Raw genomic sequence first — 56,240 nt, forward strand, 5'->3', positions numbered from 1 at the left:
AAACGGTTGCGGGCACGCTGTGGAGACCTCGACGGCTCACACGCGGAACGATCAACGTACCGGGCGGGTACCGGCCCCGGGAACACCCGCGGCGGCTGCCGTGCCGTTCACCCACCGGTGGAATCGGCCACCCGCCGAGCCCCTCCGCCCGAGCCGCCGTCGCTGCCGTCCGGCTCCCGTCGGCCGACCCGGCGGGACCCCGCTCGCGACCGCACCGGATTAGCCGTCCGATTCCCGCCGGTTTCCGCCGCCCGGAAGATCTTTCCTTGTCCGTGCCGGAGGACACGGGCGTCGCAGGACCCGGCGCCGCGTCCCCGGACACGCCCGACCGGAACCACGGACCAGGAGACCCTTCATGACCACGAACAGCACGACCACGGCCCCCGGCACGGCCAGGACCGCCCTCGTCACCGGCGGCAGCCGGGGCATCGGTGCCGCGACCGCCCTGCGGCTGGCCCGGGACGGCGCCGATGTGGCGCTGACGTACGTGCGGGACGAGGACGGCGCCCGGACGGTCGTCCAGAAGATCCGGTCGTACGGCCGTCGCGGCATCGCCCTGCGCGCCGACTCGGCGGACCGGGACGCCGCCCCGGCGGCCGTGCACCGTGCGGCGGACGTGCTCGGCCGGCTCGACGTCCTGGTCAACAACGCCGGCATCGGCGTCCTTGGCCCCATCGGGACCCTCACCCCGGACGATGCCGACCGGGTGCTCGCGATCAACGTGCGGGCGGTCTTCCTGGCCTGCCGCGCGGCGGCGGAGCTGATGGGACACGGTGGCCGCATCATCTCGCTCGGCACGGCGCTGAGCCGTCACGCGGGCGGCCCCGGCTCCACTCTCTACACGATGAGCAAATCGGCGCTGTCCGGCCTCACCAAGGCGCTCGCACGCGAGCTCGGCCCGCGCGGCATCACGGTCAACCTGGTCCAGCCCGGCCCCGTCGACACGGACCTCAACCCGGCCGACGGCCCGTTCGCCGCCGGACAGCGCTCCGCGACCGCGCTGGACCGGTTCGGCACGCCGGAGGAAGTGGCTTCCCTGATCGCCTACCTGGCGAGTGGCGAGGCGGCGTTCATCACGGGTGCGGAGTTGGCGGTGGACGGCGGCCACACGGCCTGATCCTGCTCCGCGAACGGCCCGCCGAACGGCTTCGAACCAGCTCGGCCCGGCCCGGGTCGAACCGGGTCGGCCCGGCGAGGGGCTTCCCGGACGGCGTCGCACCGGCAACCGCCGGACGGCGCCCCGTGCCGGTCCGCCCTAGCCTGGTCGGGAAGGCTCCGGACGGAAAGGAAGATCATGACCGCGACCCCGGTCCTCCCTCTCGACGACGGCCGCGCCATCCCCGCCGTCGGACTCGGCACCTGGCCGCTGGACGACAACGCGGCGGAGAAGGCCGTCGCCGGAGCCCTGGGCATGGGCTACCGGCTCGTCGACACCGCCCTGAACTACGGCAACGAGGCAGGTACCGGGCGCGGGATCGCCCGCAGCGGCGTGCCGAGGGAGGAGGTCTTCGTCACGACCAAGGTCCCGGGCCGGCATCACGGCTATGAGCCGGCGCTGGCGTCGTTCCAGGAGTCGCGGCGCAATCTCGGGCTGGAGTACGTGGACCTGTATCTCATCCACTGGCCGTTGCCCCGGCTCGATCTGTACGTCGACACCTGGAAGGCGCTGATCCGGCTCCGCGAGGACGGTCTCGTGCGTTCGGTCGGCGTCTCCAACTTCACCGCGGCCCAGATCGACCGGCTGGAGCGGGAGACGGGGGTGCTGCCCGCCGTCAACCAGATCGAGATGCATCCGCGCCTCCCGCAGGAAGAACTGCGCTCCGTGCACGCCGCCAAGGGCATCGTCACGGAGAGCTGGAGCCCGCTCGCCCGGGGCCGGAAGGTGCTGGCCGACCCGGAGCTGGTCGCCATTGCGGAGGCGCACGGTGTGACGCCGGGGCAGGCCGTGCTGCGCTGGCACACCCAGCTCGGTGCCGTACCGATCCCGAAGTCGGCCGATCCGGGACGGCAGCGCGAGAACCTCGACCTGTTCGGGTTCGAACTGACGCCGGACGAGCTGGCCCGCATCTCGGCCGGGCCGCAGCGGCGGTTCGGCGGCGATCCCGAGGTCCACGAGGAGTTCTGAGAGGGCCGCCGCGCCGATGCGCCCGGCGCGGGCATGCGCGGGCACATCGGCGGGCGCGTCACCGCGAGCGCGGGGTGACCTCCGCCATCCGGGACCAGCCCTCGCCCGGCACCTCGACGTTGATGATCTGCGGGGTCTCGGCGACGAGATCCGCCATCAGGTCCATCGCCGCCGCGAAGTGCTCCGACTTCACATGGGCCTCGCCGGCCTCGGGGGAGGCGAAGGCCTCCAGCAGGACGAACTCGTCGGGGTTCTCGACGCTGTACGACCACTCGAAGAACACATTGCCCGGCTCCTTCCGGGTCGCGAGCGTGAAGGGCTCGACGGCCGGCAGCCAGTTGTCACGCTCGGCACTGCGAACGGTGAATTTGACGGCGATGAAGATCATGCGTCCAGGGTCGCACAAGCCCCGGACACGGACTCATCGGGCACACCCGGACGGTGCCGGACGGGTCGGGCACCGGCCCGTCCGGCACGCGGGCGGACGGGGAAGCTATCCGGCCCGCTCGCGGTGGCGCGCGGCCAGTCGCACGGCCCCCTCCTCGGTCGGTGACCCGAACAGCCGCAGCCGGGAGATGCCACCGTCCGGGAAGATGTCGATCCGGACGTGCGTGGCCCGCACCGCGTCCGGCAGGACGAAGCGGTGGTTCGTGTCGGGCTGCAGCCGGGTCCGGGGCAGCACCTCGGTCCAGTCGCCGCCGTCCCCGTCGCGGGCGGAAAGGCTCGCCCAGCCCGCCGAGTTGCCCTTCAGATACGCGGTGTCGATCTCGACGGCCCGGATCTCCGCCTGTTCGACCAGCCGGTAGCGGATCCAGTCGTTTCCCCTGTCGCGCCGGCGCCGGGTCTCCCAGCCGTCGTCCATCTTGCGGGACCTGCCTGGCTGGATGGTGTGGGTGGCCGGGGAGTAGAAGCGGTCGGAGGCGTCCTCGACCGTGCCGCCGTTCTCCAGGGCGACCAGATCGAAGGTGCCGAGCGCGGCCAGCCAGACCGGGTCGGGGGCGACCTCGCCGTACACCCGGAGCCGGGCTATCCCGCCGTCGGGATGCTGGTTGACCCGCAGATGGGTGACGCGCTGTTCGGCCGCGACGACGAATCCGTTGGCCGCGTGTCCGCCGACTGCCGTACGCGGTACCAGCGTCGTCCACTTCACCCCGGGCGCGAGGAGCTCCTCGGGCGACGGGGAGCCGGGGACGCAGGCCGCCTCGACGGAGACCGCCTGCGGGTAGTTGCCGCGAAAGTGCGCGGTGTCGACGACGATGCCGCGTACGACTCCGGGCGCGCCGAGGCGTACCAGCGCCCAGTCGTGGTCCTCGTCCGCCGGGTGCGGCCGGTCGGCGCCCGCACCGCGGCGGCGCCGGGTCTCCCAGCCGTCCATGATCTTGCCCTTGTGGCCGAAGCGCTCGGGGTCGAACTCGGCGGGTTCCGGCTTCAGCAGGTTCTCGCGCTCGGCGAAGAACTCGTCGTTGGCGGCGATCACCCCCGCGCCGAGGCGCCGGTCGGCCAGGTCGACGAGGTCGGTGAAGGGGAGATCGGCGGTGCGGTAGTCGGCGTACGGGTCGCCGCCGCCGTACGGGTTCGCGTCGCCGGTGAAGCGGGCTGTCGCCGTCATGGTCAGTGGTTCCTTTCGAGGAGGCGGCCGGTGGGTTCGCCGACGGTGCCGTCCGACGCGATCCGCTGCCCGCGGAGCCAGGTCGACTTCACGACGCCGTGCAGGGTCCGGCCGGCGTAGGCGGTGACCTGGTTGCGGTGGAAGAGTCCGGCGGGGTCGACGGTGAAGGTCTCGTCGGGGGCGAGGACGGCGAAGTCGGCGTCGCGGCCGGCCTCGATGGCCCCCTTGCGGGCCAGCCCGGCCAGTTCGGCGGGGGCGGCCGACATCCAGCGGACGACGTCGTCGAGTGAGTGGCCGCGCTTGCGGGCCTCGGTCCAGATGACGGGCAGGCCCAGCTGGAGGGAGGAGATGCCGCCCCAGGCGGTGGCGAAGTCCGGCGTCTTGAGGTCGGCGGTGCACGGCGAGTGGTCGGAGACGATGCAGTCGATCGTCCCGTCGGCCAGGCCGTCCCACAGCGCGTCCTGGTTGGCGGCCTCCCGGATCGGCGGGCAGCACTTGAACTCCGTGGCGCCGTCCGGGACTTCCTCGGCGGTGAGGGTGAGGAAGTGCGGACAGGACTCGACGGTGACCCGTACACCCTCGCGCCTGGCCGCGGCGATCATCGGCAGCGCATCGCCGGAGGACAGGTGCAGCACATGGATCCGGGCGTTCAGCCGCCTGGCGTGCGCGATGAGTCCCTCGATCGCGGTGTTCTCGGCGTCCCGGGGCCGGGAGGCGAGAAAGTCGGCGTACGCGGGTCCGCGGCGCTGGGGGGCGGAGGCCAGGTGGCGCGGGTCCTCGGCATGCACGATCAGCAGCCCGCCGAAGCCGGCGATCTCGGCCATGGACCGGGCCAGCTGCTCCTGGTCGAGTTCCGGGAACTCGTCGACACCGGAGGGCGACAGGAAGCACTTGAAACCGAAGACCCCGGCCTCGTGCAGCGGACGCAGGTCCTTGACGTTGGACGGGACCGCCCCGCCCCAGAATCCGGTATCGATGTGCGCCTTGGGGGCTGCCACCTGCTGCTTGGTGCGCAGATGACCGACGGTGGTGGTCGGCGGGAGGGAGTTGAGCGGCATGTCGAGCAGGGTCGTGATGCCGCCCGCCGCCGCGGCGCGGGTGGCGGTGTGGAAGCCTTCCCACGCGGTGCGGCCGGGGTCGTTCACATGGACATGGGTGTCGACGAGTCCGGGCAGCAGGACGTCGTCACCGAAGTCCTCCAGCCTGGCGCCGGGCGGCACCTCGGTGCCGTACGGCAGGACGGCACCGATTCTCCCGTCGGCGACCGCGACCGCTGCGGGGCGCGTCCCGTCCGGGGTGGCGACACGCGTCGAGCGCAGTACCAGCTTCACGTCCGCACCGGACACCCGTGCTCCTCACTTCGGACTTTCGGCCGCTGACAGATTCAACGAACTGTTGAAGGAGTCTTCACTCGGGATTCAGGCCCGTCAAGACCCCACTCTCCTCGCCGGGCGCCCGCCGGACCACCCGCACCCACGACTGGAGGTTTCCACAAAGTAAAAGACGAATTTCGAAGAGCGGAACGTAACATGGGACCAGTGCGGCACCGCGGAACCGGCCCGCCGACTGCGGACACCGGGACAAAGGGGCTCTGACCGGCCAGGACGCCGCACCCTGAGCAGTGGGCCGATCGGAAAGCGCCCGGTACTCTGCTGACTTGCCCTTACGCCTCGAAAGGACCGTTGACGTGCCGCCGTCCCACGCCAGCACATCCGACTCCAAGCCCGCCGCGTCCAGTGGTGGTGTCCAGTCCCTTGAGCGCGCCTTCGATCTGCTGGAGCGGATGGCGGATGCCGGGGGCGAGGTCGGGCTGAGTGAACTCTCCGCGAGCAGCGGGCTTCCGCTGCCCACCATCCACCGCCTGATGCGCACGCTGGTGGTCTGCGGGTACGTGCGCCAGCAGCCGAACCGCCGCTACGCGCTCGGCCCGCGGCTGATCCGGCTCGGCGAGTCCGCCTCCCGGCTGCTCGGCACCTGGGCCCGCCCGTACCTCGCGCGCCTGGTCGAGGAGACCGGCGAGACCGCGAACATGGCGCTGCTCGACGGCGACGAGATCGTGTACGTGGCGCAGGTGCCGTCCAAGCACTCGATGCGCATGTTCACCGAGGTGGGCCGCCGGGTGCTCCCCCACTCCACGGGCGTCGGCAAGGCGCTGCTGGCGCACACGCCCCCGGAGGAGGTCCGGGCGCTGCTCGCCCGTACCGGAATGCCGGCCGCCACCGAGAAGACGATCACCACCCCGGACGACTTCCTCGACGCGCTGGAGCAGGTCCGCAGGGTCGGCTACGCGATCGACGACAACGAGCAGGAGGTCGGGGTGCGCTGCCTGGCGGTCTCCGTTCCCGACTCGCCCACCTCGGCCGCGATTTCGATCTCGGGCCCGGCGGGCCGGGTGACGGAGGCGGCGACGGAGCGGATCGTACCGATCCTGCAGCAGGCCGCGAGAGAGCTGTCCGACGCGCTGGCCAGCAGCGGTTCCACCGGCTGAGGCGTCGGGGCCCCGTGCCGCCGGGGCCCCGACCGCCTCAGGCCGGTGCGGGGACCGTCAGACGGCCGTCGTCCATCATGACCGTGCGGTCCGCGCGCTCCAGATGGGCCCGGTCGTGCGTGACCATCACCGTCGCCGTCGACCGCTGCCGGGTCAGTGCGACCAGCAGGTCGAGGACGGCCGCCCCGCGCTCGTGGTCAAGCGCGCTGGTCGGTTCGTCGACGAGCAGCACCGCCGGATCATTCATCAGCGCCCGCGCGATGTTGACCCGCTGGCGCTGTCCGCCCGACAGCTGATGGGGCCTGCGGCCGGCCTTGTCCGCGAGGCCGACCGCCTCCAGCAGCTCCAGCGCCCGGCCGCGGGCGCCGCGCACGGCGCCGCCCGACAGATGGGTCATCACCTGAAGCTGTTCGGCCGCGGTGAGGGACGGCAGCAGGTTGGGCTGCTGGAAGACGATCCCGACGCGTTCGCGCCGCAGCTCGGCCTTCTCCGCACGGCCGAGCCCCGCGGTGTCCCTGCCGGCGACGACGACCCGGCCCTCGTCGGGGGTGACCAGGGTCGCGGCCACCGCCAGCAGGCTGGACTTGCCGGAGCCGGACGGCCCGACGACCGCGGTGAGCGAACCGGCGGGCACCTCCAGCGAGACCCGGTCCAGCGCGGTGAGCCGGCCGTCGCCGTCGGGATAGGTGAGGGTGACGTCGGCGAGGGTGAGGGTCATCGGGCACTCCCGAGTGCGGTGAGCGGGTCGACGGCGGTGATCCGCCGGATGGACAGGGCCGCCCCGACGGCGCCGAGGACGATCATCACGGCAGCCGGGACCAGGACGGTCGCCGCGTCGAGGACGAACGGCACGGCGCCGCCGCTGATCACCGCACCGGCGCCCGAGGCCAGCGCGGTGCCCACCCCCGTGCCGACGGCGAGCATCACGACGGCCTGCCCGAGTGCGTCGCGCAGCAGATACGGGGTGGAGGCGCCGAGTGCCTTGAGGACGGCGACATCACCGCTGCGCTGGATCGTCCAGACGGTGAAGAACGCGCCGATGACCAGGGCCGAAATGGCGAAGAGGAAGCCGCGCATCAGCTGGAGCGAGCTGTTCTCGGCCTGGTAGGAGCCGATCGCGGTGAGGGAGTCCGGGAGGGAGAGCGTGCGGGTGCCCGCCGCCCTGTCGCCCGCGGCGACATCGGCGCCGTCGGTGGTGGTCAGGGCGATCACCGTGGCGTGCCGCGCCGGGCCGCCGTCGGCCCCGAATCGTTGCCAGTCGTCGAGCGAGGTCCACACGACCGGCGTATGGCTGTACGAGGCGTCTGCCGCGACCGAAGCGACGGTGACCTCGGTGCCGCCGAGCCGCAGCCGGTCCCCGGCCCCGGCATCCAGGTCGTCGGCGGCCTGTTCGGACAGCACCACCTTCCCCGCGCCGACCGGCGCTCCCCCGACGGGGGCCAGGCGCCCGCCCGGCTGAACACCGAACGCCGAGACCGCGGCCGTGCGCTCCCCCTCGACAGCGGCGGCGTTGAGCGTACGGATGCCGAGCGGCTCCGCGTCCCGCACGCCGGGCTGCTTCGCCCAGCTCCGCCAGGCTTTCTCCTCGACGGTCGAATCGGTGAAGGACACCGACCGGCCGTCGGGCGGGGCGGCGAACGCGAGGTGGTCGGCGTTCAGCCCCGTGACGGCCGAGGTGTTCTCCCGGGCCAGACCGGCCGTGAGACCGGACAGCAGACCCACGAGCAGCGTGATCAGCACCACGACCGAGCCCATGAGCGCGAACCGGCCCTTGGCGAACCGGAGATCTCTCCATGCAACGAACATGCCTCCAGCCTGGCCACGCGGACCTCCGGAAACATCGCTCGGCGGTGGGGCCCGGCATCAACCTTTCGATTGACCGGAAGCGGGCACCACCCGTCTACGCTGGACGAATCATGGATTCCCGTACCCATCCCCCCGTCGCCGCCGCGCTGCGGATCTGTCTGCACGCGCTGCTGGTGGGACTGCTCGCGCTCGCGGCGGTACGGGCCGTCGGCGACAGCGCACCGCACGCCACCGCCGTCACCGTGGTCGCCTGTGTGATGGCGGGGGCGTACGCGGCGGGCGCGCTCGCCCCCGCCGTCCAGCCGCACAACCGCGCCGCCGCCCTGTGGCTGGCACTGCTGGGCGCCGTCTGGCTGGTGCTGCTCGTCCTGTCGCCCGAGGCCCTGTGGGTGGCCTTCCCGCTCTACTTCCTCCAGTTGCATCTGCTGCCGACGCGCTGGGCCCTGCCGGCCGTCGCGGTCACCGCCGCCGCCGCCATCGCCGCCTTCGTCCTGCACGGCCGGGCCATCACGCCCGGTGCCTTCATCGGCCCGCTGCTCGGCGCGGCGGTCGCGGTCGCGACGGTCCTCGGGTACCAGGCGCTGTTCCGGGAGAGCGAACGGCGCCGCGAGCTCATCGAGGAGCTGATGTCGACCCGGGCGGAGCTGGCCGAGGCGGAACGTACGGCCGGCACGCTCGCCGAACGCGAGCGGCTGGCCCGCGAGATCCACGACACCCTGGCACAGGGCCTGTCCAGCATCCAGTTGCTGCTGCGCGCCGCCGAACGCGCCCTGCCCACCGGTGCTCCCGCCACCGCGCACGTGCGCCGGGCCCGCGAGGCCGCGCAGGACAACCTCGCCGAGGCCCGCCGCTTCGTCCGCGCCCTGTCCCCGCCCGACCTGGAGAACGGCTCCCTGGCGGCCGCCCTGGAACGCCTCTCGGCCCGCACCACGGGCCCCGGCCTCACCGTGCGGTTCGCGGTCAGCGGCTCACCGGTGGAGCTGCCCACCCCGTACGAGGTGGCGTTGTTGCGCATCGCCCAGTCGGCGCTGGCCAACACGGTGCGGCACGCGGAGGCGCGGCGTGCGGAGATCACACTCAGCTTCATGGACACGTCGGTTTCCCTGGATGTCGTCGACGACGGTCTCGGTTTCGCCCCGGGGGGCGGTGGGCCGGTCGCCGCGGACACCCGTACCGGCGGCTTCGGGCTCCCCGCGATGCGTTCCCGGGCCCGTTCGCTGGGCGGCACGCTCAGTGTCGAGTCGGCGCCCGGTCAGGGCACGGCCGTCGCCCTCACCCTCCCGCTCCCCCTCCCCGACGGCCGGACAGGACTGGACGCCGCATGACACCCCCCGCCCCCGCCCCGATCAGGCTGCTGCTCGCCGACGACCACCCGGTGGTGCGGGCGGGGCTGCGGGCCGTTCTGGACGCCGAACCCGACTTCCGCGTGATCGCCGAGGCGGCCACCGCCGAACGGGCCGTCGCGCTCGCCGCGACCGGGGAGTTCGACGTCGTCCTCATGGATCTGCAGTTCGGCGCGGGAATGCACGGCTCCCGGGCCACCGCGGCCATCACGGCGGAGGCGGGCGCACCCCGCGTCCTGATCCTCACCACGTACGACTCGGACGCGGACATCCTGGCCGCGGTCGAAGCGGGCGCCGCCGGCTATCTGCTGAAGGACGCCCCGCCGGAGGAGCTGGCGGCGGCGGTGCGCACCGCCGCGACCGGCCGCTCGGCGCTCGCGCCGGCCGTCGCGCACCGGCTGATGGACCGCATGCGGACCCCGGGGCAGGCCCTGACCAAGCGTGAGCTGGAAGTCCTGCAGCTGGTCGGCGAGGGCCTGTCGAACCTGCAGATCAGCAAGAGGCTCTTTCTCAGCCAGGCGACGGTGAAGTCCCACCTGGTGCACATCTACGCGAAGCTGGGCGTGGACTCCCGTACCTCGGCGGTCGCGGCGGCGACGGCCCGCCGGCTGATCCGCCGCTGATCCGGGGGCGTCGTACGTCAGGGGCGCGGCGGCTCGCCGAAGAGGTCCACGGCGACGCGTACGTCCCTGAGCGCGGAGGCCAGTGCGCTGACCGAGCCGATCGCCCCCGCGATCAGCAGCAGCGAACGGCGCAGCCGGGGAATCTCGGGTGCGCCGCTGATCGCCATCGCGTCCAGCGCGGCCAGTTCGTCCTCGGCGATCCCTCGGTCCGGGAACTCCCCGGGATGCCCCGCCAGCTCACGGCGGAGCCGGGAGACGGCCGTGCGCAGCTCCGCGACCCTCGGATCCTCGCCACTGCTGGTCACCCGCGTCTGCCCCACGCTTCGCAACAAAGCACTCCCCCTCGCACGTCCTTGTGCCAGTGTTCCGACCGGGTCCCCGACTGTGGTCAAGTGTCCGGGGATGCCCGCAAGTTAACGCCATGAAAGGTGTCGAGCGCCACTCCGCGGACGGAATTCGGGGGGTCTCGTACGGGTGATGCGCATGGTCGCTCAATGGACGGGGTCACCCGCCCATCCGTGACCGCGCCGCCGCCGTCCACTTGCGCGAAGCGGGCGCGCCCGGGGTATCCAGTCCGCATGACTCGAACGACACGGACCCCGGTGGTCGCCGGGCTGCTGCTCGCCGCGGGCGGCGGACGGCGACTCGGCGGGCGGCCCAAGGCACTGCTCGAACACCGCGGCCGGCCGCTGGTGGAGCACGCGGTACGGATCCTGCGGGAGGGCGGCTGCGACCGGGTGCACGTGGTCCTGGGCGCCGCGGCCGAGGAGGTACGCGCCCGCGCCGACCTCTTCGGCTGCGCGGTGACCGTCAACCCCGGGTGGACCGAGGGCATGGGCTCGTCGCTGCGGGCGGGGCTCGGGGCGCTGACCGGTACGGGGGCGGACGCGGCGCTCGTCCTCCTCGTCGACCAGCCGGGCATCGGTGCGGACGCGGTGGCGAGGGTGCGATCGGCGTACCGCTCCGGGACGAGCCTCGTGGCCGCCTCGTACCGCGGTGAGCGCGGCCATCCGGTGCTGTTCGGGGCCGGACGGTGGGCGGACGTCGCGGCCGGAGCGGTCGGCGACCAGGGCGCTCGGGCGTATCTGCGGACCCACCGCGATGCGATCACGCTCGTCGAGTGTTCCGATGTGGCTCAGGCGTACGACATCGACACGGTGGAGGACCTGAAGCGCCTTGAGTGAGCGGACTGGCACGCCGCGCCGACGCCGTCCCCGTTGTGTCGACCCGGAGAATCTCGACATCAACAAACCATTGAACTTCCACCATGAGGAAACTACTATCCACTGGTCAGAAGCCCTCTGCATCTCGGACGGCGACCACGGCCGTATCCCGGAGCCCTGGCACGCCGTGCCGTTTCAGGCGACCCGGCGGCCGTGAGACGCCGCCCGCACCGCTCGCTGAAGGAGTGACAGCTCATGTCCGCACCAGCGCCGTCCCCGCTGGCCATCGTCGATGCCGAGCCCCTGCCCCGGCAGGACGAGGTCCTGACCGACGCGGCTCTCGCGTTCGTGGCCGAGCTGCACCGGCGGTTCACGCCCCGCCGTGACGAGCTGCTCGCCCGCCGCGGCGAGCGCCGTGCCGAGATCGCCCGTACCTCCACACTGGACTTCCTTCCCGAGACGGCGGCGATCCGCGCGGACGGCTCCTGGAAGGTCGCGCCGGCCCCGGCCGCGCTCAACGACCGCCGGGTGGAGATCACCGGTCCGACCGACCGCAAGATGACCATCAACGCCCTCAACTCGGGCGCCAGGGTCTGGCTCGCCGACTTCGAGGACGCTTCCGCCCCCACGTGGGAGAACGTCGTCCTCGGCCAGCTCAATCTGATCGACGCCTACACCCGCACCATCGATTTCACGGACCCCCGGTCCGGCAAGTCGTACGCCCTGAAGCCGGCCGACGAGCTCGCCACGGTCGTCACCCGCCCCCGCGGCTGGCATCTGAACGAGCGCCACCTCCAGCTCGACGGCACCCCGGTGCCGGGCGCGCTGGTCGACTTCGGCCTCTACTTCTTCCACAACGCCCAGCGCCTCATCGACCTCGGCAAGGGCCCGTACTTCTACCTCCCGAAGACGGAGTCGCACCTGGAGGCCCGCCTCTGGAACGACATCTTCGTCTTCGCGCAGGACTACGCCGGAATCCCGCAGGGCACGGTCCGCGCGACCGTCCTCATCGAGACGATCACCGCCGCGTACGAGATGGAGGAGATCCTCTACGAACTCCGCGACCACGCCTCCGGCCTGAACGCGGGCCGTTGGGACTACCTCTTCTCCATCGTCAAGAACTTCCGTGACGGCGGCGCCAAGTTCGTCCTCCCGGACCGCAACGCGGTGACGATGACCGCCCCGTTCATGCGCGCGTACACCGAACTCCTCGTCCGCACCTGCCACAAGCGCGACGCGCACGCCATCGGCGGCATGGCGGCCTTCATCCCGTCCCGCCGCGACGCCGAGGTCAACAAGGTCGCCTTCGAGAAGGTCAAGGCCGACAAGGACCGCGAGGCCCACGACGGCTTCGACGGCTCCTGGGTCGCCCACCCGGACCTGGTCCCGATCGCCATGGCCTCCTTCGACGCGGTCCTCGGCGAGAGGCCGAACCAGAAGGAACGCCTGCGCGAGGACGTCTCGGTGGCCGCGGGTGACCTGATCGCCATCGACACCCTCGACGCCAAGCCCACGTACGACGGCCTGCGCAACGCCGTCGCGGTCGGCATCCGCTACATCGAGGCGTGGCTGCGCGGCATGGGCGCGGTCGCCATCTTCAACCTGATGGAGGACGCGGCCACCGCGGAGATCTCGCGCTCGCAGATCTGGCAGTGGATCAACGCGGACGTGGTCTTCGAGAACGGCGAACACGCCACCGCGGACCTGGCCCGCAAGGTCGCCGCCGAGGAACTCGCCGCGATCCGCGCCGAGATCGGCGACGAGGCGTTCGCGTCCGGCAGGTGGCAGCAGGCCCACGACCTCCTGCTCCAGGTCTCCCTGGACCAGGATTACGCGGACTTCCTGACCCTGCCGGCATACGAGCAGCTGGCCTGAGCCCGGCTCGGGCCCGCCGACGGGTTGATCGCGGTGACGTCCCGCACCCGCACCCCGGCCGGCCCCGGATCCGCCCCCCGCACCGGCCGCCGGGCGGGCGCCCCCGGTGCCTCGGCAGCCGGGGTCCGGCCCTGACCGGGTGAACCGTCACGGTCCCGTGGAATCTGTCCGCCCCACGGGACCGTGCGCTTCCGGTCGGCTACTTCAGTCCGGTGTCAAGGGCGTTGAGCAGCGTGCCCTGGGGCGTGTCCCCGGACATCTCCCAGACCATCACCCCCAACAGGCCCTTGTCCTTCACGTATGCGGTCTTCTTGCCGATGGACCAGGTGTCGTCGAAGGACCACCACTGGTTGCCGGTGTAGCCGTACGTGGACACCGACTGCTCGTCGTGGTGGACCGTCATCGTCGGGTACGCGCCGATGAGGTTGGCGTAGCCGCGGGTGCCGGCCTCCTCCGCGAACTGGCCGGGGGCGGCGCCTCCGGCGGACTGCCATTCGCCCGCCGCTCCGCCGTCGGTGACGTTCTGCCAGCCGCGGCCGTAGAAGGGGATGCCGAGGGTCAGCTTGCGGGGTTCGACACCCGCGTCCGTATAGGCCTTGATGGCGGCGTCGGCGCTGAAGTGGAAGTCGTACGGGTCCTGGGCGTCGGTGTAGAGGTTGGCCTGATGGCCGGTGCGGTCGGGTTCCCAGGAGTTGTCGCTGCCGGAGCCGTGGAAGTCGTAGCCCTGGACGTTGGCCACGTCGAGGGAGTCGAAGACCTTGCCCAGGTCCCATCCGTCGCCGATCTTCTGCGGGTCGGCGGGGGTGAAGGCGGTGAGGAGGCGGTGGCCGCCGCCGAGGGCGTCCATCTGCTTGCGGAACTCGGCGAGCAGCAGGGTCAGGTTGTCCTTGTCGTTCGGTGAGTAGTGGTTGCCGGGGTGCCCGGTGCCCGTGCCCGGCCATTCCCAGTCGATGTCGAAGCCGTCGAAGATGCCGGCCGCGGTGCCGGGGCCGCCCGCACCGCTGTACTCGGGCAGGTTGCCCTTGATGTACATGTCGATGCAGGAGGAGACGAACTTCTTGCGGGAGGCGTCGGTGGCCGCCACGTCGGAGAAGTACTTCGAGTACGTCCAGCCGCCGAGCGAGACCACGATCTTCAGGTCGGGGTGGAGCTTCTTGAGCTTCTTCAACTGGTTGAAGTTGCCGCGCAGTTTGCCCCAGCCGTCGTCCGCGACGCCGTCGACGGACTGGGCGGCGCTGAACGGGCGGGCGTAGTCGGCGTCGGCGTCTCCGGCGCCGGTCCCCTGTTCGGGGTCCTCGGGGTCGGCGGTGGTTCCCTTGGTGACACCGTTCAGGCAGGTGAGGTTGTCGGGGTCGATGTTGGCGAAGGCGTAGTTGACGATGTCGAGCTTGCCCGCGGCGCCGGAGTCCTGGAGGTTCTTGACGAAGTACTGGCGGCCGTAGATGCCCCACTGGACGAAGTAGCCGACCTTGGCGTAGTTGCCGGTGCCGACGATGTCGTCGGTCTTCACCGTGAGCGCGTTGCTGGCCGGTGAGGCGTTGTCCGCCGCGTCACGGGCCTTGACGGTGAAGGTGTACGAGGTCGAGGGCGAGAGTCCGCCGATGGTGGCGGTGGTCGTCGTGCCGGACACCGTGGTGGCCAGGACGCCGCCCCGGTAGATGTCGTACGCGGCGACCCGCTGGTTGTCCGTCGAGGCCGTCCAGGCCAGGGTGACGGACGAGGAGTCGGCCGCCGTGGAACGGAGCGAGCCCGGGGCGGTGGGCGGGGAGGTGTCGGTGGCCGGGTCGACGGTGGTGACCGCCAGCGGGGCGCTCTCGGCGGAGGTGTTGCCCCGGGTGTCCTTGGCCCGGACGGTGAAGGAGTAGGCGGTGGCCGGGGTCAGTCCGGTGACCGTGGCGGAGGTGGCCGCGGTGGCGGTGCCGACCACGTTGCCGCCGGCGAGGATGTCGTAGGACGCCACGGGGAAGTCGCCCGCCGCGGCCGCCGTCCAGGACAGCGAGGCGGTGCGGGCGGTGACGTCGGTCTGCTTCAGCCCGCTCGGCGCGCCCGGCGGCACGTCCGCGGAGCCGTCGCACTTGTCGCCGTTGACCCGGCAGCCGGTCGGTGCGGTGATCGGTCCGGTGGCCACGAACCAGAAGCTGTACGGCTCGGTGGTGCTGTGCGCCGCGACGGTGCCGTTGTAGTGGGCGTTGACCGCGGTGATGTGGCTGCCCCGGGTGGTGACGGTGCCGTTGTAGGAGGTGTCGATCGCGACCCCGGCGGGCAGGTCGAATTCGAGGCTCCACCCCGTGACGGCGGTGTCGGTGTCGTTGTGCAGGACGTAGGTCCCCTTCCACCACGACCCGTTGTCGGCGGAAGTGAAGGTGGCTGTCAGCTTGCCGGCCGCGTGCGCGGGTGCCGCCTGCAGGGACAGCAGCGCGAGGAGGAGCCCGAGAACGGCGGCGAAGGCGGTCGCCGTTCTCCTTCTGAAGGTCATGTGCTCGAACATGGTTCTCCCTTGAGGCAGGGACCGGTGAGGCGGTCCTGAGGGGGAGCGGGATTCCGTGGTGCCATGGAGCACAGGGGAAACTAAATGGTCTGGACCAACCCGTCAAGAGGTACAGACCATTCTTCAACAGCGGTACTGGTGTGCGAATTTGAAGCCGATGCGATTAGGATCACGCATGGCAAGGCTGTAGCGCAGAGGTCGTCGCGCCCTAGCATCAAGCTGGAGGACGTCGGTTCGAATCCGACCGGTCTTGCCGCCTTTTCGTGGAGAAGAGTCGATGGCGTCGGTTCGTCCCGAGCGGGCGGAGGACGCGGTCGCCCTCTCCTGGCCGGGTACCGGCGGGGGACCTGGGGAGTAGTGATGTTGCAGCCGATGCCCGTGCGCTGTCCCGCGATCGAGCACCCGGACATTCCGCTCGCCGACGCGGCCCTACTGGATCCGCTGCTGGAGCGGCTGGCGGCGGCGCACCCCGTCGAGACCGACGAGACCTTCGCGCTCGGCGCGCTGCGGGCGGACGGGCGGGTCGACCTCTGCAAGCAGGGACTCGGTGCGGCGGGCGCGGTCCGGGTGATGCCCGCGGTCGCCGGCTCCCCGCACGCCTCGCATGTGCTGCTCGGCACCAACTCGCTGGGCGACGAGGGCGCGCGGGCCGTCGCCGACGCACTGGGCCGGGGCGGCCACGGGCTGCGGACGGTCTATCTCGGCTGCAATCGCATCGGACCCGACGGAGTCACGGCGCTCGCCGGAGCGCTGAGCGAGGACGACACCGTCAGGGCGCTGTGGCTGAAACGCAATCCCGTGGGTGACGCCGGTGTCCGCGCGCTCGTCCCGATGCTCCGCCGCAACACCGTTCTGCGCACCCTCGACCTGGTGAACAGCGGACTCACCACGGACGGCCTCACGGCCCTGCTGGCCGTGCTGAGCCGTCGGTCCCGGCCCGTCGAGCGGCTGTTCCTCGGGGGCAACGGCCTCGGCGCCGAGGCCGCCCCGCTGCTGGCCGCGCTGATCCGGGACGCGGGGGTGCGGGAGCTGTACCTTCCGTCCAACCACCTCGGTGACGCGGGGGCCGCCGTGCTCGCGGCCGCCGCCGACCCCGCCCGCCCGGTCCGGCTCGGCCTCGGCGGCAACGGGATCGGGCCCGCCGGGGCGCGCGCCCTGGCCGGCGCGCTCGACGGGATCGAAGGACTCGATCTCGGCCGGCCGCCCTCGGAGCGCAGCCTCGGGGCCCCGTCCAATGTCACCGGTGACATGGGGGCCGACGCGCTGGCCGGTGCGCTGCACGGCAGTCCGCTGCGGCGGCTGGAACTGCGCCACACCGGACTCACCGGGCGGGGCGCGAAGACCCTGCTCGCCGCTGTCGACGCCGACTCGTGCCTGGAGTACGTGGGGCTGGGCCCCGGACTCCCCCGCAAGGTGAAGCGGTCCTTCGCGGCGCGACTGCGCCCGGACCGCGGTGCCCATGCGGACCTGCGCGCGGTCAGGAGCGTCTACCGGTGAGTCCGGACGAGGCGATCCGGTTCTTCGACCCGGAGGAGTTGGCGAGCCTACGGCAGGTACGCCGGTACGCGGTGCCCCGGTGGATGATCGAGGCGTCCGCCGAACGGCGCGCGGCCGGGGACTGGCGGGGTGCCTGCGCGGCGGCCCGGTTCGATGTGGCGTTCGACCTGTCGGAGGTCTCCGCGGGGTACGGGCCGGACGTGGCCGGAGCGCTTGAGTCCGATCTCCGTCATCTGGTGCCCGACCTGGTGCGCTGGCACCTGCCGCGCGTGCTGGGCGGGCGCTCGACGCTCGCCACCGACCTGACCGTGGTCCTGGCGGGTTACGGCGGCACGGCGGAGGTGCCCGGGGCCGCGGCCCCGTATCTGTACCTGCGCACTCCGCCGATGGTCGACGGACCGCAGAGGATCTTGCTCCGGTTCGGGGCGGTGCGAGTCGGCTCCGTACCCGGTTCCTTCCGTGCGGGTGTCACGGACTGGCGGGCCTGCCGGTACCTGTGGGACGCGCGCCGTACCGACGAATTGCGTACACGGGCCGGCGGTGCGGACCGGTTGCCGTTCCTCCACGCCGACGGCACACCGCTCGGGGCGGACGAACTGCCCGACGCGGAGCCGGGCGCCGGTGACCCGGTGGCCCGCGCCGAGTGGGCGACGCTGCTGTACCAGCGGGGCCGTGTGACCGAATCGCTGGCGGCGGTGGGCATCGACCTGGATCCGACCCAGCCGGAGACACCGTCGTGGTACCGGGCGACGCCGGAATCGATCCTGGCCCGGCTGACGCTCGACGTTCCCCGGCTGGCGTCGGAGGCCGGGCGGTTCGCGGAGTTGTACGCCGCGTCGCGCCTTCAGATCGGCGAGGACTGGCGTGCCCGCGTCCTGCTGGAGTTCACGGGCCTCGGCAGCGACAGACGTCTGCGGATCAGGCTCGTCCAGCGGGAGGCGGACGGGGACGTTCCCTCCCTCCCCCGGGCGCTCCGGCAGCGACTGCCGGATCTCGACCTGCTGCGGGCCGGCGCTCTGACGCCCGCACAACTGCACCCGCTGGTCGCCGGGTCCCTCTTCCCCGGCCTCGACACGGCGGCGGGTCCGCCGGGGCCGACTCCTCCCGCGCCGGTACGGGTCAGGTGCCGCGGTGAATGGCACGAGGTCGTCTTCCGCGACGGGAAGCTCGGCTCCCCGCACAGCCCGCAGGAGCGACAGCGCGAGAACGCGCTGCGGGCCTTCGGCGGCGCCGTCACCGGCTGCTTCGCCGTGGAGCACGCCTGCACCTCCGGTACGGGCCGGCTGCCCAAGGCCCTGCGGGCACAACGACGGGATCTCTTTCTGCACGCCCAGCACGGCGACACCCCGGGGGTCCTGGAACTCCTGGACGCGGGCGTCGACCCCCGGGTGCGGGACGGCGGCCGGCGCAGCCTGCTCCATGTACTGCACCTCCTCGACCACGAGCCCCTGCTGCCCCGGCTCCTGGCGGCCGGTCTCGACCTGGAGGCCCTGGACCACCGGCAACGCACCCCGCTCTGTGTGGCGGTCGGCGACGGCGGTTCGGCGGCACTCGTGACGGCGCTGATCGACGCCGGGGCACGGATCGACGTCGTCGACCCGATGGAACTCTCGCTGGACCAGCTGATCCGCAAGTACCGGCGGACGGACCTGGACTTCCTCAGGGAACGGGTGGACAAGGAGCATCCGGACATCGGGGCCGAATGGTGGGACGAGTGGAAAGAAGAGAAGGACGACCAGTACGAGGAGGATGAGGACGGGTGAGCACCATCGCCCCCGGCACACCGGGACCGGCGCCCGCACCGCGGCCTCCCGCCGCACCGGGACAGCCACCCGTGCCGCAGCCTCCGGCCGCCGTTCCGGGACCGCTGGACGCCGCCGACGAGCTGAACCGCAGGCTGCGGACATCGCGGACCGAAGCCGCTGCCAATCCGCAACTGGAGGCGCTGGCACTGGCAGTGACGGCCAATCAGCCGGTGCTGCTCTGGGGTGAGCCGGGCATCGGCAAGTCGGCCGGCATGGAGCAGCTCGCGGCCGGGCTCGGCCTCGGTCTCGAGACGGTCATCGCCAGTGTGCACGAACCCTCCGACTTCGCGGGGCTGCCGGTCGTCGGTGACGACCCGGCCGTGACCGGGGTGCCGATGGCCCCGCCGGACTGGGCGGTCCGGCTCGCGCGCACCGGCCAGGGGCTGTTGTTCTTCGACGAGTTGTCCTCCGCTCCCCCGGCCGTACAGGCGGCGCTGTTGCGCGTCGTGCTCGAACGCCGCGTGGGCAGCCTGACGTTGCCGGAGTCGGTACGCATCGTGGCGGCGGCGAATCCGCCGTCGAGCGCGGCGGACGGCTGGCACCTCAGCCCACCGCTCGCCAACCGTTTCGTACACCTCCAGTGGACGCACGACCCGCGCACCGTCGCGCGCGGCATGGCCGGCACGTGGCCCGAGGTGGCCGTGCCGGTCGTCGACGCCGCCCGGGTTCCGGGGGCGGCGGCGCGGGCCCGCGGCGCGATCTCCGGCTTTCTGACCGCGCGGCCGGGGCTCGTCCACCACATCCCGGCCGACGCGGAGAGCCGGGGCCGGGCCTGGCCGTCCCCGCGGACCTGGGACATGGCGCTGCGGCTGCTCGCCACCGGGTACGCCACGGGCGCCGGGCGGGAGGCCGTGGCCGCCGCGCTGACCGGGGCCGTGGGGGACGGCGCGGGCATCGAGCTGCTGTCCTACCTGGAGAACCTCGACCTGCCCGACCCCGATCGCGTACTGGCGAACCCCGCCGCGTTCGCCCTGCCCGAACGCGGCGACCGGCAACTGGCCTTCCTCATCGCCGTCGTGGCGGCCGTCCAGGGCGATCTCACCAGGCGCCGTTGGGAGGCGGGCTGGACGGTGCTGGCGAAGGCCGTCGACGCGGGTGTGCCCGATGTGGCGGCCAGGGCGGCGGTGGATCTGGCGGCGATGCGGGACACCGACTGGTCGGTGCCGGAGGGCATCGACGCCTTCCTGGAACTGCTGCAGCTGTCCGGCGCCCTGCCGCAGATCGGCTGAGGCGGACACGTCGGTGCCGGAACCGGAAACCGCCCCGGAGCGGCCCCAGTTGGACATGACCAAGCTGCTCGCCGCCCGCTACCGGGCGGCGACCGGCCGGCCCTATCTGGCCTCGGCGCTGTACGCGCTGTCGGTGGTGGCGAGCACCGGCGTGCCGACGATGGGCGTGGACCGGCACTGGCGCTGCTATGTGTCCCCCGCCTTCGTCGACGCGACGCCGGTGGCGGAACTCGCCGCGGTGTGGGTGCACGAGGTGGCACATCTGCTGCGCGACCACCACGGGCGCGCCGGACGGCTGCCCGCCGCCGACCAGCGCGACCCGCACCGCGTCAATGTCGCCCAGGACTGCGAGATCAACGACGACCTCGTCGCCGACGGGCTGCCCCTGCCGGCCGGACGGATGGAGCCGCGGCTCTTCGGCCTGCCGACCGGGCAGCTCTTCGAGGCGTACCTCCCCCATCTGCCGTCGGGTCCGCCCCCGCACGACTGCGGGTCCGGCGCCCATGGACAACCGGTGCCCTGGGAGCTGACCGGGGAGGACGGGCCGAACCGTCTGGGTCCGGTGGAGGCCGAGGCACTGCGGCGCCACACCGCGGAGGCGATGCGCGCACACCGGCGCAGCCGGGGCGACCTTCCGGCGGGCTGGGAGCGCTGGGCGGACCAGATCATGGAGCCCACGGTCGACTGGCGGCAGGCGCTCGCGGGCGCGGTCCGGGAGGCCGCCGCCTGGGCCGCCGGAGCGATCGACTACACCTACCGCCGGCCGTCCCGCCGCAGCGCGGCGCTCCGGGGCGTCGTGCTGCCCAGCCTGCGCCGTCCGCTGCCCCGGGTGGCCGTCGTCATCGACACCTCGGGGTCGATGGGTGACGAGGAGCTCGCCTCGGCGCTGGCGGAGGTCACCGGGGTGCTGCGGGAGGTGGGCATCCGGGGCAACCGCGTCACCGTGCTGGCCTGCGACGCCGATGTGCGCAGCGTGTCCCGGGTGACGGCCGCCGAGCAGATCACCCTGGGCGGGGGCGGCGGCACCGACATGCGCGTGGGTATCGCCGCCGCCCTCGCGGCACGGGACCGGCCGAACATCATTGTCGTGCTGACCGACGGTTACACGCCCTGGCCGGAGGAGGCCCCCTCCTGCCGGCTGGTGGCGGCGCTCATCGGCCCGGCCGCCCCGCAGCCCCCGACATGGGTGGAGACCGTCCGCGTCACCGGCTGAGCCCGTCCGGGACATCGCCCCCTTCCCGCCCTGTCCTCGCCCCCGGGGCGACGGACCTGCGCAGACTCAGTCGCCGAGGACGACCGTGCGCTGGGCGGAGAAGTCTCCCCACTTCCCGTCCGGCAGCTTGGCGCGGATCTTCATCGAGTAGCGGGTGCCGCGCGGGTCGGCGACGGTGAGCCGGTAACTCGCCCGGCCCGTGGGCGGGGTGGAGCCCCACACGATCGTGGTGGTCAGCCGGCCGTCCATGAAGAGCTGGTACGCGGGGATCTCGCTGCCCGTCTCGGGCTGCTTCCAGTCCAGGTCGACGGCGTACTCCTTGCCCTGGACGCGGTTGGTGATCCGCAGATCGGTGGGGGCGGTACTGGCGGGTGCGCCCGGTGCGGACGCGGTGGTGAGATCGAGGGCGTTGCTGTCCGGCGAGGAGGTGTCGGCGGCGTCGCGGGCGCGGACGGTGAAGGTGTAGACGGTACCGGGGCGCAGACCGGTCAGATGTGCCGTGGTCCGGGTGCCGGGCACGCTGTGGATCCGGGAGCCTTCCTGGTAGATGTCGTACGAGGTGACGCCGACGTCGTCCGTGGAGCCGCCCCAGGAGAGGTTCGCGGCCCGGCTGCCGTCCGCCGTGCCGCGCAGTTTCACCGGACGCGTCGGCGGCTCGTGGTCGGTGGGGGTGGGGGCGGGTGTGGTGACGGTCGCGGCGGCGCTCGGCCCGGAGAGGTTCCCGGCGGCGTCACGGGCCCGGACGGTGAAGGTGTACGCGGTCGAGGCGGTCAGCCCGTCGACGTCGATCATCACCTTGGCCGCCGGGACGGCCCTGACCTTCTCGCCCTCGCGGTAGACCTCGTAGCCGGTGACCGCCTTGTTGTCGGAGGCCTGTTCCCACATGACGTGCACCGAGGTCGCGCTGCTGGCCTGCGCCGTCACATGGCCCGGCGCCGTGGGTTTGCGGGTATCGGCCTCGGGGGCGGAGCCGCAGGCGGTGAGCGCGGCGAGGAGCAGGGCGGCGGAACAGGCCGACGCGGCGGTTGCGTGGGGGCGTTGCACGGTCGTGCCTTCCATCCGGCGGGCAATGGTCCAGACCTGTATCGCATGGCGTGGGGGTCGACGACAAGAGGGTGGAGCGGAACGTTCCGCAATGTGCCGTTGTGCGCAGGTGATCGGACGCCGGTGATCCGTGGGCGCGGTACGCGGGGTGGCGTGCGGTCGGCCGATGCCGTGGGGGGCGGGTTCGCGCTGCCGGAGCGCGCGGAACGGGATGCTCCGGATCGACGGAGAACCCGCCATTCCGTTCGCGCTGCTGGACCGGACGGCGGCGCGGGGCGCGGCGTTCGCGAGCCGGATCGTCCTTGGGGGACGCGTCGCGCGAAGAGCGATGAGTTCCGGGCGCCGGACCGGTCTGAACTGTATGGATACGCACACGGAGACAACACCCACGATCGATCTGGAGCCTGCGGCCCGGCAGATCACCGGCCTGCTCGACGGCATCGACGAGCAGCGGCTGGCGGGCCCGACGCCCTGCCCCGACTACACGGTCCGGGAGCTCCTCGCCCATGTGGCCAAACTGAGCGCGGCCTTCCGCGACGCCGCGCGGAAGGGCTTCGGTCCGACGACCGACACCGCCCCGGACTCCACCCTTCCGGTCCTCGCCGACGACTGGCGTGAAACGCTGCCGCCGCTGCTCGACGAGCTGGTGACGGCCTGGCGCGATCCTGCCGCCCGACAGGGAATGACCAGGGCGGGCGGTGTCGACATGCCGGGCGAGGTGGCCGCGGTGGTCGTGCTGGACGAGCTGGTGGTCCACGGCTGGGACCTGGCCCGATCGACCGGCCAGGCGTACGAGGCGGACGAGGCGAGCCTTCGCGTCTCGCTGGCCATGCTGACGCCGAACGACACCGTCCCCCGGTCCGAGCGCATCTTCGGTCAGCCGGTCCCGGTCCCGGCCGACGCGTCCCTCGTCGACCGGACCGTCGCCATGAGCGGTCGCCGCCCGGACTGGCGACCGGGCGACTGAACCGGCCGGTCCGTGGCGGTGTGCGGGCCGAGGCGGTGTGCGGGGCGGCATGCGGTCTGAGGCGGGAACCAGCAGGTCCTCCGTGCGGTGCCGGGCCCCGGCGAGCCGGGCGAGGTACGGCACGGCACGGGCCCGACGGACCGGGCGCGGGCCGGCCGCCGCCGGTCCCTCAGCTGGTGAAGAACTCCGTGATCTGCTGGGCGACCTGGTCGGGATGTACCTCGTGCACCCGGTGACCGCCCCCGATCGTGATCAGCCGGCAGTCCGGGATCAGCGAGGCCATGTCCTGCAGGCGCCCCTGGGGCATGGTGGACTCCGGGCCGCCGGCGATCATCAGCGTCGGCGCGACGATCTCGCCGAGCCCGGCCGCCCAGTCGGGGTCGGGGTCGGACACCTCGGCCCGGATGGGAGCGACAGCGGCCCAGTCGTAGTCCACCGGTCCCTCCGGCTCGGCGGCCGGCTCCGGCTCGCTCGGGAACGGCGGCGGGGTCTCCACCAGCACCAGTCGCTCCACCCGGTCCGCGTGCTCCTGGGCGAGCAGATGGGCGACGACTCCGCCCATCGAATGGCCGACCAGGCCCACCCGGTCGAGCTCGCACTCGTCGAGGAAGCCGAGGACGTCGTCCCGCATCAGCTCGACGGAGTACTCGTCGGGCCAGTCGCTCTCGCCGTGCCCCCGCAGATCGAGGGCGTACACCCGCCACTCCTCGCCGAGCAGGCTCCCGGCCGCCTCCCAGCTCGCGGCGGAGCCGCCGAGGCCGTGCAGCAGGACCACGGGGGAGCCGAAGGGGTCGCCCCAGGTCCGATACGCCAGCCGTACATCGCCGACGTCGACAACAGATTGATCGTCCATGCCCCTGACGCTACAGGCGAACGAGCGGGCACTCGTCCTCGCGGCACCCGTCAAACCCGTGGTCGACGGGCGCGAGGAGCGTCCGGCCCATCGGCCGCGTGCGCCGGTGCACGTGCCATATGACCTGCGCTTTCACTCCCGCCCGACGGGCGCCCCGGGCCCGTGACCAGAGGGACGGCGGCTCCGTTGGGGCTGGTGACCGGCCCACGCCCACGTGGGCCGGACTACGGAGGAGAATCCGCATGATGAAGAAGATGATGCTGGCCGCCGCGGTCCTGACCGCCGGTCTGGGACTGGCCTTCAGCCCCGCCGCGCAGGCCGTGCAGAACCCCGCCGCCGTGCAGGCCGCGAAGGCGCCGGCCGCGGTCTGCACCGTCAACGACAACGGGGTGAACTTCCGCGGCGGACCGGGCAACGAATACCCGGTCCTGGGCCAGGTGAACAAGGGCCAGAACCTCAACTACCGCGGCCGGCAGGGCAACTGGGTCATGGGCGACCTGTGGGGCGGCCCCACCGGCGTCTGGATCCACGTGGCGTACCTCAACTGCTGACGCCGGTCGGCGTTCCGGCCCCGCACCGCGCCTCGCGATGCGGGGCCCTCCCGTGTTCCGGAGCACGGCACGTTCCCGACTCCCTTGTGTCGTAGGGGTGTACGCCGCTCCCTCCACTCTGATAGGAAAGCTTCCTAACAGACCGATGGAACGACGAACTCCCTTTGGAGGACTGGTGCACGCTCCCCATAAGCGCACCGCACGTCGCACTACCCGATCCGTGCGCCTCGCGGCCATCGCGGCCGGACTGGCCCTCACGGCGGTTCCCGTGGCGGCCCACGCCGGAGCCCCCACCCACCCGGCGGCACAGCAGACGGCGGAGCAGCGGACCGCGGCGGCTCCGCGGGCCGCCGCCGCGACCGGCCTCGACGATCCGGCGAAGAAGGAGATCGCCATGAAGCTGGTCTCCAGCGCGGAGAACTCCTCGCTCAACTGGAAGTCGCAGTACAAGTACATCGAGGACATCGACGACGGCCGCGGTTACACCGCCGGCATCATCGGCTTCTGTTCCGGCACCGGCGACATGCTCGACCTCGTCGAGCTGTACACCCAGCGCAAGCCGGGCAACGTCCTCGCGAAGTACCTGCCCGCGCTGCGGAAGGTCAACGGCACCGACTCGCACAGCGGTCTCGACCCGAACTTCACGAAGGACTGGGCGACCGCCGCGTCCGACTCGGCGTTCAAGCAGGCGCAGGACGACGAGCGGGACCGGGTGTACTTCAATCCCGCGGTCGGCCAGGGCAAGGCCGACGGCATCGGCACGCTCGGCCAGTTCGCGTACTACGACGCCATCGTCATGCACGGTGACGGCGGCGACAGCACCAGCTTCAGTTCCATCCGCAAGCGGGCCCTCGCCAAGGCGAAGCCGCCGTCGCAGGGCGGCAACGAGGTCACGTATCTCAACGCCTTCCTCGACGCACGGGTCTGGGCGATGCAGCAGGAGGAGGCCCACTCCGACACCAGCCGGGTGGACACCGCCCAGCGGGTCTTCCTGAAGAAGGGCAATCTGAACCTGGATCCGCCGCTCGACTGGAAGGTGTACGGCGACAGCTACCACATCGGCTGACGCACCTCTGGTCCATGGCTACGGCGCGTACGGCGGCTCCCGCGAGGGGCGCCGTACGCGCCGCAGCGCCGTTTCCGGGCGAAGCCGGGACGCGTCTGCGTCAGTGTGCTGCCGCCGAGGACGCGGCCGCCGGGCTCTCCTGCTTCGCCCCCGGCCGCGACTCCTGCTCCGACGGATCCGCATCCCGCTTCCCGCCGAGGTGGTTGAAGGCCAGGTTGAGCACGATCGCCACGACGCACCCGGTCGAGATCCCGGAGTCGAGCACGACGAGCGCGTCCTTCGGGAACGCGTGGTAGAAGTCCGGTGCGGCGATCGGGATCAGGCCGATACCCACGGCCGCTGCCACGATCAGCGCGTTCTCCCCCTTCTCCAGCGCGGCGGTCGCCAGTGTCTGGATGCCGCTCGCGGCGACCGATCCGAAGAGCACGATGCCTGCGCCGCCGAGGACGGGCAGCGGGACGAGCGCGATGACGGACGCGGCGACGGGGACCAGCCCGAGCACGATCAGGATGCCGCCGCCGGCGGCGACCACGAAGCGGCTGCGGACCTTGGTCATCGCGACCAGTCCGATGTTCTGGGCGAAGGCGCTGCACATGAAGCCGTTGAAGAGCGGGCTGATGGCACTGCCCAGGGTGTCGGCGCGCAGGCCGCCCTCGATGGTCCGCTCGTCCGCCGGACGGTCGACGATCCGGCCGAGAGCCAGCATGTCGGCGGTGGACTCGGTCATGCAGACCAGCATCACGATGCACATGGAGACGATCGCGGCGGCCTCGAACTGCGGTGGGCCGAAGTGGAAGGGCGTCGGGAAGCCGATCAGGTCGGCGTCCTTGATGGCACCGAAGTCGGTGATGCCGACCGGGATCGCGATCAGTGTGCCGAGGACCAGTCCGAGCAGGATGGCGATCTGCTGGAGGAAGCCGCGCAGCAGTTTGCGCAGTGCCAGGACGATCACCAGCGTGGCCGCGGCCATGGTGATGTTGGTCGTCGAGCCGTAGTCGCCGGCCGTGGCGTTGCCGCCCTGGGACCAGTTGAAGGCGACCGGCAGCAGCGACAGCCCGATCAATGTGATCACGGTGCCGGTGACGACCGGCGGGAAGAAGCGGACCAGCTTGCAGAAGTACGGAGCGAGCAGGAAGCCGAGCAGGCCGGCCACGATGATCGCGCCGAAGATGACGGCGATGCCGTCGTGTCCGCGGTCCTTCCCGATCGCCACCATCGGGGTGACCCCGGCGAACGAGACACCGTTGACGAACGGCAGCCGGGCACCGATGCGCCAGAAGCCGAGGGTCTGGAGCAGGGTCGCGAGGCCCGCGGTGAAGAGGCTCGCCCCCATCAGGAAGGCGGTCTCCTTGGGGGTGAGGCCCACGGCGGGGCCCACGATCATCGGCGGGGCCACCACGCCCGCATACATCGCGGCCACGTGCTGGAGGCCGCTGGTGAACATCTTCAGCGGGGGGAGCGTTTCGTCGACCGGGTGTTTCCGGTCTGCCGATGCCGGCTCGGGGACGAGGTGGGGGTCGGCGTCGGATGCTGCGTCTGCGTCGTTGCGAAACCTGGGCGTAGCTGCCACGGCGGTTCCTCCGGTCGGGTGCACGTCTGCGGCGACGTGGGTGTCAGGGAGGTGGTGCAAGTGGGACATGGGTGCAGGTGGGGCAGATCGTGCAGCTGGTGCGGGCAGCTTGGATCACCGGGGCGGGGACGCGTACGTACGTGTACGCGCCCCGCCCCGGTTGCCGTGGATCCCGTTCGGTTCCACGGCGGCCGGCCGAGGGCCGTCCCCCTCGGCCGGCCGGTATCGGGGGTGTCCCGGGGCGTCAGGCTCCGGCGGCGATCCGCGCGAGGCGGCGGGCCTCGTCGCGGGTGGCGCGGGCGATGGCGTCCTCGTCCGCGGTGATGAGGTGGTTGTCCTCGACGACCGGCTTGCCGTTGACGAGGGAGAGGGTGACGGGGGCCGCGGCGCCGAAGACGAGTGCGGTCACCGGGTCGGCGATGGAGGCATGGGCGAGGGTGTCCAGCTTCCAGAGCACCAGGTCGGCGAGCTTGCCCGGTTCCAGGGAGCCGATCTGGTCGGCCCGGCCGAGTACCTGCGCGCCGCCGTAGGTGCCCAGGCGCAGGGCCTGACGGGCGTTCAGAGCCTTTTCGCGGTGGGCGCCGAGGCGGTTGATGAGGAGGGCGTTGCGGAGTTCGGTGTGGAGTTCGCCGGACTCGTTGGAGGCGGTGCCGTCGACGCCGAGGCCGACCGGGACGCCCGCGGCGAGCATGTCGGGCACCCGGGCGATGCCCGCGGCGAGCCGGGCGTTGGAGGAGGGGCAGTGCGCGACGCCCGTTCCGGTGCGGGCGAAGGCCGCGATGTCGGAGTCGTTCATGTGGACGCAGTGCGCCATCCACACGTCGCCGCCGAGCCAGCCGGTCGACTCGAAGTAGTCGGTCGGGCCCATCCCGAACAGTTCGTGGCAGAACTTCTCCTCCTCCACGGTCTCCGAGCCGTGGGTGTGCATGCGCACTCTCTTGCGCCGGGCCAACTCGGCGCTCTGTCGCAGGAGTTCGGTGGAGATGGAGAATGGGGAGCAGGGCCCGGCGGCGACCTGGGTCATCGCGTCGAAGGAGGCGTCGTGGTGTGCGTCGATGGTCGCCTCGGTGCCGGCGAGTGCGCCGTCGAGGGTCTCCACGGCGAAGTCCGGCGGCAGCCCGCCGTCCTTCGCGCTGCGGTCCATGGAACCGCGGGCGAGGGTGAACCGTACGCCCATGTCGCGGGCGGCCCCGATGATGGCGCCGGACAGGTCGCCGGATCCTTGCGGGTAGACGTAGTGGTGGTCCATGGCGGTGGTGACGCCGCCGCGGGCCATCATGGCGAGGGAGCCCTGCGCGGCGGCACGGACCATCGGCTCGTCGATGCGTGCCCAGGTCGGGTACAGCGCGACCAGCCAGTCGAACAGGTTGTGGTCCGTGGCGAGGCCCCGGGTGATCCACTGGTAGAAGTGGTGGTGCGTGTTGATCAGACCGGGGGTGACCAGATGCCCGGTGCCGTCGATGCGGCGTACGACGTTCTCCAGGCCCCCGGGCGCCCGGCCGGCGCCGACGGATTCGATGCGATGGCCCGCGACGACGACATGACCCGAGGCGTACTCGGTGTCGTCGGCGTCGACGGTCGCGATCGAGCAGTTCTCGATGACGATGCGTTCCACGTGCTCAGGGGCTGCCGATGCTGCCATGGTGCGTCCTTTGCTTTCCGGCGATGCGGGCACGGCAGGACCCTAGGAGGATTTGAGTGCCACAGCCGGGCGGCTGCGGGTGCCGAGATGGTGGAAGAACAGGTTGAGCAGGACGGCGACGAGCGCTCCGGCGCTGATGCCGGAGCCCAGCACGGTCTGTGCCCAGGACGGGAATCCCGCGTAGAAGCCGGGCGCGGCGAGTGGGACGATGCCCGCGCCGAGCGCGACGGCGACCAGGACGATGTTGGAGCTGTCGTCGAGTCCGGCCTCGGAGAGCGTACGGATGCCGCTCACCGCGATCGAGCCGAACAGCACGATGCCGGCACCGCCGAGCACGGGCATCGGCACGAGGGAGACGACCGCGCCGAGTACCGGAAAGGCGCCCAGGACCAGCAGCGCACCGCCCGCTGCCGCGACGACGTAGCGGCTGCGTACCTTCGTCAGTGACACCACGCCGACGTTCTGGGCGAAGGCGCTCGTCGGGAAGCCGCCGAAGACCGGGCCGAGCAGGGTCGCGATGCCGTCGGTGCGCAGTCCGCGGGTGAGGGTCCGGCCGTCGGTGCGCCGGTCGCAGATCTCGCCGAGTGCCAGCATTCCGGCGGCGGACTCCGTCATCAGGACGAGCATGACGATGCAGAGCGAGAGGATCGCGGCGGGCCTGAACTCGGGTGCGCCGAAGGCGAAGGGGGTGGGCAGGGCGGCGACCGGTGCGGACTTCAGCGCGGAGAAGTCCGCGAGTCCGAACGGGATCGCGGCCAAAGTGCCGGTCAACAGACCCATCAGCAGGGCGACTTGCTTGAGGAAGCCGCGACCGAACCGCTGGATCAGCAGAATGACGACGAGCGTGAAGGCGGCCAGCGCGAGGTACTTCGCCGCTCCGAAGTCGGCGGCTTCCTTGTCGCCGCCCTGTGCCCAGGAGACCGGGACGGGCATCAGGGTGACGCCGATGAGGGTGATGACGACACCGGTGACGAGCGGCGGGAAGAAGCGGAGCAGCCGGCCGAAGAACGGCCCTGCGGCCAGGCAGAAGACTCCGGCGACGAGCACCGCCCCGTAGATCGCGGGGAGTTGGTGACCCGGTGCGGTGGTCTCGGCGATGGCGAGCATCGGGGCGATTCCGGCGGAGGATGCGGCGTTGACGAACGGCAGCCGGTTCCCGGCGAAGCCGCCGATGCCGAGGGTCTGCAGGAGGGTGGCGCATCCGGCGATCAGGAGGCTTGCCGCGATCAGCCGGGTCATGCCCGCCTGGTCGAGGCCGACGGCCTGGCCGATGATGAGCGGAGGGGTGACGACGCCCGCGTACATGGCGGCGATGTGCTGGAGCGTGGCGGGGACGAGCCGCGAGGGGCGGAGCTTTTCGTCCACCGGGTGGACCGAGGTCTCCGGTGGGGTGGGACACGGGCCTTCTGCTTCTGCTTCTGCTTCTGCTTCTGCTTCTGCTTCTGCTTCTGCTTCTGCCGGCCCGAGTGCAGGCTGTGCCATGGAAGTTCCCTCCGGTCCGGCCGGTCCCCGCCCGGCTGTGCGCGGGCGGGGACCGGCTCAGCGCCGCGTCAGAGGTTGGTCATGTCGACCGGGATCTGCGGCTCGGCACCGTCCCGTATCACGGTGGCCTCGATCAGGCCGTACGGGCGGTCCGCCGCGAAGTAGACCTCATGGTCGTTCTTGAGCCCGAACGGCTCCAGGTCCACCAGGAAGTGATGCTTGTTCGGCAGCGAGAAGCGGATCTCGTCGATCTCGCTGCGGCTGTTGATGATGCGCGAACCCATCTGGTACAGGGTCTGCTGAAGAGAGAGGGAGTACGTCTCGGCGAAGGCCTGGAGCATGTGCTTGCGCGCCTGCCCGTAGGACTTCTCCCAGTTCGGCATCCGCGCGTCGTCGCTGGTCCAGTTGTACCGCCACTTGGCGGAGACCTCGGTCGCGAGGATGCGGTCGTACGCCTCCTTGAGGGTCGTGTACTCGTCCTTGACGTAGCCCCAGAACTCGGAGTTGGTGGAGTTCATCACCACGAGGTCCTTGAGCCCCGAGATGATCTGCCACTTCTCGCCGTCGAAGGTGATCTGGGTGGTGCGCGTCTCCTGGCCCCTGCGCACGAAGGAGTGCTTGACCTCGTCGGCGCCGATGAACTGCGAGTTGGCGTCCGAGGTGGCGATGCGCTCCCAGGCGTACTCCTCGATCCGGATCCGAGCCGTCCTGATCGGCTCCTGCGACGTCACGAAGTGGCGGGCGAGGTGGATGCCGAACTGTTCGGCCGACTCGATGCCGTGTTGCTTGGCGAACGCGTACACCGTGTTCTTGGTCGTGTCGGTCGGCAGGACATGGGCGTTGGAGCCGGAGTAGTGGACGTCTTCCATGTCGCCGGAGAGGGCGACCGAGACGTTCAGATCCTTGATGTGGTGGGTGTCGCCGTCCCGCGTGATCCTGACGACGCGGTTCTCTGCTTTGCCGTACTGGTTCTGGCCGAGGATCACAGGGCGGGCCTGGTGGGAATGGACGGTCATTGTCTGCTAGCTCCCTCGGTAAACGGAGTAGCCGAACGGGTTGAGCAGCAGCGGTACGTGGTAGTGCTCGCCCGGGGTGACGGCGAATGCGACCGCCACCTCCGGGAAGAACGCACCGCTGTCCCTTGCGCGGGGGGCGTCCTGCTGCGCCTCGGCTTGCTTCTGGCTGGTGAAGTAGGACTCGGTGTCGAATACGAGCCGTACGTGGGTGGTGCCTTCCGGCAGGGCCGGCAGATCTTTGCAGCGCCCGTCCGCATCGGTCGCGGATCCGCCGAGCGTCACGTACTGCGCGTCGCCGTCGCCGCGGGCGGCCAGGGAAACGGTGACGGACGCGGCGGGGCGGCCGGTACTGGTGTCCAGGATGTGGGTGGACACCGATGCGGTGGTGTCGGTGCTCAAGGCCGTCACGCTCCTTGTTCTCAGAGGTCCTGTACGAGGCGGGTGAGCCGGATGCGATTGATCTTGCCCAGTTCGGTGCGCACGATCCCGCGCTCCTGCTCGGGCGGGTTCCCGATCCGGGACTTCACCGCGTCGCGCATCTGTTCACCGGTGGCCCCGGTGGCGCAGATCAGGAAGACGTGCCCGAACCGCTCCTGGTAGGCCAGGTTCAGTTCGAGCATCTCGGCCTTGAGTTCCTCGGAGGCGTCGGCCATCCCCCGCTGTTCGCGGGAGGAGGCCGGGTCTCCGGGCTTCGGACGGCCGATCGGCGGGTGACCGGCCATCGCGTCGGCCAGGTCCTCCGGGGTCAGCGCGGCCGTGGCGGCGTCACCGGCGGAGAGAAGGGCTTCCGCGGTGGCGTACGGGCGTCGGGAGAGGATCGCTCTTCCCCATGCCGCACTGGCACACACCTCGTGCAACGCGGTGGTGGCCTCGTCGTCCGCCAGGGTGTTGAACCGGGCCAGGCCCGGCGTGGAGCTCGAAGTCACGGGAGCCTCCGTGGCTGTTTTCGCTGGGCGTCGCTGCGCTTCGCGTCGGTCGGGCTGCGGATAGCTAACGCCCTCGACAACACCACGTCAACACTTTGTTGAAATTACGCGCAGGCAAAAGGCCGTCGCCCCATGCCCGGGACGACGGCCTTGCGCGGCCCTCGACGGCCTTCGCTCACCTGTGGCCTCAACTACTCGCCCTTGGCGGCGATTTCCCTGTTGAGGTAGTTGTAGACGGTGAAGCGGCTGACCCCCAGCGCGCCCGCCACCGTCTCCACACCGTGCCGTACGGAGAAGGCACCGCGCGCTTCCAGAGCCCGTACGACCGACTGCTTGGTCCTGCGGTCCAGCTCGGCGAGCGGCATGCCGTGCCGGCGCTCCATGGCGGCCAGGATGTGGTCGAGCGACTCCGAGAGCTGGGGCAGCCGGACAGCTATGACGTCCTCACCCTCCCAGGCCAGCACGACGTCATCGGGCTGAGCGCGCTCGGGCCCGAGCAGCTCGGCGCCCATGGCGTCGACGAGCGGCTTGACCGCGGCAACGAGGGGGTGGTCCGCCGGTTCGGTCACTTCGGGCCCTCCCCGATCACGTTGACCTGGAGCGACACCCGGGTGGCACCCGATGTCAGGGTGCGGCGCAGCAGGGAGTCCACCGCGGTGAGCACCTCGTCCGCGCCGCCCTCCGCGGTGTTGCCGAAGGGGCCGACGTCCACGGCGTCCAGCTCGGCGTTCTGGATGACCTCGCGGGCGACGACCGCGTGGGCGGGCGCCTCGTCGAGATCGAAGGGCTCGGTGGTGAACTCCACTCTCAAGCGCACTGTGCCTCCCTGGTGCGTTCGCCGCGTCCTTGTGGACCCGCGGCCCGGGGCCCGACCCTAACGGACGGGCACCGGGAGCGTCCGGTGACGGCCGCCCCCGTCCGCGGGGAGGGTCCCGTTCACTCGCGGGACGGTCCCGGCGCCCGGTACGGGAGCACGCAGACGGCCACCGGGGCGGGGAAGGCGTCGCCGGTGCGGGTCAGGCCGCCGCTGCCCGCGTCGACCCGGAAGACCGTCACCGTGCTCGACTTCTGGTTGGCGGCGAAGAGCAGCCGCCCGTCCGGCGAGAAGGCGATCTGGCGGGGGAAGTCGCCGCCGACCGGCACGGTGCCGAGCAGCCGCAGCGTTGCCCCGTCGTCCTCGACCGCGTACCGCGTCAGGCTGTTGTGTCCCCGGTTGGCGAGGTAGGCGAAGCGGCCGTCGCCGGTGACCAGGAACTGCGCGGGGTAGCTGGCGCCGGCGCCGGTCCCGGTGGGCTGCGGAGCGCCCGGGGAGAGGATGCCGGTGGCCGGGTCGTAGCCGCAGACGACGGCGGTGTTGTCCACCTCGCAGGCCAGGTAGGCGAAGCGGCCGCCCGGGTGGAAGGTGAGGTGGCGCGGTCCGGCACCGGGGCGCAGGGCCGCGCAGGAGACCTGGGCGAGCGTGCCGCGCTCCTCGTCGAGCCGGTATGTGTACACGGAGTCGTTGCCGAGGTCCACGGCGAGGATGTGGTCGCCGTCCGGGGTGGTGATGATCTGGTGGGCGTGCGGCCCGTCCTGGCCGGGGCCGGGCGGTGGGGCGGTGTGGGCGACCAGGTCCGTGCGCTCCCCCAGCGAGCCGTCGTCCCGGACGGGGTGCACCGCGACACTGCCGGCGGTGTAGTTCGCGGTGAGCAGCCACCTTCCCGTGGGGTGGACGGAGAGATGGGTGGGTCCCGCCCCGCCCGTGCTGCGGGTTCCGAGCACCCGGTGGCTGCCGTCCGGCGAGAGCGCGACGGCCGTCACCCCGCCGCGCTCCTGCTCGTCGACCGCGTACACGGTGGTGCCCGAGGGATGCATGGCCAGGTACGAGGGGTTCTCGACGCCGGTGATCACGGGGCCGCCGGAGACCGCCCCGGTGGCGGTGCCGTACGCCGCCGTGCCGATGCCCGTGCCGCCGCCTTCGGCCGAGGTGTACGTGCCGAGCAGCAACGGCCCGGTGCCGCGCGGGCGCGAACCGACCGCGGGCCCGGAGTCCGGCGCGGCCCCCGGCCGCCGGGCCGGGCGCGGCGGTGCGGGGGCCACGGACAGGGCGGCGCCGGCGAGGAGGGCTCCGAGGACGGCGCGCCGGCTGGTGGCGTGGTTCATGCGAGGCACCTCGTGTGGGGGTCGAGTGCGGGCGTCGGGCGTGGGCGCCGAGTGCGGCGGCCGAGCCGGCCGCGCCGGCTGCACCAGCCACCCTGTCCCGCCCCGTACCCCCTCGGCAACCGTGCAATTCCGGCTTCACCTCGCGCAACCCGCGCGAAGGCACCCGGCCCGGATTCCGGGCACCCCCTTGACAGCTCTCCCACCTCCGGGCACTCTTCCGTTAGACAGAAACCAACTTCCGCAATACGGAAGGAGCACCGACACCCTCATGGGCTACCCGGACCAGCGCTTCGATGTGAACCTGTCGATCCTCTTCACGGAACTCCCGCTCCTGGAGCGCCCCGCGGCCGCCGCCGCGGCCGGCTTCACGGCGGTCGAGCTGTGGTGGCCCTGGATCGAGACCCCCACTCCGCCGCAGGCCGAGCTCGACGCCCTCAAGAAGGCGCTCGACGAAGCGGGCACGCGGTTGGTGGGACTGAACTTCTACGCCGGGCAGCTGCCCGGTCCCGACCGCGGCGCGCTCTCCGTGCCCGGCGAGGAATCGGACCGCTTCCGCGCCAATGTCGAGGTGGCGGCCGGCTTCGCCGCCTCGGTCGGCTGCCAGGCCCTCAACGCGCTCTACGGCAACCGCGTCGACGGCGTGGACCCGGCCGTGCAGGACGAACTCGCCCTGGAGAACCTGACCGCCGCCGCCCGCGCGGCCGACCGGACCGGAGCGGTCCTCCTGATCGAGACGCTCAACGAGCCGGAGTCGCCGCTCTACCCCCTGGTGAGCGCTCCGGCCGGGATCGAGGTCGTCGACAGGGTCAATGCGGCGACGGGGCTCGGGAACACGAAGTTCCTGCTGGACCTGTACCACCTGTCGATGAACGGCGAGGACCTCGGCCGGGCCATCGCGGCGTACGCCGGGAAGACCGGTCACGTCCAGATCGCCGACAACCCGGGACGCGGCGCGCCCGGCACCGGCTCACTCCCGCTGGAGCGGCTCCTCGACGAGCTGACCGAGGCCGGCTACGACGGCTGGGTCGGCCTGGAGTACAAGCCGGGCGACCGGCCGAGCGCCGAGGCCTTCGAGTGGCTCCCGGCCACCGCGCGGGCCGCCCGCTGAGGGCGGGCGGCTCCCCCTCGTACACACGCCTATCGGAAGGCACCCTCATGAGCAACAACCTCCCCAAGGTTGCGTGGATCGGCCTCGGCATCATGGGCTCCCCCATGTCCGAGAACCTGATCAAGGCCGGGTACGACGTCACCGGTCACACCCTGGAGCAGGACAAGACCGACCGGCTGGTCGCGGCCGGCGGCACGGGCGCGGGTTCGATCGCCGAGGCGGTCCGGGACGCCGACGTCGTCATCACGATGGTGCCCGCCTCCCCGCAGGTCGAGGCCGTCGCGTACGGCCCCGACGGCATCCTGGCGAACGCGAGGAGCGGCGCGCTGCTGATCGACATGTCGTCGATCACTCCGCAGACCTCGGTGGACCTCGCGAAGAACGCGAAGGAGAAGGGCATCCGGGTGCTGGACGCCCCGGTGTCCGGCGGCGAGGCCGGTGCGATCGAGGCCGTGCTGTCGATCATGGTCGGCGGTGAGCAGACCGACTTCGACGCCGCGCAGCCGATCCTCCGGGCGCTCGGCAGGACCATCGTGCGGTGCGGTCCGCACGGCTCCGGCCAGACGGTGAAGGCCGCCAACCAGCTGATCGTCGCGGTCAACATCCAGGCGTGCGCCGAGGCGGTCGTCTTCCTGGAGAAGTCCGGTGTCGACCTCGCCGCCGCGCTGGATGTCCTCAACGGCGGGCTGGCCGGTTCGACGGTCCTGACCCGCAAGAAGGAGAACTTCCTGAAGCGGGACTTCGCGCCGGGCTTCCGGATCGACCTGCACCACAAGGACATGGGCATCGTCACGGACGCCGCCCGCCATGTCGGTGCCGCGCTGCCCGTCGGCGCCGTGGTCGCCCAGCTCGTCGCCTCGCTCCGCGCCCAGGGCGACGGCGGACTCGACCACTCGGCACTGCTGCGCTCGGTCGAGCGCCTGTCGGGCCGGCCGGTCCAGGTCTGACCGTCCGGGCCCCGCCGGGCCCGGCACCCGGAGACTTCCGGATGGCGTCGGCGCCGACACCTGTCCTGTCGCGCCCAGGCGTCGACGCCGTCCGGAACACCGGATTCCCGATTTCAACAAACTGTTGACGCCGGGTTCGGGGCGTATCTACGCTCCTGGAGCCCCAAGCCGTCGTAGTTCAGCAGCTCAGCAGCTCTCGTACGGAAGGTCGCCCCGACACCATGACGCAGCGTGTGCTTACGACCGAGTCAGGCGCCCCGGTCGCCGACAACCAGAACTCCGCCACCGCCGGCGTCGGTGGCCCGATCCTCCTCCAGGACCAGCACCTGCTGGAGAAGCTGGCCCGCTTCAACCGGGAGCGCATACCGGAGCGCGTGGTCCATGCCCGGGGCTCCGGCGCGTACGGCTACTTCGAAGTGACCGATGACATCACGGCGTTCACCCGCGCGGACTTCCTCTCCGAGGTCGGCAGGCGCACCGAGACGTTCATCCGCTTCTCGACCGTCGCCGATTCGCTGGGCGGCGCGGACGCCGTACGCGATCCACGCGGCTTCGCCCTCAAGTTCTATACGGACGAGGGCAATTACGACCTGGTCGGCAACAACACCCCGGTGTTCTTCATCAAGGACCCGGTCAAGTTCCCCGACTTCATCCACTCGCAGAAGCGCGATCCGTTCACGGGCCGTCAGGAACCGGACAACGTATGGGACTTCTGGGCCCACGCGCCCGAGGCGACGCACCAGGTCACCTGGCTGATGGGGGACCGCGGCATCCCCGCCTCGTACCGCCACATGAACGGCTACGGCTCGCACACGTACCAGTGGACGAACGCCGAGGGCGAAGCCTTCTTCGTCAAGTACCACTTCAAGACGAACCAGGGGGTGCGCTGCCTCTCCAGTGAGCAGGCCGCCGAACTGGCGGGCAAGGACGGCAGCTCGCACCAGACGGACCTGCTCCAGGCCATCGACCGCGGGGTGAACCCGTCCTGGACGCTGTACGTGCAGGTCATGCCGGCCGCGGAGGCCGCGGGCTACCGCTTCAACCCGTTCGACCTGACCAAGGTGTGGCCGCACGCGGACCACCCGCTGCGGCGGGTGGGCCGGCTGGTCCTCGACCGCAACCCGGACAACGTCTTCGCCGAGGTCGAGCAGGCCGCGTTCTCCCCGAACAACTTCGTACCCGGCATCGGCCCGTCCCCGGACAAGATGCTCCAGGGCCGCCTGTTCGCCTACGCCGACGCGCACCGCTACCGGCTGGGCGTCAACCACACCCAGCTCCCGGTGAACGCGCCGCGCACCGCGGCCGTCGACAACTACGGCCGCGACGGGCTGCACGCCACCCGCAACGGCGCGCGCCACGACAAGAACTACGAGCCCAACTCGTACGCGGGCCCCGCCCAGACCGGCGCGGCGCTCTCCGCCCCGCTCGCGGTCCACGGCTGGACCGGCACCCACGCGGCGCCCGCCCACACCAAGGACGACGACTTCTTCCAGGCGGGCGAGCTGTACCGGCTGATGTCCGAGGACGAGAAGGGACGCCTGGTCGCCAACATCGCCGGGGGCCTCTCCCAGGTGAGCCGCGACGATGTCATCGAGAAGAACCTCGCCCACTTCCACGCGGCCGACGCCGACTACGGCAAGCGCGTGGAGGAGGCCGTCCGCGCCCTGCGCGAGGACTGAGCCTCCCACCGAGCCCTGCTCGCGCCGCATACCCGGATGAGGGGTGTCGTGCGGCGGGGGCAGGACGAGGTCGCGGCGGCCGTGCGATGCCAGTGCGGTGGTGGGGGCAGGCGTCCGCTCCCCTCCTGACCTGAAGGATGAGGAGGGCCGCCCGCCCGATCGCCGCCGCCGCGACCCCTGTTGTGTTCTCCCGTGCCAGGGCGCGGAGTACGGATACGGTCCCGTACTCCGCGCCCTTCTCCGCGTTCCCGGCTCCGCCCCGGGTCCTGGCCGCGGCCGAGGACGGCGCGCCGGCCCCGCAAGGACGCGGCCCCCGCCCCGGCTGTCGGGGGCGGGGGCCGCGGACGGGCCGACGGATCGTCAGGACACCGCGAGCGGGCGGATCGCGGTCGGTGCGTGGGACGGGTCCGTCGCGACGTCCTCGAACTCGTTGACGGACGCGATGTCCGTGCCGCTCATCGCGATGTTCGTCACGCGCTCCAGAATCGCTTCGACGACCACCGGCACCCGGAACTCCGCGGCCAGCTTCTTGGCCTCCTCGAAGGCCGGCAGCAGCCGGTCCGGCTCGGTGACCCGGATCGCCCGGCAGCCCAGGCCCTCGACGACCTTGACGTGGTCGACCCCGTAGCCGCCGACCTCCGGCGAGTTGAGGTTCTCGAACTCCAGGTTGACCTGGAAGTCGATGTCGAAGGCACGCTGCGCCTGACGGATCAGGCCCAGGTAGGAGTTGTTCACCAGGACATGGACGTACGGGATGCGGTGCTGCGCGCCGACCGCCAGCTCCTCCAGCATGAACTGGAAGTCGTAGTCGCCGGAGAGCGCGACGACGGAACCGTCCGGGTCGGCCGTGGCGACGCCCAGCGCGGCCGGGACGGTCCAGCCGAGCGGGCCCGCCTGGCCGCAGTTGATCCAGTGGCGCGGCCGGTAGACGTGCAGCAGCTGCGCACCGGCGATCTGGGAGAGGCCGATCGTGGTGACGTACCGGGTCTCGGGTCCGAAGGCCCGGTTCATCTCCTCGTACACCCGCTGCGGCTTCAGCGGCACGTTGTCGAAGTGCGTACGGCGCTGCAGCGCGGCCCGGCGTTCCTGGGTGGACGCGGCCCACTCCGAGCGGTCCTTGAGCTTCCCCGCGGTCTTCAGCTCGCGTGCCGCCTCGACGAACAGTTCCAGCGCGGCCCCGGCGTCGGAGACGATCCCGAGGCCGGGGGCGAAGATCTTGCCGAGCTGGGTGGGCTCGATGTCCACATGGACGAAGGTGCGGCCCCGGGTGTAGACGTCCAGCTTGCCGGTGTGGCGGTTGGCCCAGCGGTTGCCGATGCCGAGGACGAAGTCGGACTCCAGGAAGTTCGCGTTGCCGTAGCGGTGCGAGGTCTGGAGGCCGACCATGCCCGCGTTCAGCGCGTGGTCGTCGGCGAGGACGCCCCAGCCCATCAGGGTCGGGACGACCGGAACCCCCGTCACCTCGGCGAATTCCACCAGGAGTGCGCACGCGTCGGCGTTGATGACGCCGCCGCCCGCGACGATCAGGGGGCGCTCGGAGGCGTTCAGCATCTCCAGGGCGCGCTCGGTCTGCTTGCGGGTCGCGGCGGGCCTGTGCACCGGCAGCGGCTCGTACAGCTCGGGGTCGAACTCGATCTCGGTGAGCTGGACATCGATGGGCAGGTCGATGAGGACCGGGCCGGGCCGGCCGGTGCGCATCAGCTGGAAGGCCTGCTGGAAGACGCCCGGGACCTGGGCGGCTTCGAGAACGGTCGTGGCGGCCTTGGTGACGGGCGCCGCGATCGAGGCGATGTCGACCGCCTGGAAGTCCTCCTTGTGGAGCACGGCGGTCGGGGCCTGTCCGGTGATGCAGAGGATCGGGATCGAGTCGGCGATCGCGGAGTACAGGCCGGTGATCATGTCGGTGCCGGCCGGTCCCGAGGTGCCGATGCAGACACCGATGTTGCCCGGACGGGCGCGGGTGTAGCCCTCCGCCATGTGGGAGGCGCCCTCGACATGGCGGGCGAGCGTGTGATGAACCCCGCCAGCGGCCTTGAGGGCCGCGTAGAAGGGGTTGATCGCCGCGCCCGGCACACCGAACGCGTTGCTGACGCCTTCGCGCTTGAGGATCTCAACTGCCGCTCGGGCAGCGGTCATTCGAGGCATTGAGTGCTCCTGCTCGGACCTGGTGGAGTCGGGCTCTGTCGCGCCACCTGAGAGCACCAATTCCGCATGACGGAAACTTGATTCTGTTATACGGAAATCAATCTAAAGTGCGGCCGGACGGCCGTCAAGGGAGTCCGCGCACGGCGGACCGATCCGCGCGGCGGTCCGCGAAGTACGCCAAGTCGCCCCCCGGCACCTCGCTCTTGATGGACGATGGGGTACGGAGCGCAGTGGGCCCGGACGGGTCGGCGCCGGCGCGTCGCGGTGCGCCGAGGCGGCCCGTCGCCGGGGCGCACGCCCGGGGCCGGAGGGAGATCATGGTGGAGTCGGTGCCGGTACGCTGTCCGGCCTGCCGCCGCGCCCACGCGTACAGCGCGCCGGTCTACCCCTGCCCGTGCGGTGCGCCGACCGCCCCGCCCGTGCTGCGCGGCGCCCCGGTCGTACCGATCACGCACCGCACCTGGAACGACGACTGGGTGGCGGTGCGCTGCCGCTCCTGCGGGCGCCTCGACCAGTGGCCGCAGCCGGAGCTGTACTGCCCGTGCGGGACGGTGCTGCGGATACCGGTCCGTCCGCCGGCGGCCTCCGACGACACCGACGCCACCGCCTCCCCCGCCGACGGGAGCCGGTCCGCCCGGCCGTCCCACATCCCGCTGCCGCGCACGGCGCCGCCGCCCCGGCCCGCGTTCCGGCCGCGGCCGATCCGTACGGCACCCGACGCGGTCGCCTGCGCCGCCCTGTATCTGAACTGGCTGGGCTACCACGATGCCGTACAGCCGGCGGAGCGCTCCCCCGAGCGGATCGACCTGCGCGCCACCGGACTGGTCGCCCGGGTCGACGCCACCACCCGCCCGGCCGCCCTGCGTGACGTCGAGTGCCTCTGGCTGCACGCGCTGAGCGCGTCCGTCACGAGCGTGTTCTTCTCACTCGCGGGCTACGCCCAGGATGCCGAAGCCCGCGCGGACGGGCTCGGCGTCCCGCTCTTCGTGATGGACGTCACGGGAACGCCGCAGCCGGCCAACAGTTCCGCGGACGAGCTGATCAGCACCGGGGCCTGAGATCTTCCGGGGCGCCATACTGACCGTATGCGTATCCGTACCACCCGCCGCTCCGATCTGCCGCTGCTCCAGGACATCGAGCGAGCCGCCGGCGAACCGTTCCGCGCGCTCGGCATGACCGCCATCGCGGACGACGACCCTCCGCCCCTCGATCTGCTGGACGGCTACCGCCTGGCCGGCCGCGCCTGGGTGGCCGCGGACGCCGACGACCGCCCGGTCGGCTATCTGATCGCCGACCCGGTCGACGGCGCGGCCCACATCGAGCAGGTCTCCGTCCATCCGTCCGCCGCGCGGCGCGGACTGGGCAGCACACTCATCGACCATCTCGCCGCGTGGGCGGCCGACCGGCGGCTGAGCGCGCTCACGCTGACGACCTTCTCCCACGTCCCGTGGAACGCCCCGTACTACACCCGCCTCGGCTTCCGTACGCTCACGGAATCCGAACTCACCGAGGGGCTGCGGAAGATCAGGGCGGAGGAGGCGGAACACGGCCTGGACCGCTGGCCGAGAGTCTGCATGCGCCGCGAGATCCCGCGCGCCGAGCCCGGCCCGCACCTCAGCGGAACCGGTCGGCAACAGTGAGTGCAATCGGTCACGTTCGGGCCAGGGGCCACAAATGTTCGGGCCGCTGTCAGTGGCGGGCCTTAAGGTAGGGGACATGGCTTTAACTCCACGGCACACCCCACCCACCGACCCGTCGCACACGACCCGACCGACGCCCCCGTCCGCCGCCGAGGCGAACGAGGCGATACGGGCGCTGGTCGACGCGCGAGCCGGCCAGGACTGGTCCTCCGTGGAGTCCGCCGCCTACGAGGTGCTGCTGATCGAATGGGCGGCCGCGACCCGGGGCGTTGCCGGGGACATCATCGAGGCCGCCTGACAGCGCCCGGGGCAGTCCGCTCCTACCGGCCGTAGCCCTCCCGCAGTTCGATCTTCCGGACCTTCCCGCTGACCGTCATCGGGAAGGTCTCCAGGATCTGCAGCCGTCGCGGGATCTTGTAGTGCGCCAGCTGTTCACGGCAGTAGCCCGTCACCTCGTCCAGGGTCGGCGGGTCCGCCGGATCCCTCGGGATGACGCAGGCCAGGATCTCCTCCCCGTACTTGTCGTCCGGTACGCCCACCACCTGCACATCCGCGATCTTCGGGTGGCCGTAGAGGAACTCCTCGATCTCCCGCGGGTACACGTTCTCGCCACCACGGATGATCATGTCCTTGATCCGGCCGACGATCTCGACGTAGCCGTCCTCCCGCATCACGGCGAGGTCCCCGGTGTGCATCCAGCGGCCGGCGTCTATCACCTCCGCGGTGCGCTCGGCCTGCTCCCAGTAACCGAGCATCACGCTGTAGCCCCGGGTACGGAGTTCGCCCCCCGCGCCGCGCTCCAGGGTCACCCCGGTCACCGGGTCGACCACCTTGACCTCGATGTGCGGCATGACGCGGCCGACCGTGCCGGTGCGGCGCTCCAGGTCGTCGTCGCGGCGGGTCTGGGTGGAGACCGGCGAGGTCTCCGTCATGCCGTAGCAGATGGACACCTCGTCCATGTGCATCTCGGCGACGACCCGCTTCATCACCTCGACCGGGCAGGGCGATCCGGCCATGATGCCGGTGCGCAGCGAGGAGAGGTCGTACGAGGCGAAGTCGGCGAGGTCCAGCTCCGCGATGAACATGGTGGGGACGCCGTAGAGCGAGGTGCACCGCTCCTGTTGGACGGCGGCCAGCACGGCGGCGGGCTCGAAGGAGGGCGCCGGGATCACGATGCAGGCGCCGTGCGAGGTGGCACCGAGGTTGCCCATGACCATGCCGAAGCAGTGGTAGAAGGGGACGGGCAGACAGATCCGGTCCTGTTCCGTGTAGGCGACCAGCTCCCCCACGAAGTAGCCGTTGTTGAGGATGTTGTGGTGGGAGAGGGTGGCCCCCTTGGGGAAGCCGGTGGTACCGGAGGTGTACTGGATGTTGATCGGGTCGTCGCAGGACAACTCTGCCGCGCGGGCCGCGAGTTGTTCCTCCGTCACGGACCCGGACCCGGCCAGCAGGGCGTCCCAGGACGGGTCGCCGATGTAGTGCACGGCACGCAGGGCCGGACAGGTGCCGCGGACCTGGTCGACCAGTGCGCGGTAGTCGCTGGTGCGGTGCGAGAGCGAGGAGACCAGGAGCGAGATCCCGGCCTGCTTCAGCACGTACTCCAGCTCGTGCGCCCGGTAGGCCGGGTTGATGTTGACCATGACGGCGCCGATGCGGGCGGTGGCGTACTGCACGAGGACCCACTCGGGGCAGTTGATCGCCCAGATCCCGACCCGGTCCCCCTTGGCCACCCCCGACGCCATCAGCGCACGGGCCAACTCGTCGACCGCGGCGCCGAATTCGGTGTACGTCCAGCGTCGCCCCGAGGGGACGTCGACGAGCGCCTCGCGCTCCCCGAACGCCTCGACCGCGCGGTCGAGATTGCCCGCGACGGTGTCGCCGAGCAGCGCCGTGGTGCCGGTGCCGTGCGCGTAGGACAGTTCACTCATCGCAGGTCCCCCTCGTCGTACTCGGTGCCGGTGCCCCGGGCCGTGCGCTCACGCAGCTCGATGCGGCGGATCTTGCCGGAGACGGTCTTGGGCAGCTCGGCGAACTCCAGTCGGCGGACCCGCTTGTACGGGGCGAGGACCGCCCGGGAGTGCGCGAACAGCACCTTCGCCGTGTCCGGTCCCGGCTCCCAGCCCTCCGCGAGCACGATGTACGCCTTCGGCACCGCGAGCCGTACCGGGTCGGGGGCCGGGACGACGGCGGCCTCGGCGACCGCCTCGTGCTCCAGCAGCGCGCTCTCCAGCTCGAACGGCGAGATCTTGTAGTCGGACGCCTTGAAGACGTCGTCGGCGCGGCCCACGTAGGTGATGTAGCCGTCCTCGTCGCGGGAACCGATGTCACCGGTGCGGTAGTAGCCGCCGGCCATGGCCTCCGCGGTCCGGTCCGGGTCGCCGTGGTAGCCGGTCATCAGGCCCACCGGACGGTCCGAGAGATCGAGGGAGATCTCCCCCTCGGCGGCGCCGGGCTCGCCGGTGACCGGGTCGAGGAGCTCGACCGTGAAGCCGGGGCTGGGCCGTCCCATCGAACCGGCCTTCAGCAGCTGCCCCGGGGTGTTGGCGACCTGGACGGCGGTCTCCGTCTGGCCGAAGCCGTCCCGGATGGTGACGCCCCAGGTGCGCCGCACCGTCTCGATGACCTCAGGGTTCAGCGGCTCACCGGCCGCGACGACCTCGCGCGGCGGGGTCTTCAGCTGGGAGAGGTCGGCCTGGATCAGCATCCGCCAGACGGTGGGCGGGGCGCAGAAGCTGGTCACGCCCGAGCGGTCCATCTCGGCCATCAGCCGGCCCGCGTCGAAGCGGGTGTAGTTGAAGATGAAGACGGTCGCCTCGGCGCTCCAGGGCGCGAAGAGGTTCGACCAGGCATGCTTGGCCCAGCCCGGCGAGGAGATGTTGAGGTGGACGTCCCCGGGCTTGAGGCCGATCCAGTACATCGTCGACAAGTGGCCCACGGGGTAGGAGACATGGGTGTGCTCGACGAGTTTGGGGCTGGCGGTCGTGCCGGAGGTGAAGTAGAGCATCAGCGGTTCGTCGGCGTCGGTCTCCCGGTCCGCCTCGAAGGTCTCCGGCCGGTCGTCGGCGCCGGTGTACGACAGCCAGCCGGGCACGTCCGCGCCGACGGCGATCCGGGTGTAGTCGCCGGGCACCTCGTCGAACTTGGCGGTGTCGGTGTCCCGCACCAGGACGTGCCGGACCCGGCCGCGCTCCACCCGGTCGCGCAGATCGACCGGGCCGAGGAGCGGGGTGGCGGGGATGACGACGGCGCGCATCTTCATCGCGGCGAGGGCCGTCTCCCACAGCTCGACCTGGTTGCCGAGCATGACGAGGATCCGGTCCCCGGCCCGTACCCCCTGAGCGCGCAGCCAGTTCGCGGCCTGGTTGGAGCGGGCGGACATCCGGGCGAAGGAGACCTCGGTGCGGCCGCCGTCCTCCTCCACGATGTGCAGGGCGGTGCGGTCGTTGTTCTCGGCGATGGCGTCGAACCAGTCGAGCGCCCAGTTGAAATGGTCGGTCCGGGGCCAGCGGAAGCCCTGGTAGGCCGCGTGGTAGTCCTCGCGGTGCTGGAGCAGAAAGTCCCTGGCGGCCCGGAATGTCTCCGTCGCGCTGGTTGCCGACATGTGCCCTCCTCATTGCGGACCGGACCGGTCGCTTAACATCATGTAAACAGTGACCCAGGTCTCACCACCCCCGAACGGGGGTGCGGCGAGCGAGGCTGCCGTGCCTCCGGAGCCGGGCAGGGACCGGGCAGAGAGGCGACAGCGTGCCGGAATCCGTCGATGCGGTCGAGATGCAGGCGGCGCTGCTGCGGCTGCGCCGGATCAGTGGTCTGCCCGTGGCCTTCGGCGGGCTGCTCTCGGATGCCCGCCACGCCCGGATAGCCGAGCTGAACGGGGCGCGGTCGGCCGCCCTGCGCGGGCTCGTCATCTCGGCGGGCAGCGGGCTCGGCGGCAAGTCGATCGCCCTGTCCCGCCCCTGTGCGGTGACCGACTACCGCTCCTCGCGCCACATCAGCCACGAGTACGACGTGGCGGTCGCGGCGGAGGGCCTGCGCGCGGTGGTCGCGGTACCCGTCGTCGTACGGCGCAAGGTGCGTGGCCTGCTGTACGGGGCGCTGCGTGAGCCGGTCGCGCTCGGCGACCGCACGTTCGACGCGGCGGTCGCCGCCGCCCGCGATGTGGAGCAGGCCCTGGTCGTACGGGACGAGGTGCAGCAGCTCCTGGCCGTGACCCGGGAACAGGTCACGGATCCGGCGGCCGCGCCGGAGGCGTGGGAGGACGTCCGCGAGGCGCATCGCGAGCTGCGCGCCCTGGTGCCGAAGGTCGCCGACCCCGCGCTGCGCGACGAGTTGCTCTCGGTGTGCGGGCGGCTCGCCTCGGCGGCCGGGGCCCGGGTGCCGAAGCCCTGCGGTGTGCATCTGGCGCCGCGCGAGGTGGACGTGCTGGCCTGTGTGGCGGCGGGGACGACGAACGCGGTGGCGGCGGAGCGGCTGGGACTGCGGCCGGAGACGGTGAAGGGCTATCTGCGTTCGGCGATGCGCAAGCTGGGCGCGCACACACGGCTGGAGGCCGTGGTGGCGGCCCGGCGCGCGGGGCTGCTGCCGTAGGCGTGCCGGCGGATGCTCAGCGTTCGAAGTCGACGAACGTCGCGAACCGGATGTCGTATCCGTGCGCGTCGGTGGCAGCCGTCGTCAGGGTGGCGAGCATCCGTACCGCCTCTTCCGTGACGGCGTCGTGATCCGCCCGGCTCAGCCTGCCGAGCGGCTGCACGGTGAGGGTCGTCGCACCGGGACCGGCCCCGGGCCCCGCGCCCGCCCCGGCGCCGCCGCCCAGCCGCCAGATCGCCGCGAGGAATCCGTCGACCAGCACCGTTCCGTACGACTGGTTGCCGTTCCCGTTGCGCCCCCGGTACCGCGGCGGAATGACGCGCGTACGGTCCGCGTGGCCGAGCAGCACGTTGTCGAACTCGGGCAGGAAGCGCGGCGGGGCAGGGGTGTCCTCGTCGGGGCGCGGGGCGTCCGGCAGGTCGAAGAGCTCGGTGCCGTTCTCGTCCCGGAAGGTCATGAGCCGCGGCCGCAGCCGTTCGAAGACCTCGCGCAGCCGGGTCAGCCCGGCCCACGTCTGCATGTCCCGCACGGAGGCGGGCCCGAAGGCACCGAGATAGCGCAGCACGGCGGCATCGGGCGCGGGGACCGGCTCCGACGGGCTGCCGAGCCAGTGCTCGGCGGTGGTCAGCGCGACCCGGCCGCTCCTCCCCCACACCCCGCGCGGGGTGACCTGGACCAGCGGCAGCAGACAGCGGGCGGCCACGCCCAGTGCCTGCGGATCGGCCTCGGGCCACTCGGCCAGCAGCGCCTCGCGGATCTCCTTGGGCGTACGGGGCCGCTCCTCGACGAGCTCCCTGGCGAGCGCCCCGAGCCGGTCCGGGTCCACCCCGGCGAGCCCCTTGCGGAAGGTCCTGAGCTCGCGGTCGCGCGCCGCCTGGACGAGCGGGCGCAGGGTGAGCGCGTCCGCCGCGGTGTGCAGGTGGATGGTGGAGCGCAGGGTGACGATCCGGACCACCTCGCGGGACTCCATCAGCTCCGCGAGCTCGGCGGGGGCGAAGCCGTCGAGGCGGGCGCAGAGCTGGTAGTACGGCGGCCTGGTGTTCTGCGCCTGGAGACCGACCAGATGCTCGACGGCGTCCTTCGCGGACATCGGGGTCCGGCGCAGCAGCAGCTGCCGCTCCAGCGTGGCACGGCCCAGCGCGCGCGGTGAGAGCACGACGGGTGCGGCGGGGTTCGTCTTCGCGGCGGTGCTCCGCTTCGGGGCCATGGACGGCACGGTACGCGGGCTTGCGGACACTTTCTGTCCTCATGGGCGGCCGCGGTCCACTCCCGCCTTCCCTCCATGCCGCCTTCCCGCCTCCCGCCATGCCGCCGTACCGCAGGACCCCGGATCGCGGGCACGCCGCCCGCATCATGGTTCGGTGATCAGCGTCCTGTTCGCCGTCCTGACCGCGCTCAGCAACGGCGCGGCCTCCGTACTCCAGCGCCGCGCCGCCCGCACCGTGCCCGACACCGAGGCGATGCGTCTGTCGCTGATCGGGCATCTGCTGCGCCAGCGCATGTGGCTGGGCGGGATCGGCCTGGTGATCGTCGCGGCCGTGTGCCAGGCCGTGGCGCTGGCCACCGGGCCGATCGCCGTGGTCCAGCCGATCTTTGTGATCGAACTGCCCGCCACACTGCTGATGGCCGGGTTCGTGATGCGGGTACGGCTGCCCCGGCGGCTCTGGTCCGCGGTGGCGGCCGTGACCCTGGGACTGGCCCTGGGCATGGCCTCCGCGGCGCCGGACGGCGGCAGCACATCGGTGCGGGGAGCGGCCTGGGTGCCGGCGCTGATCCTGACCGGCGTCTTCGAGGCCGTGCTGATCGGCGGGGCCCTGAGCACGCGGGGCAACCTCCGGGGCGCGCTGCTCGGCCTCGCCGCCGCATGCGGGTACGCGCTCACGGCCGCGCTCATGAAAGACGCCATGGCACGGCTCGAAGACGGCGGCGGAGCGGTGGAGCTCCTGACGTCCTGGCAGTTGTACGCCACGGCCGCGGCCGGAGTGGGGGCGCTGTTCCTCCTCCAGAACGCCCTCCAGGCGGGCACGCTGGTCGCCGTCCAGCCACCGCTCACCCTCGGTGACGCACTGATCAGCGTGCTGTACGGGGTGACCCTGTTCGGCGAGCACCTGCGCACCGGGTGGTGGGTGCTGCCCGAACTGGTCGCCCTCACCCTGATCGCGGTGGGCTGCGTCGAGCTGGCCCGCTCCCCACTGGCGTCCGGAACCGCGCCCCCGCCGGCACGCAGGCTCAGGTGAAACGGCCCCGGCGATTCCCCGGATCGGGTCGCGCCGCCCGGTCGCGCGGGCTATTCTCCGGTCGAGCCATGTGTGGCAACGGGCAAGGGGCCCGATTCTTTCTTGGGGGTTGGTGTGGTTTCTGGTCGCGTGGTGCGGTTCGACGGCGCACGGGGATACGGTTTCATCTCGCCCGATCACGGCGGTGAGGATGTCTTTCTCCATGTGAACGACATGTTGATCCCGGAGTCCTACGTACACACGGGTACGGCGGTGGAGTTCGAGATCGAGGACGGTGACCGGGGGCTGAAGGCGTCGTCCGTCCGGCTCGCCGAGGGTCCCGACGGGAAGCCGCTGACTCCGCCGAGGCCCGTCGCGGTCCATGCTCCGGGGTCGGCGGACGACGACACCCTGTGCGATGTGCTCAGTGCGTCCGAGTACACCAAGGAGGTGACCGACCTCCTGCTGGAGTCGGCGCCGACCCTGACGGGCGCTCAGATCCTGCAGATCCGGAGCGGGTTGCTGCAGTTCGCCAAGAACCACGGCTGGACCGAGGGCTGACGGCCCCGGTCCCGACGGAGCGGTGAACCGTCCGGGGCCCGTCCGCCGGTGATCCGCCGGACGGGCCCCGGGTGGTTCAGGCACTCGGTTCCCGCACCACCAGGGGGGTGCCGAGCACCTGGTGTCCGCCGCTGGCCAGCATGCGCACCTCTCCGCGTTCGCTGATCTCCGCACGCACGATTCCGGTCTCGTCCTCGTAGATCGGGTACCCACCCGCACCCGACTGCGCCGTACGCCGCACGGTCACCGTGTCGTCCTCCACGGCGAACGCCTGAAATACCAGCTCATAACTCTCCGGGTAATCCATGGCGATTCTCCCGATACCGATGGCGGCAGGACATGGTTCCACCTGCCACTTCCATCGTGCCCCCGACGGGCCCCCGGCGCCCGGCCTGCGGCCCACGGCTGCGGGCTCACGCCCCGGCCACTTATCCTGAACTCATACGGGCGGTTCGACGGCACCGGGGCGCATACCGCACACATACCGCATGTACGCCCCCTTTCTCCCGAGTCGCGTGCGCGGCATGCACGACCGGGATCCCCGAAACCGGGAAGGGACAGACCATGAAGGATGCCGACATGGGAGACGATGTCTACCAGCCCCAGCAGCCGGAGGCCTCCGACCCCGTCGAGCAGCTCGACATCGAGGACACCCTGGACAACCGGGGGCTGACCGACCTCCTCGACGAGGGCTACTCCCCGCCCGAGCGACCGTGGGCGGTGGAGGACCAGGGCACCACGGCCGCCGAACAGCACAGCGGCGAGCCGCTGGAGAGCCGTCTGGCACGGGAACTGCCCGAGGTCGCCGACGCCGCCGGTGACGACGTGGGAGATCTGTCCGACGGTGACGGCGAGCCCTGGGACACGGAGGTCGGTTCGGTGCGCGCCGGACGTCTCACCCGACAGCTGGACATCGATGAGCCGGACACTCTGGCGGCCGAGGACGTCGGGATCGACGGAGCGGCGGCATCGGCCGAGGAAGCGGCCATGCATGTCGTCCCGGACAACCAGGTGTGAAGGTGCGGGGCTTCTTCCGCACCGCGCCGCCCCTTCCCCACAGCGCCCTCCGCGCAGCCTCTTCCCCGTCGCGCCTTCCGCGCCGCGTTTTCCCGCAGCGCCCTCCGCGCCGCGCCTTCCCCGCCGCTGTCCGACGGCTCTCGTGCCCGCTCCACGCGCCGTGATGCGACACCGCACCGGCCGCGCCCGAACCATGACCTCGGAGGTAATCGACGCCTTCCGCGTCATCGGACATCGTGTTCCTCACCAGCACACGGGAGCCCGGCCCCTGGGGCCGGGACGCAAGGAGAGGACAGCACGATGACCGCATACGAGGACGCCGTCCAGCGCTACTTCGTCGCCTGGAACGCGGCCACCCCCGAGGATCTGGAGAAGGCCGTGGCGGCCGCCTTCACCGAGACCGCCACCTACACCGACCCGGTGGCGGACGTGCGTGGCCACGACGAGCTCACGGCCACGATCAACGGGGCCCACCAGCAGTTCCCCGGCTTCGAGTTCCGGCTGACCGGCACCCCGGACGGGCACCACGACATCGTGCGCTTCAGCTGGGAGCTGGTCTCCGCCACCGACGGCTCGGCCCCCGTCGCCGGGTCGGACGTGATCAAGCTCGACGACGACGGACGCATCGCCTCGGTCAGCGGCTTCCTCGACCGGGTGCCCGGGGCCTGATCCCTGTTCCGATTTCCCCGCTCCCTCGGTCTCACCCTCGGCCGGGATGCCTCCGGGCAGTTCCGCGTCGAGGGCGGGATCGTCGGGCGCGGCGGGGCGCAACGTGCGCGTCGGCGCCCGGGTGGCCGGGGCCGGGCCCCGGACCGCCCCGGCGTCGGGCGGGCCCGCCCTCAGGCCGGCTCGTCGAGGAACTTCCCGCCCTCCAGCAGGGTCTTGAGCGTCGAGAGGATCGCGATCCAGCCGTCGCTGACGCCCTCCAGCATCTTGCTGTCCGGGCTGTCGAAACCGTCGTGGGTGATCGTCAGCCTGATGCCCATCTCGGGCTCCTCGGCCGGCTCGATGTCGAAGGCGACCTTCGACCGTTCCCGGACGGCTTCCTCCCATTCCTGGTCCGAGGCGAAGTCGAACATCTGGCGGTGCATGGGCTGCAGGGTGTGCCAGGTGTACGACAGCCGCTTGCCCGGCTCCGCCTCCAGGACCCGCTGACCGACCTCCTCGAACTCGCCGTCCGGGTCCATCTTCCAACGGACCGGCGCGCCGGCCTCCCATGTCGAGTCCGGGCCGTAGCCGCCCATGTAGATCTTGATGGACTCCGGGTCGGTCAGCGCCTGATAGAGCTTCTCGGCGGTGGTCTGGATGTAGATGACGTAGACGAACTCGGGCTTGTCCATGACCGTTCCTTCCAGGTTCTGCTCAAGGTGGGACAGCGCGTCCGGGCGGTGGCGCTCGTACCGGCCGATCCAACGGTCGGCGACCTCCTGGATGGGCACCGGGTCGAGGTGGTGCAGCTTCTCCCGGCCCCTGCGCACGACGGTGACCGGCAGCGCCGATTCCAGCACCGCCGGATGCTCGCTCACCGCCTGCCGGCTCATGCCCAGTCCCTCGCCCAGCTCCCGCAGCGTCCGGCCGCCCCGCGCGTCGAGCCGGTCGAGGATTCCCGGCGGCTCGGATCGGCGAGCGCCTTGAATATCGCGTCCCTCGCATCCGTCGCCGCCATCACGCCGCCGTCGCCCGTCCGTGCCTCTGGCCCCTTTCACCGTAGGCAACCTCTTGGTTGCATGTCGAGCGAGGCGCGCTCAGCACCTCCGGGCCGCCGGAGCGATTTCTGGAATTAACTTCTGATGTCTTGTCACGGCTGGTTCTACGCGCATAGCTTTTGCCCCCACCACACTTCGGGAGCAGCCCACCGTGCACATATCCAGACCCCGTTCCGTCCTGCTGGCCGGCGCCGTCGCCGTGACGCTCTCGGCCACCGCGCTGCCCGCCGCCCTCGCGGCTCCGTCCTCGACCGCCGTGATCTCCGAGGTGTACGGCGGCGGGGGCAACTCGGGTGCGACCCTCACCCGCGACTTCATCGAGCTGGCCAACGCCGGTTCCACCGCGTACGACCTGTCCGGTTTCAGCGTGCAGTACCTGCCGGCCGCCCCGTCCGCCGGCTCGCTGTGGCAGGTCTCGCCACTGACCGGATCCGTCGCCCCCGGCGGCCGCTACCTCGTCGCCGAGGCCGCGGGCACCGGTGGCACCGTCGCTCTGCCGACGCCGGACGCCACCGGCACGGTCGCGATGGCGGCCGGCGGCGGAACCGTGGCGCTGGTCTCCGGCACGACCCCGCTGACCTGCAAGACGGCGGCCGACTGCGCGGCCGACACGCGGATCGTGGACCTCGTCGGCTACGGCTCCGCGGTTGTACGGGAGGGCGGCGGCCCGGCGGCCGGGGCCTCGAACACCTCCTCGGTGGCGCGCGGCACGTCCCTCGTCGACACCGACGACAACGCCGCCGACTTCACCGCGGGTTCCCCGGCGCCGGTCAACGCGGCCGGTGAGACTTCCGGCGGGTCCGGTCCGGTGGACCCCGGCGGCCCGACCGAGCCCGGCACCGTGCGGATCCACGACATCCAGGGCACCACCCGTGTGTCGCCGCTGGAGGGCCGGGAGGTGACCGGCGTCCCCGGCATCGTCACCGGTGTACGGACCGCCGGTTCGCGCGGCTTCTGGATCCAGGACCCCGCGCCGGACGCGGACGCCCGTACCGGTGAGGGCGTCTTCGTCTTCACCGGCTCCGCCGCGCCGGCTGTCGCCGTGGGCGACTCGGTGCTGGTCAGCGGCAAGGTGGACGAGTACTACCCGTCGTCGGCCACCCAGTCGATAACCGAGATCACCGCCCCGAAGACGACGGTGCTGTCCTCGGGCAACGCTCTGCCCGCCCCGGTCGTGCTCGACGCGGCCTCGGTGCCGGACGCCTATGCCCCCTCGGCGGGCGGCGGCTCGATCGACTCGCTGCCCCTCGACCCGTCGGCGTACGCCCTCGACCTCTTCGAGTCGCTCGAAGGCACCCGGGTGCGGATCTCCGACACCCGGGTGACGGGTGCGACGACCGCGTACGACGAGGTCTGGGTGACCGTCAAGCCGAACGAGAACCGCACCCGGCGGGGCGGCACGCTCTACACCTCGTACAGCGACCAGAACACCGGCCGCATCAAGGTGATGTCCCTGGATCCGGCCCGGCCGGTCCCCGTCGCCGATGTCGGGGACGTGCTCTCCGGCACCACCACCGGTGTCATGGACTACGCGTCGTTCGGCGGCTACAACCTCCAGGCCACCGAGCTCGGCACGCTCACCGACAACCACCTCCGGCGCGAGGTCACCCGCAGGCAGAAGGGGAACGAGCTCGCCGTCGCCACGTACAACGTGGAGAACCTGGACGCGCTGGACGAGCAGGCCAAGTTCGACACCCTCGCCGCAGGCATCGCGGCCAACCTCTCCTCCCCGGACATCGTGTCGCTGGAGGAGATCCAGGACGACAACGGTGCGGTCAACGACGGCACGGTCGGATCCGAGGCGACGCTGAAGCGGTTCACCGACGCGATCGTCGCCGCGGGCGGTCCGCGGTACGCCTGGCGGTACGTCGCCCCCGAGAACGGCAAGGACGGCGGCGAGCCCGGCGGCAACATCCGCAATGTCTTCCTCTTCAATCCCAAGAGGGTCGACTTCGTGGACCGTCCGGGCGGCAACGCGACCACGGCCGTGACCGCGGTGAAGACGAGGAAGGGAGTGACGCTCTCGGCGTCGCCCGGCCGGATCGCCCCGGCCGACGAGGCGTGGGCCGACAGCCGCAAGCCGCTCGTCGGCGAGTTCCGCTTCCATGGAAAGCCGGTCTTCGTCATCGGCAACCACTTCACCTCCAAGGGCGGCGACCAGCCCCTGCACGGCCGGTACCAGGAGCCGGCGCGCAGCTCCGAGACCAAGCGGGTGAAGCAGGCGGCGCAGGTGAACACCTTCGTCAAGTCGCTGCTGGCCGCGGACGACTCGGCCCGGGTCATCACGCTCGGCGACCTCAACGACTTCGCCTTCTCACCGACGATGGACGCGCTGACCAGGAGCAAGGTGCTCAAGCCGCTGATCACCACGCTGCCTGCGAGGGAGCAGTACAGCTACGTGTACGAGGGCAACTCGCAGACGCTGGACCACATCCTGACCAGCCCCGGCATCCGCCGCTTCGACTACGACGTGGTGCACATCAACGCGGAGTTCGCCGATCAGGCGAGCGATCACGACCCGCAGATCGTGCGGGTGGACGTCACCGCGCGGGGCCACGGCAGGCACTGACCTGCGGGCCCGCACGAAGGCGCGGGCCGCGGGTGGGGCCGGCCGGCCCCACCCGCATCGGGCTCCGGTCCACGGCCCGAGCCGCCCCTCACGCCCTCGGCACCGGACGCGCGCCGGCCGACTGGCGCGGGAGGGCGGCCAGTCCCGGTGCCGGCTCCAGCGGGCGGTCGGTGAAGAAGCGGGCGACGAGGTCCGCGACGTCGTCCGGGCGCTCCAGGACCACCCAGTGGTCGGACTCCCCGATCGTGAGGAACCTGCTGCCCTCGATCGTGGCGGCGAACGCGCGCTGCCGTTCCGGTGAGGTGACCGTGTCGTGCTCGCCCGCGAATACGAGGGCGGGCACACCGGTCAGTCCACCGGAGAAGTCCGGCCGGTGCCCCAGCGCCCGGTGCAGCGACTGCGCGGCGTGCGGGGAGTGAGTGAGCGCGTACAGGAACGAACGCTGGACGTAGCGTCGGGCCAACTCCCGTCGGTGGACGGTGCGTTCCGGGTCCAGACACATCAGTGCCGCGGCGGCCAGGGTGGCGAGCCCCGCCATGTCACCGGTCGCCAGCCGGTCGACGGCGCGGCCCCACTGGGTGCGCTGGCCGTCGCTGATGTGGGCCGGCACCCCGCCGAGAACCAGCCGGGCGATGCGGCCGGGGCGCTGCCGTGCGCAGCCGAATGCGATCGATGTGCCGTAGGAGAACCCGAAGAGGTTGACCTTCGGCACGTTCAGGTCGTCGATGATTCCGGCTACGGCGGCGAGCAGGATGTCGTCCCCCGCGCCGGACGGGAGCGGGTCGGCGCCGCCCATGCCGGGCAGGTCGGCGGTGACGACCGAGGCGAGCGGCCCCAGGTGGTCGTCCATCTGCGGCCAGCCGTACATGCCCTGGAGCGCACCGCCGAGGACGACGACCGGCTCGGTGCGCGGCAGGGGCTGCCGGAGGAGCCGGTAGCCGTAGCGCAGCCCGTGCACCGACAGGGTCCGGACGATCTCCTCGGCCATGATGGTCCTCGCTTCCGGGTCAGGCCCTGGTGAGAACGAGTGCGGCGTTGTGCCCGCCGAAACCGAGCGAGGTCTTGACGGCCACGTCGAACGTTCCCGCGCGGGCCTCCTTGCGCACCACGTCGAGGGGGATCTCGGGGTCGGGAGCGTCGAGATTCACGGTGGGCGGCACCAGTCGGTGCTGGAGCGCCAGTGCGGTCAGCGCGGTTTCGATGCCGCCCGCGGCGCCGAGGGTGTGTCCGGTCATCGCCTTCGTCGAGGTGACCAGGGGGTGCTCACCGAGGACCCGGCGCAGCATCGTCGCCTCGATGAGGTCGTTGGAAACGGTCGAGGTGCCATGGGCGTTGACATGGCCGATGTCCTGGGCGCCGACTCCGGCGTCCGCGAGCGCCGTACGCAGGGCCCGCTCGATGCCCAGGCCCTCGGGGTCCGGGGCGACGGCGGAGTAGGCGTCGCTGGAGGCCCCGTACCCGGCGACGTAGGCGCGGACGGCGGCGCCGCGGGCGCGGGCGTGTTCCGGCCGCTCCAGTACGAGGAGTCCGGCGCCCTCGCCG

The 56,240-nt window shown here is 71.7% G+C and carries 52 protein-coding genes (1 of these 52 only partly in view); 26 read left to right on the top strand and 26 right to left on the bottom strand.

Translation table 11 applies throughout. From position 1 onward, the window contains the following. Positions 1–355 precede the first annotated feature (355 nt). Positions 356–1,117, top strand: coding sequence for an SDR family oxidoreductase (locus tag ACIOMQ_RS09705; RefSeq protein WP_362197354.1), 762 nt, complete (start codon positions 356–358; stop codon positions 1,115–1,117). 177 nt (positions 1,118–1,294) lie between these two features. Continuing rightward, positions 1,295–2,125 carry an aldo/keto reductase gene (locus ACIOMQ_RS09710; protein ID WP_362197357.1) on the top strand — a complete coding sequence of 277 codons (831 nt, stop codon included), beginning with the start codon at positions 1,295–1,297 and terminating at the stop codon, positions 2,123–2,125. Positions 2,126–2,183: 58 nt separating this feature from the next. Here ACIOMQ_RS09710 and ACIOMQ_RS09715 read toward each other — a convergent pair whose 3' ends face one another. From ACIOMQ_RS09715 to allB, 3 genes are all read right to left on the bottom strand, one after another. After that, complete coding sequence (locus ACIOMQ_RS09715) at positions 2,184–2,513, bottom strand: putative quinol monooxygenase (RefSeq protein ID WP_362197360.1); 330 nt, start codon at positions 2,511–2,513, stop codon at positions 2,184–2,186. Between the two features lie 105 nt (positions 2,514–2,618). Continuing rightward, positions 2,619–3,734 (bottom strand): allantoicase, encoded by a 1,116-nt coding sequence (alc, locus tag ACIOMQ_RS09720; RefSeq protein WP_362197363.1) that lies wholly within the window; start codon positions 3,732–3,734, stop codon positions 2,619–2,621. 2 nt (positions 3,735–3,736) lie between these two features. Beyond that, positions 3,737–5,080 carry an allantoinase AllB gene (gene allB, locus ACIOMQ_RS09725; RefSeq protein ID WP_401263755.1) on the bottom strand — a complete coding sequence of 448 codons (1,344 nt, stop codon included), beginning with the start codon at positions 5,078–5,080 and terminating at the stop codon, positions 3,737–3,739. Positions 5,081–5,421: 341 nt separating this feature from the next. Here allB and ACIOMQ_RS09730 point away from each other — a divergent pair, with 341 nt between their 5' ends. Further along, positions 5,422–6,222 (top strand): IclR family transcriptional regulator, encoded by an 801-nt coding sequence (locus ACIOMQ_RS09730; RefSeq protein WP_362197369.1) that lies wholly within the window; start codon positions 5,422–5,424, stop codon positions 6,220–6,222. 37 nt (positions 6,223–6,259) lie between these two features. On the opposite strand, the gene ACIOMQ_RS09735 is transcribed toward ACIOMQ_RS09730, so the two are convergent. Beyond that, positions 6,260–6,940, bottom strand: coding sequence for an ABC transporter ATP-binding protein (locus ACIOMQ_RS09735; protein ID WP_362197372.1), 681 nt, complete (start codon positions 6,938–6,940; stop codon positions 6,260–6,262). Beyond that, on the bottom strand, positions 6,937–8,028 hold the full coding sequence (locus ACIOMQ_RS09740; RefSeq protein WP_402188488.1) for an ABC transporter permease: 1,092 nt from the start codon (positions 8,026–8,028) through the stop codon (positions 6,937–6,939). Before ACIOMQ_RS09740 ends, ACIOMQ_RS09735 begins: the two co-directional genes overlap by 4 nt. A gap of 110 nt (positions 8,029–8,138) precedes the next feature. On the opposite strand from ACIOMQ_RS09740, the gene ACIOMQ_RS09745 reads away from it, so the two are divergent. Both ACIOMQ_RS09745 and ACIOMQ_RS09750 read left to right on the top strand, forming a co-directional pair. After that, on the top strand, positions 8,139–9,353 hold the full coding sequence (locus ACIOMQ_RS09745) for a sensor histidine kinase (protein WP_362197378.1): 1,215 nt from the start codon (positions 8,139–8,141) through the stop codon (positions 9,351–9,353). Then, positions 9,350–9,994, top strand: coding sequence for a response regulator transcription factor (locus ACIOMQ_RS09750; RefSeq protein ID WP_362197381.1), 645 nt, complete (start codon positions 9,350–9,352; stop codon positions 9,992–9,994). The genes ACIOMQ_RS09745 and ACIOMQ_RS09750 overlap by 4 nt, the downstream gene beginning before the upstream one ends. Positions 9,995–10,011: 17 nt before the next feature. Here ACIOMQ_RS09750 and ACIOMQ_RS09755 read toward each other — a convergent pair whose 3' ends face one another. Further along, complete coding sequence (locus tag ACIOMQ_RS09755) at positions 10,012–10,314, bottom strand: DUF5955 family protein (protein WP_362197384.1); 303 nt, start codon at positions 10,312–10,314, stop codon at positions 10,012–10,014. A gap of 258 nt (positions 10,315–10,572) precedes the next feature. Between ACIOMQ_RS09755 and ACIOMQ_RS09760 the strand changes: the two genes are divergently transcribed. Beyond that, positions 10,573–11,178 carry an NTP transferase domain-containing protein gene (locus tag ACIOMQ_RS09760; protein WP_402188490.1) on the top strand — a complete coding sequence of 202 codons (606 nt, stop codon included), beginning with the start codon at positions 10,573–10,575 and terminating at the stop codon, positions 11,176–11,178. A gap of 234 nt (positions 11,179–11,412) precedes the next feature. Next, positions 11,413–13,032, top strand: coding sequence for a malate synthase A (gene aceB, locus ACIOMQ_RS09765; protein WP_362197390.1), 1,620 nt, complete (start codon positions 11,413–11,415; stop codon positions 13,030–13,032). A gap of 199 nt (positions 13,033–13,231) precedes the next feature. On the opposite strand, the gene ACIOMQ_RS09770 is transcribed toward aceB, so the two are convergent. Continuing rightward, positions 13,232–15,520: a glycosyl hydrolase family 18 protein gene (locus ACIOMQ_RS09770; RefSeq protein WP_401263751.1), complete on the bottom strand. Its 2,289-nt coding sequence runs from the start codon at positions 15,518–15,520 to the stop codon at positions 13,232–13,234. 360 nt (positions 15,521–15,880) lie between these two features. Between ACIOMQ_RS09770 and ACIOMQ_RS09775 the strand changes: the two genes are divergently transcribed. From ACIOMQ_RS09775 to ACIOMQ_RS09790, 4 genes are all read left to right on the top strand, one after another. Continuing rightward, complete coding sequence (locus ACIOMQ_RS09775; protein ID WP_401263750.1) at positions 15,881–17,017, top strand: gala protein; 1,137 nt, start codon at positions 15,881–15,883, stop codon at positions 17,015–17,017. Next, positions 17,014–18,780 (top strand): ankyrin repeat domain-containing protein, encoded by a 1,767-nt coding sequence (locus ACIOMQ_RS09780; RefSeq protein WP_402188492.1) that lies wholly within the window; start codon positions 17,014–17,016, stop codon positions 18,778–18,780. The genes ACIOMQ_RS09775 and ACIOMQ_RS09780 overlap by 4 nt, the downstream gene beginning before the upstream one ends. Before the next feature lie 71 nt (positions 18,781–18,851). Continuing rightward, complete coding sequence (locus ACIOMQ_RS09785) at positions 18,852–20,051, top strand: sigma 54-interacting transcriptional regulator (protein ID WP_362198042.1); 1,200 nt, start codon at positions 18,852–18,854, stop codon at positions 20,049–20,051. 55 nt (positions 20,052–20,106) lie between these two features. Further along, positions 20,107–21,264 (top strand): DUF2201 family putative metallopeptidase, encoded by a 1,158-nt coding sequence (locus tag ACIOMQ_RS09790; protein WP_362198045.1) that lies wholly within the window; start codon positions 20,107–20,109, stop codon positions 21,262–21,264. Between the two features lie 66 nt (positions 21,265–21,330). On the opposite strand, the gene ACIOMQ_RS09795 is transcribed toward ACIOMQ_RS09790, so the two are convergent. After that, positions 21,331–22,323 (bottom strand): fibronectin type III domain-containing protein, encoded by a 993-nt coding sequence (locus ACIOMQ_RS09795; protein ID WP_402188494.1) that lies wholly within the window; start codon positions 22,321–22,323, stop codon positions 21,331–21,333. Positions 22,324–22,669: 346 nt separating this feature from the next. On the opposite strand from ACIOMQ_RS09795, the gene ACIOMQ_RS09800 reads away from it, so the two are divergent. Next, positions 22,670–23,275, top strand: a complete 606-nt coding sequence (locus ACIOMQ_RS09800) for a TIGR03086 family metal-binding protein (RefSeq protein ID WP_402188496.1) — start codon at positions 22,670–22,672, stop codon at positions 23,273–23,275. 169 nt (positions 23,276–23,444) lie between these two features. Here the strand turns inward: ACIOMQ_RS09800 and ACIOMQ_RS09805 are convergent, their stop codons facing one another. After that, positions 23,445–24,128 (bottom strand): alpha/beta hydrolase, encoded by a 684-nt coding sequence (locus ACIOMQ_RS09805; protein WP_362197409.1) that lies wholly within the window; start codon positions 24,126–24,128, stop codon positions 23,445–23,447. A gap of 242 nt (positions 24,129–24,370) precedes the next feature. Between ACIOMQ_RS09805 and ACIOMQ_RS09810 the strand changes: the two genes are divergently transcribed. Both ACIOMQ_RS09810 and ACIOMQ_RS09815 read left to right on the top strand, forming a co-directional pair. Then, entirely contained in the window at positions 24,371–24,679 is a 309-nt protein-coding gene (locus ACIOMQ_RS09810; protein ID WP_362197412.1) for an SH3 domain-containing protein, read from the top strand. 175 nt (positions 24,680–24,854) lie between these two features. Beyond that, positions 24,855–25,745 (top strand): chitosanase, encoded by an 891-nt coding sequence (locus ACIOMQ_RS09815; RefSeq protein ID WP_362197415.1) that lies wholly within the window; start codon positions 24,855–24,857, stop codon positions 25,743–25,745. A gap of 100 nt (positions 25,746–25,845) precedes the next feature. On the opposite strand, the gene ACIOMQ_RS09820 is transcribed toward ACIOMQ_RS09815, so the two are convergent. The 9 genes from ACIOMQ_RS09820 to ACIOMQ_RS09860 all read right to left on the bottom strand — a co-directional run bounded on the left by ACIOMQ_RS09820 (position 25,846) and on the right by ACIOMQ_RS09860 (position 34,523). Next, the gene (locus ACIOMQ_RS09820; protein ID WP_362197418.1) at positions 25,846–27,315 is read right to left on the bottom strand and encodes a nucleobase:cation symporter-2 family protein; all 1,470 of its coding nucleotides are present in this window, start codon (positions 27,313–27,315) and stop codon (positions 25,846–25,848) included. Positions 27,316–27,559: 244 nt separating this feature from the next. Further along, positions 27,560–28,957 carry an 8-oxoguanine deaminase gene (locus ACIOMQ_RS09825; protein ID WP_402188499.1) on the bottom strand — a complete coding sequence of 466 codons (1,398 nt, stop codon included), beginning with the start codon at positions 28,955–28,957 and terminating at the stop codon, positions 27,560–27,562. Between the two features lie 42 nt (positions 28,958–28,999). Next, the gene (locus ACIOMQ_RS09830; protein WP_402188501.1) at positions 29,000–30,439 is read right to left on the bottom strand and encodes a nucleobase:cation symporter-2 family protein; all 1,440 of its coding nucleotides are present in this window, start codon (positions 30,437–30,439) and stop codon (positions 29,000–29,002) included. Positions 30,440–30,507: 68 nt separating this feature from the next. Next, positions 30,508–31,455: a factor-independent urate hydroxylase gene (gene pucL / locus ACIOMQ_RS09835; RefSeq protein WP_362197427.1), complete on the bottom strand. Its 948-nt coding sequence runs from the start codon at positions 31,453–31,455 to the stop codon at positions 30,508–30,510. A 6-nt stretch (positions 31,456–31,461) separates the two neighbouring features. After that, positions 31,462–31,854 (bottom strand): hydroxyisourate hydrolase, encoded by a 393-nt coding sequence (gene uraH / locus ACIOMQ_RS09840; protein ID WP_362197430.1) that lies wholly within the window; start codon positions 31,852–31,854, stop codon positions 31,462–31,464. A gap of 20 nt (positions 31,855–31,874) precedes the next feature. After that, the gene (uraD, locus tag ACIOMQ_RS09845) at positions 31,875–32,381 is read right to left on the bottom strand and encodes a 2-oxo-4-hydroxy-4-carboxy-5-ureidoimidazoline decarboxylase (RefSeq protein ID WP_362197433.1); all 507 of its coding nucleotides are present in this window, start codon (positions 32,379–32,381) and stop codon (positions 31,875–31,877) included. Positions 32,382–32,572: 191 nt separating this feature from the next. Continuing rightward, positions 32,573–32,950 (bottom strand): helix-turn-helix domain-containing protein, encoded by a 378-nt coding sequence (locus ACIOMQ_RS09850; RefSeq protein WP_389798963.1) that lies wholly within the window; start codon positions 32,948–32,950, stop codon positions 32,573–32,575. Further along, positions 32,947–33,198, bottom strand: a complete 252-nt coding sequence (locus tag ACIOMQ_RS09855) for a hypothetical protein (RefSeq protein ID WP_362197478.1) — start codon at positions 33,196–33,198, stop codon at positions 32,947–32,949. The genes ACIOMQ_RS09850 and ACIOMQ_RS09855 overlap by 4 nt, the downstream gene beginning before the upstream one ends. Before the next feature lie 119 nt (positions 33,199–33,317). Beyond that, positions 33,318–34,523, bottom strand: coding sequence for a lactonase family protein (locus ACIOMQ_RS09860; RefSeq protein WP_362197481.1), 1,206 nt, complete (start codon positions 34,521–34,523; stop codon positions 33,318–33,320). 268 nt (positions 34,524–34,791) lie between these two features. Here ACIOMQ_RS09860 and ACIOMQ_RS09865 point away from each other — a divergent pair, with 268 nt between their 5' ends. From ACIOMQ_RS09865 to ACIOMQ_RS09875, 3 genes are all read left to right on the top strand, one after another. Beyond that, on the top strand, positions 34,792–35,631 hold the full coding sequence (locus ACIOMQ_RS09865; RefSeq protein WP_401755870.1) for a TIM barrel protein: 840 nt from the start codon (positions 34,792–34,794) through the stop codon (positions 35,629–35,631). A gap of 47 nt (positions 35,632–35,678) precedes the next feature. Next, positions 35,679–36,578 (top strand): 2-hydroxy-3-oxopropionate reductase, encoded by a 900-nt coding sequence (locus ACIOMQ_RS09870; RefSeq protein WP_401755868.1) that lies wholly within the window; start codon positions 35,679–35,681, stop codon positions 36,576–36,578. A 221-nt stretch (positions 36,579–36,799) separates the two neighbouring features. Further along, entirely contained in the window at positions 36,800–38,257 is a 1,458-nt protein-coding gene (locus ACIOMQ_RS09875; RefSeq protein WP_402188504.1) for a catalase, read from the top strand. A gap of 360 nt (positions 38,258–38,617) precedes the next feature. Here ACIOMQ_RS09875 and gcl read toward each other — a convergent pair whose 3' ends face one another. Then, positions 38,618–40,393, bottom strand: a complete 1,776-nt coding sequence (gene gcl, locus ACIOMQ_RS09880) for a glyoxylate carboligase (protein WP_401755862.1) — start codon at positions 40,391–40,393, stop codon at positions 38,618–38,620. A gap of 329 nt (positions 40,394–40,722) precedes the next feature. Here gcl and ACIOMQ_RS09885 point away from each other — a divergent pair, with 329 nt between their 5' ends. The 3 genes from ACIOMQ_RS09885 (at position 40,723) to ACIOMQ_RS09895 (ending at position 42,340) form a co-directional block, all read left to right on the top strand. Further along, positions 40,723–41,460, top strand: a complete 738-nt coding sequence (locus ACIOMQ_RS09885; protein ID WP_362198048.1) for a hypothetical protein — start codon at positions 40,723–40,725, stop codon at positions 41,458–41,460. Between the two features lie 27 nt (positions 41,461–41,487). Then, positions 41,488–42,042, top strand: coding sequence for a GNAT family N-acetyltransferase (locus ACIOMQ_RS09890; protein WP_362197496.1), 555 nt, complete (start codon positions 41,488–41,490; stop codon positions 42,040–42,042). Positions 42,043–42,118: 76 nt separating this feature from the next. Beyond that, positions 42,119–42,340 carry a hypothetical protein gene (locus tag ACIOMQ_RS09895; RefSeq protein ID WP_362197499.1) on the top strand — a complete coding sequence of 74 codons (222 nt, stop codon included), beginning with the start codon at positions 42,119–42,121 and terminating at the stop codon, positions 42,338–42,340. Between the two features lie 22 nt (positions 42,341–42,362). Here ACIOMQ_RS09895 and ACIOMQ_RS09900 read toward each other — a convergent pair whose 3' ends face one another. Further along, a complete protein-coding gene (locus tag ACIOMQ_RS09900) occupies positions 42,363–43,970 on the bottom strand; it encodes an AMP-binding protein (RefSeq protein WP_402188506.1) in 1,608 nt (535 codons plus the stop codon). Then, positions 43,967–45,643: an AMP-binding protein gene (locus ACIOMQ_RS09905; protein ID WP_362197504.1), complete on the bottom strand. Its 1,677-nt coding sequence runs from the start codon at positions 45,641–45,643 to the stop codon at positions 43,967–43,969. The genes ACIOMQ_RS09900 and ACIOMQ_RS09905 overlap by 4 nt, the downstream gene beginning before the upstream one ends. Positions 45,644–45,786: 143 nt before the next feature. On the opposite strand from ACIOMQ_RS09905, the gene ACIOMQ_RS09910 reads away from it, so the two are divergent. Continuing rightward, positions 45,787–46,629: a LuxR C-terminal-related transcriptional regulator gene (locus ACIOMQ_RS09910; RefSeq protein WP_362197507.1), complete on the top strand. Its 843-nt coding sequence runs from the start codon at positions 45,787–45,789 to the stop codon at positions 46,627–46,629. A 16-nt stretch (positions 46,630–46,645) separates the two neighbouring features. Here ACIOMQ_RS09910 and ACIOMQ_RS09915 read toward each other — a convergent pair whose 3' ends face one another. Beyond that, positions 46,646–47,836, bottom strand: a complete 1,191-nt coding sequence (locus tag ACIOMQ_RS09915) for a winged helix DNA-binding domain-containing protein (protein ID WP_362197510.1) — start codon at positions 47,834–47,836, stop codon at positions 46,646–46,648. A gap of 154 nt (positions 47,837–47,990) precedes the next feature. Between ACIOMQ_RS09915 and ACIOMQ_RS09920 the strand changes: the two genes are divergently transcribed. Both ACIOMQ_RS09920 and ACIOMQ_RS09925 read left to right on the top strand, forming a co-directional pair. Beyond that, a complete protein-coding gene (locus tag ACIOMQ_RS09920) occupies positions 47,991–48,866 on the top strand; it encodes a DMT family transporter (RefSeq protein WP_402128036.1) in 876 nt (291 codons plus the stop codon). Positions 48,867–48,980: 114 nt separating this feature from the next. Beyond that, positions 48,981–49,406 carry a cold-shock protein gene (locus ACIOMQ_RS09925; RefSeq protein ID WP_389798928.1) on the top strand — a complete coding sequence of 142 codons (426 nt, stop codon included), beginning with the start codon at positions 48,981–48,983 and terminating at the stop codon, positions 49,404–49,406. A 76-nt stretch (positions 49,407–49,482) separates the two neighbouring features. Here ACIOMQ_RS09925 and ACIOMQ_RS09930 read toward each other — a convergent pair whose 3' ends face one another. After that, a complete protein-coding gene (locus ACIOMQ_RS09930) occupies positions 49,483–49,713 on the bottom strand; it encodes a DUF6296 family protein (protein WP_362197519.1) in 231 nt (76 codons plus the stop codon). Positions 49,714–49,970: 257 nt separating this feature from the next. Between ACIOMQ_RS09930 and ACIOMQ_RS09935 the strand changes: the two genes are divergently transcribed. Both ACIOMQ_RS09935 and ACIOMQ_RS09940 read left to right on the top strand, forming a co-directional pair. After that, positions 49,971–50,423, top strand: a complete 453-nt coding sequence (locus ACIOMQ_RS09935; RefSeq protein ID WP_362197522.1) for a DUF5709 domain-containing protein — start codon at positions 49,971–49,973, stop codon at positions 50,421–50,423. 300 nt (positions 50,424–50,723) lie between these two features. Continuing rightward, positions 50,724–51,092, top strand: a complete 369-nt coding sequence (locus ACIOMQ_RS09940) for a nuclear transport factor 2 family protein (RefSeq protein WP_362197525.1) — start codon at positions 50,724–50,726, stop codon at positions 51,090–51,092. Between the two features lie 170 nt (positions 51,093–51,262). Here ACIOMQ_RS09940 and ACIOMQ_RS09945 read toward each other — a convergent pair whose 3' ends face one another. Continuing rightward, complete coding sequence (locus ACIOMQ_RS09945) at positions 51,263–51,964, bottom strand: SRPBCC domain-containing protein (RefSeq protein ID WP_401936537.1); 702 nt, start codon at positions 51,962–51,964, stop codon at positions 51,263–51,265. A 316-nt stretch (positions 51,965–52,280) separates the two neighbouring features. Between ACIOMQ_RS09945 and ACIOMQ_RS09950 the strand changes: the two genes are divergently transcribed. Then, complete coding sequence (locus ACIOMQ_RS09950) at positions 52,281–54,698, top strand: endonuclease/exonuclease/phosphatase family protein (RefSeq protein ID WP_402188509.1); 2,418 nt, start codon at positions 52,281–52,283, stop codon at positions 54,696–54,698. 88 nt (positions 54,699–54,786) lie between these two features. Here ACIOMQ_RS09950 and ACIOMQ_RS09955 read toward each other — a convergent pair whose 3' ends face one another. After that, positions 54,787–55,686: an alpha/beta hydrolase gene (locus ACIOMQ_RS09955; protein ID WP_362197534.1), complete on the bottom strand. Its 900-nt coding sequence runs from the start codon at positions 55,684–55,686 to the stop codon at positions 54,787–54,789. A 19-nt stretch (positions 55,687–55,705) separates the two neighbouring features. Then, positions 55,706–56,240, bottom strand: the 3' end of a protein-coding gene (locus ACIOMQ_RS09960) for a beta-ketoacyl-[acyl-carrier-protein] synthase family protein (RefSeq protein WP_362197537.1). Its footprint extends 716 nt past the window's final position; 535 of the gene's 1,251 nt are visible here — the last part of the coding sequence; its start codon lies off the right edge, out of view — the gene reads right to left on this strand; it ends in the stop codon at positions 55,706–55,708.

This window comes from Streptomyces sp. NPDC087845 (assembly GCF_044742755.1).
Taxonomy (GTDB): domain Bacteria; phylum Actinomycetota; class Actinomycetes; order Streptomycetales; family Streptomycetaceae; genus Streptomyces.

Excerpts from the sequence above, each read along its gene's own strand:
- ACIOMQ_RS09715 (WP_362197360.1), bottom strand. The coding sequence starts at position 2,513 with ATGATCTTCATCGCCGTCAAATTCACCGTTCGCAGTGCCGAGCGTGAC.
- ACIOMQ_RS09745 (WP_362197378.1), top strand. The coding sequence starts at position 8,139 with ATGGATTCCCGTACCCATCCCCCCGTCGCCGCCGCGCTGCGGATCTGT.
- ACIOMQ_RS09775 (WP_401263750.1), top strand. The coding sequence starts at position 15,881 with ATGTTGCAGCCGATGCCCGTGCGCTGTCCCGCGATCGAGCACCCGGAC.
- ACIOMQ_RS09830 (WP_402188501.1), bottom strand. The coding sequence starts at position 30,439 with ATGGCACAGCCTGCACTCGGGCCGGCAGAAGCAGAAGCAGAAGCAGAA.
- ACIOMQ_RS09895 (WP_362197499.1), top strand. The coding sequence starts at position 42,119 with ATGGCTTTAACTCCACGGCACACCCCACCCACCGACCCGTCGCACACG.
- ACIOMQ_RS09935 (WP_362197522.1), top strand. The coding sequence starts at position 49,971 with ATGAAGGATGCCGACATGGGAGACGATGTCTACCAGCCCCAGCAGCCG.
- ACIOMQ_RS09790 (WP_362198045.1), top strand. The coding sequence starts at position 20,107 with ATGACCAAGCTGCTCGCCGCCCGCTACCGGGCGGCGACCGGCCGGCCC.
- ACIOMQ_RS09750 (WP_362197381.1), top strand. The coding sequence starts at position 9,350 with ATGACACCCCCCGCCCCCGCCCCGATCAGGCTGCTGCTCGCCGACGAC.
- ACIOMQ_RS09825 (WP_402188499.1), bottom strand. The coding sequence starts at position 28,957 with ATGGCAGCATCGGCAGCCCCTGAGCACGTGGAACGCATCGTCATCGAG.
- ACIOMQ_RS09930 (WP_362197519.1), bottom strand. The coding sequence starts at position 49,713 with ATGGATTACCCGGAGAGTTATGAGCTGGTATTTCAGGCGTTCGCCGTG.
- ACIOMQ_RS09705 (WP_362197354.1), top strand. The coding sequence starts at position 356 with ATGACCACGAACAGCACGACCACGGCCCCCGGCACGGCCAGGACCGCC.
- ACIOMQ_RS09875 (WP_402188504.1), top strand. The coding sequence starts at position 36,800 with ATGACGCAGCGTGTGCTTACGACCGAGTCAGGCGCCCCGGTCGCCGAC.
- ACIOMQ_RS09890 (WP_362197496.1), top strand. The coding sequence starts at position 41,488 with ATGCGTATCCGTACCACCCGCCGCTCCGATCTGCCGCTGCTCCAGGAC.
- ACIOMQ_RS09795 (WP_402188494.1), bottom strand. The coding sequence starts at position 22,323 with ATGGAAGGCACGACCGTGCAACGCCCCCACGCAACCGCCGCGTCGGCC.
- ACIOMQ_RS09735 (WP_362197372.1), bottom strand. The coding sequence starts at position 6,940 with ATGACCCTCACCCTCGCCGACGTCACCCTCACCTATCCCGACGGCGAC.
- ACIOMQ_RS09810 (WP_362197412.1), top strand. The coding sequence starts at position 24,371 with ATGATGAAGAAGATGATGCTGGCCGCCGCGGTCCTGACCGCCGGTCTG.
- ACIOMQ_RS09865 (WP_401755870.1), top strand. The coding sequence starts at position 34,792 with ATGGGCTACCCGGACCAGCGCTTCGATGTGAACCTGTCGATCCTCTTC.
- ACIOMQ_RS09945 (WP_401936537.1), bottom strand. The coding sequence starts at position 51,964 with ATGAGCCGGCAGGCGGTGAGCGAGCATCCGGCGGTGCTGGAATCGGCG.
- ACIOMQ_RS09940 (WP_362197525.1), top strand. The coding sequence starts at position 50,724 with ATGACCGCATACGAGGACGCCGTCCAGCGCTACTTCGTCGCCTGGAAC.
- ACIOMQ_RS09905 (WP_362197504.1), bottom strand. The coding sequence starts at position 45,643 with ATGTCGGCAACCAGCGCGACGGAGACATTCCGGGCCGCCAGGGACTTT.
- ACIOMQ_RS09900 (WP_402188506.1), bottom strand. The coding sequence starts at position 43,970 with ATGAGTGAACTGTCCTACGCGCACGGCACCGGCACCACGGCGCTGCTC.
- gcl (WP_401755862.1), bottom strand. The coding sequence starts at position 40,393 with ATGACCGCTGCCCGAGCGGCAGTTGAGATCCTCAAGCGCGAAGGCGTC.
- ACIOMQ_RS09710 (WP_362197357.1), top strand. The coding sequence starts at position 1,295 with ATGACCGCGACCCCGGTCCTCCCTCTCGACGACGGCCGCGCCATCCCC.
- pucL (WP_362197427.1), bottom strand. The coding sequence starts at position 31,455 with ATGACCGTCCATTCCCACCAGGCCCGCCCTGTGATCCTCGGCCAGAAC.
- ACIOMQ_RS09770 (WP_401263751.1), bottom strand. The coding sequence starts at position 15,520 with ATGTTCGAGCACATGACCTTCAGAAGGAGAACGGCGACCGCCTTCGCC.
- alc (WP_362197363.1), bottom strand. The coding sequence starts at position 3,734 with ATGACGGCGACAGCCCGCTTCACCGGCGACGCGAACCCGTACGGCGGC.
- ACIOMQ_RS09860 (WP_362197481.1), bottom strand. The coding sequence starts at position 34,523 with ATGAACCACGCCACCAGCCGGCGCGCCGTCCTCGGAGCCCTCCTCGCC.
- ACIOMQ_RS09805 (WP_362197409.1), bottom strand. The coding sequence starts at position 24,128 with ATGGACGATCAATCTGTTGTCGACGTCGGCGATGTACGGCTGGCGTAT.
- ACIOMQ_RS09955 (WP_362197534.1), bottom strand. The coding sequence starts at position 55,686 with ATGGCCGAGGAGATCGTCCGGACCCTGTCGGTGCACGGGCTGCGCTAC.
- aceB (WP_362197390.1), top strand. The coding sequence starts at position 11,413 with ATGTCCGCACCAGCGCCGTCCCCGCTGGCCATCGTCGATGCCGAGCCC.
- ACIOMQ_RS09800 (WP_402188496.1), top strand. The coding sequence starts at position 22,670 with ATGGATACGCACACGGAGACAACACCCACGATCGATCTGGAGCCTGCG.
- ACIOMQ_RS09760 (WP_402188490.1), top strand. The coding sequence starts at position 10,573 with ATGACTCGAACGACACGGACCCCGGTGGTCGCCGGGCTGCTGCTCGCC.
- ACIOMQ_RS09870 (WP_401755868.1), top strand. The coding sequence starts at position 35,679 with ATGAGCAACAACCTCCCCAAGGTTGCGTGGATCGGCCTCGGCATCATG.
- ACIOMQ_RS09915 (WP_362197510.1), bottom strand. The coding sequence starts at position 47,836 with ATGGCCCCGAAGCGGAGCACCGCCGCGAAGACGAACCCCGCCGCACCC.
- ACIOMQ_RS09740 (WP_402188488.1), bottom strand. The coding sequence starts at position 8,028 with ATGTTCGTTGCATGGAGAGATCTCCGGTTCGCCAAGGGCCGGTTCGCG.